Below are 57,671 nucleotides of genomic sequence, written 5' to 3'. Positions count from 1 at the left end.
GTAGCGGATCGTGTTGTACTCGCGAGAGCGGTCGCGGGGATGGCGCCACAGGCCCGAGGCCTGATGCGCGACACAGTTCATATCGAACGCGTTGAATCGGATCTGGCGAGGCATGCACCGAGGAAACCGCGCGTCCGGCGCGACCGCAACCGTTCGCGTCACACGCCGACGCGTGCCGTCACGCGGCGTCATGCACGCGCGAGTCCACAAGTCTCCGACGAGTCCGATGCGAATCGCGCCGGACTTGTCGGAGACTTGCGGACCTGGGGAGCGTGGCAGGATGTCTGCAGGGCGCGGCCCCGCGCGCGCCGGAGAGGGTGTTCCGGATGGCCGACGACGGGCAGAAAAAGACGAACGCGCTGGCGCGGTGGCTGTTTGGGCTCGGGATCCTCGTGGCGTTCGCCGTCGCGGGCGACGCCCTGCGCAGCGCGGTGGGTCTGCCGATCCCCGGTTCGACGGTGGGAATGATCCTGTTGCTCGTCGTGCTGCTCACGCCCGCCCGGCGGCTCGTCGCCCGCGTCGTCGCACCTGCCGCCGACTCGCTCGTCGCGGTCCTGCCTCTGCTGCTCGTGCCCCTCGCCGTCGGCATCATCGGCTCGTTCGGTCCGCTCGCCGAGCACGCGCTCGCCATCACGGCGGCGCTGATCATCGGCTGGCTCGTGACCTTCCTGACGGCGGCGTTCGTCGCCGAGCTGCTGATGCGACGGATGCGCCGGTCATGATCTGGCCCCTCGCACTCACGCTTCTGGTCTGGGCAGGCGCGGCATGGCTGTCCCGCTTCTCGGCCATGCTGAACCCCGTGATGACGAGCACGATCGTGCTCGCGGCGTTCCTCCTGCTCCTGCGGATCCCGCTGGTCGACTACCAACAGGGAACGGTTCCGCTGACCGCGCTGCTCGGCCCCGCCATCGTGGCGCTGGCGTTCCCCATCCAGCGGCACGCGCGTGAGCTGGGGCGCCTCCTCCCGGCGCTCATCATCGCCGCGGTCGTCGCGACGATCGTCGGCGTCGCGACGACGGTGTTTGTCGCCTGGTTGCTCGGGGTGCCGTACGAGATCCTGCTGACCTTGGCGCCGAAGCATGCGACGTCGGCGGTGTCCGCGGCGGTGTCGGGCGTCCTGGGCGCTCCCGCGTCGCTCGCGGCGGTCTTCTCGATCCTCACGGGGATCCTCGGCGCGGTCGCGGGGCCGCCGCTCCTGCGCCTCGTGCGCGTGACGGATCCGGTGTCGCAGGGGTTCTCGATCGGGCTATCGGCGCACGCGATCGGCACGGCGCGCGCGATGGAGCTGAGCCCCGCCACGGGCGCCTCGTCGGCGCTCGGACTTGCGCTCGCCGCACTGCTGGTGCCGGTGGTGATCCTCGCCGCGAGCCTCATCGGCTGGCTGTGAGGATCGACGCGCAAGCGGAGTGTGCCACGGCGGGCAGCCTGCTCAGACGAGCCCGAGGCGCTTCGCCGTCGCCACGGCGTCGGCCCACGACGAGACGCCGAGTTTGCGATAGATCGACCGCAGCTGGGTCTTGACCGTGTTGGGGGAGACGTGGAGCCGTGCCGCGAGGTCGCGCGTCGACTCGGCGGCGACGAGGTGCGCGACGACGACGCGCTCACGTTCACTGAGTGCGAGGGTCGTGCTGGTGGCGAGCTGCAGCTCATCACGCATCCGCTCGACGTCGGCGATGTATCGACGCCCGGCGGGGTCGAGGGCGAGCTGATCCGCCTGCGTGAGTGTGGTGCCCAGCGCGCTCATTCCCTGCGCGGCGAACGGCAGCAGGGGACGGGCGCGGGATCCGGCGACGAGCGCCGTTGAGAGGTGCTGATGCGCGACCTCGAGTGACGAGTCGGATCCGATCGCGTGGTACGCGAGGAACAGCAGCAGGTGCGACCATACGGCGAGGACTCCGGACCCGTACGCGTCCTGGGTGGAAGCGAGCGCCGCCAATGCGCGCTCGGGCTTCTTCGCGCGCAGCGCGGCGCGCGCGAGCAGGACGTCCACAGGGATGACCGCGCGGAGCCCGCGCGTCTCGGTCAGCAGTTCCACGGCACGGTCCGCCGCGCCGGCGTGCAGGAGCGCCTCCGTTCGCGCCCACACGAGCAGGGCGCGATGGTTCGCCGTCAGGTCGCGGCCATCGAGCTCGCGCTCGAACAGTTCGATCGCGCGCGCCGCGAGGCCCGAGGTGCCCAGCAGACCGTGTGCGAACGAACGCAGGGCGAGGTCGATGAAGCGCAGCATGAGCGGATCATCGACGGCCGGCGCCTCGTCGTCGAGCGCCTCCTGCAGCCCGCGCGGATCCACGATGTAGAGCGCGCTGCTGAGCTTGACCACGTTCGACATCGGCGGTGTGATCACGTGAGCGCCGACGAGGTTGTCCACACGCGCCTGGAAGGTGGACGGGAGGGGCGCGCGCCCGCTGTTTGTCGTGACAAGCAGCAGCATCTCGTGCGCGTAGCGGGCGAGGCGATCGTGCTTCGAGGAGTGCGCGAGAGCCGCAGCCGCGGCGAAACGGTCCGACGCGATGTCCGATCGAGACGCGTCGATGGCGCTGATCCCCGCGTGCAGGAGGAGGTTCGCCTGCGCGAGCGATGGAGCCCCGTCGTCGGCGTCGTCGTGGACCCGATCGACCGAGTCAGCGAGCCTCTCGTGGGTCTCGAGCGCTTCGCCGTGGTGGCCGTCGAGGCGGAGAAGCACGCCGCGCAGCGTGTCCGCGAGCAGCAGCGCTCCGACCGACATCTCGACCCCGTCGGTCTCGTCGAGGAGGTCGCGGGCGACGCGGCGGTCCGCCTGCGACACGTGGCCGGTGTGGTTCGCGCTGGTGACGTCGATCAGGCACCGGATGAGCGCGACGCGCAGTTCGGGGGACGCGCTGCGAGTGATGGCCTCCTCGAGCCACGGCCGGGCGTGCGCGACGTCGAACTCGCCGAGCAGCCACCAGTGCTCGACCAGCAGGCGGGTGCGTGCCGCGGGGAGATCGGCGACGATCGACCAGCCATCGTCGGTACGCCCCTCACTCAGGAAACGCGAGGCGAGCGCGGCGACGTCCGCGTCGACGGCATCCAGTCGTGCCTCGCGCTCGATCCGGTCGATGACGGCGGCCCGGATATCGGGCCGTAGCTGCATCATGTCGGAGTCGGGATCCTGTACGAAGAAGCCCGCCTGGAGCACATTGTCGAAGGCGGCGCGCACGACCTCGTCGCGCCCCCACACCTCGAGCAGCGTGCGACGGGGCATCGGTCCGATGCGCGCCGAGACGAGCACCGCTCGCCAGCCGTTCGGACGGAAGACGCCGGCGGCAGCGGCCCCCGCGAAGTGACTCACGAGCGCATCGCACCCCGTGCGCACCGCGGCCTCGTCGAGGGATCCGTGCGACGTGGCTGCGCGCAGGATCGCGTCCACCAGGCCAGCGTGTGTGCCCACGCGTTCGAGGAGGCCGCTGGCCTCATCCCAGGTGAGGGCGAGGCCGAGCTGCTCGGCCCTGTCGAGCGTCTCGTCCGTCGTGAAGCCGAACTGGGATCCGGGGAAGACGCGTTCGGGTCGCATGCCCGCATCGAGGAGGCCCGGCGGCCACTGTGTGCTGGAGACGGCGATGAGCGTCGCCGCGGGCCAGCGCTCGCGCACCGCGAGGGCTGCAGTGACGTGGGTGCCGAGCATGCCTTCGATCTCCAGCAGGACGACGTCGGCGTCGGGCGTCTCCGCGGGCACGTCGACACGATTCGACGACCACTCGATCAGACGATCGCCCGTCTCGGCGACCCATTCGCGCACACTGGAGGCGACGCCGCTGTCGTGCTGTGCGGTCACAAGCACCGTTGCGCCCGCCGTCACGCGTCGCCAGAGCGACACGAGGCGGGGCCGGCTCAGCCGGTCGCGATCAGTCCCCTGCACCCTCACCATGATGCCACGCGGGTGATGTCGTGTGATTCACGGGTGAGGTGAGGGTGATTTGGGTCACGCACGTATGGTTCCCGGGGCGAGCGAACCTAGGCTGAAGAATAGTCGGACGAGCGACATCGTCGCCCCGATCAATCGGGACCCGGGTAGCGGTCGGGGGAGCGCAGCCCGGGTTTTCCCGTGTCCGGGGCGCTCAGACCAACCCGTGCGTCGCGAAGGCGTTCCAGATGCCGTCGGCGTCGACGCCGCTCGTCACCTCGTCGGCTGCCGCGATCGCTTCTGGAGTTCCGTTCCCCATCGCGATCCCCACGCCGGCGGTGCGCAGCATCTCGAGATCGTTGTTGTTATCGCCGATCGCGATCGAGTGCGCGACGTCGATCCCGAGCGTCCGCACGGTCTCGACGAGCGCGGATCCCTTCGTCACCCCGCCGGCGGAGACCTCGCCACCGGCCGTGCCGAGCCCGGGCATCGTGCCGGTGATCACGCTGAAGCGATCGCCCAACAGTTCCTTGACGGCGGAGTAGGTGCGCTGATCGTCGCTCGAGAAGACGGCCTTCGCGACCGCGCCCTGCGGCGGATCCGCGGTGATCGTGACGTGCTCCAGCAGCGCCTCGCGCGTGGCATCCGAGAGGCGGCCCTCGGCATCGAGCCCCGCTGCCAGGCGGTTGTACCCCGACGGTGTCGCCCACACGTCGTCACGACCCTGCAGCACGTAGTCGGCGCCGACGGTCTCGAATGCCGCCACCATCTCTGCGACTCGGCGCGGATCCATGAGGTGTTCCGCGTGCCATCCGCCCTCGCTCCAGAGCGTGCCCAGCCAGATGTAGGCGCCAGCGCCGAGTACCGCGCCGTCAAATCCGATTTCGACGAGACGCTCTTCGACCTCGGTCGGGCCGCGCCCGGTTGCGAGGAACACGAGGTGGTCGTTCTCGCGGGCCGTGCGGATCGCGTTCACCGTTGAAGCGGGGATCTCCCCGTCGTGGTCGATGATCGTCCCGTCGACGTCAAGGAAGGCGATGCGGCGCGTCATGCCTCCAGTCTCGCAGGGGCGTCCTGCGTGCTCGCGGAGCGTCGGGCGGTCTATGGCGTCGCGCGCACCGGGAGAAGGAGGAGCAGGCCGAGCAGGAGCACCAGCACGATTCCGAGGACCCCGAACAGTGTCGCTCCGGTCGCGGTGATCAACAGTGTCCAGAGCGCGGACGACATCCAGCTCGCCGCGCGACCCGTCGTCGCGTAGAGGCCGAAGATCTCGCCCTCGCGTCCCGCGGGCGTGACGCGAGCGAGGAACGAGCGCCCGGCCGCCTGCGCGGGGCCGACGAACGCGCACAGGATGAGTCCGAAGACCCAGAAGATGATCTTGCCCACGCCAGCGAAGAAGAACACCGCCATCCCTGCCACCACCATGCCGCACAGCGCGAACACGATGATCGCCTTCGGGCCGAACCGGTCGTCCCATCGGCCGGCGATCATCGTCGAGACGCCCGCGATGAAGTTCGCCGCAATGCCGAACACGACGGTGTCGACGAATCCGAATCCGAACACCTGAGCCGCGATGATTGCCCCGAACGTGAACACGCCGCTCAGGCCGTCGCGGAACACGCTCGATGCCAGGAGGAACCAGAACGTGTTCCGCGTCGCGCGGTTGCGGTACAGGCTGATGATGTCGCGGACGAGGACGGCGTAGCTGCGCAGGAAGTTCACGCGGCGCTCGGGCTTGCCGAGCGGGGCCGGTTCGGGCACGGCGAGGAAGACGGGGATCGCGAACGCGGTCGACCAGATGGCGCACCCGACCGCGATGAGACGGAAGGGGAGCCCGTCATCAGCGGGAATGCGGAACCAGTCGCTCGCGTAGAAGACCACGACGAGGACGAGCGCGACGACGCCGCCCACGTATCCGAAGCCCCAGCCGAGGCCGGAGATGCGCCCGATGTTCTTCGGCGACGCAATGCTGACGAGCAGCGCGTTGTAGTTGACGGACGCGATCTCATTCAGCACCGTGCCGGCCGCGATCAGCGACACCGCCATCCAAAAGTAGGTCGGCGCGGGTTCGGCGAACCACAGCCCCAGCATGCAACCGATCGTGCCGACTGTGCCGATCCCCAGCCACAGCTTCTGCTTGCCCTGCGCGTCGGCCTGCTGGCCCAACACGGGGGCGAGGACGAGGATGAGCAGCCCGGCGACGGTCGTGCCGAGGCCGAGACCGCTCGCGAGATCGGCGAGCGCGTGTTGCTTCAACGGATCGTCGTCGCTCAGCGACTGCAACTCCGCGGGGAGGAACGCCTCCGTCGTGAGGTAGAGCGCCGTGAAGATGAACGTGAGGATGATGGTGTTGAACGGCTGGAGCCCCCAGTCCCACAGCGCCCACGAGAGGATCGTGCGTCGCTTGGTCGGCTTCGCGTCGAGCTTGTGCTGCAGACCGAAGACGGGGACGGCCTCGCTGTCGGCCGCGGCGGACGGGCGAGGGGGCTTCGCGCTCATGGGAGCACCGTACCGCGTCGGTGTGACTTCCCATGGCTGGTCGGGCATGATCGACGGGTGACGACCGCCTTGGACCGCCAGCTGCGACGCGGCCACATCGCCGCCGCGCTGTTCTTCTTCACGAACGGCGCGGTCTTCGCGAGCCTCATCCCGCGCTACCCGGAGCTGAAGGTCGCGCTCGATATGAGCGCGACGGTCTACGGCATCGTCCTTGCCATGAACCCCGTCGGTGCGATGGTCGCCGGAATGGCCGCGGCCGTGCTCATCCGTCGATTCGGGTCCGCCCGCGTCGCGGCGATCGCGACGAGCGGCCTCGCGATCGGCCTCGTGGCCGCGGCATGGTCGCCGAGCATCCTGCTGATGGCCACGTCTTTCTTCGCCGCGGGCATGATGGACGCGATCACCGACGTCGCGCAGAACGCGAATGCGCTCCGGGTCCAACAACGCCGCGGACGATCCATCATCAACTCGATGCACGCGCTCTGGTCGGCCGGCGCCGTCACGGGCGGCGCGATCGCCGCCGCGGCGATCGCGCTCGGGGTCCCCGTGCGATTCCACATCCTCGTCACGTCCGTAGTGTTCGCCGGCCTGGCGTTCTTCGCGCTGCGCTGGGCGCTGCCCGGGCCCGAGTCCGAGGCCGGTCCGACCGGCGAGATCCGGATCGCGAAGGCCGCCGGGGGCGTCACGACGAAGGTCGTGTTCCTCATCGCCGCGCTGCTGCTTGTCGCGATCGGCGGCGGCCTCGTCGAGGAGGTCGCATTCTCCTGGGCATCGCTCTACCTCAGTGACGAGGTCGGCGCACCCGCTGCGCTCGCCGCCGCCGGATTCATCGGTCTGGTCTCGGCGCAGTTCGTCGGGCGCATGGTGAGCGATCGGTTCGTCGACCGCTTCGGTGCACGCGCCGTGGTGATCGTGGCCGGCGTGCTGATCGCGAGCGGCATCGGCCTCGCGATCGCCGTCCCGACCGTGTGGGGCGTCTGCATCGGACTCGCGATGGCGGGCTTCGGCTGCGCGCCGACGATCCCGCTCGCCATGCAGGAGGCCGACCGCGTGCCCGGCCTGCGTGCGGGCGTCGGCCTCACGGTCGTCACGTGGCTCATGCGCCTCGCCTTTCTCGGCGGGCCACCGCTCGTCGGGGTGATCGCCGATGCGGCGTCGATCCGCGTCGGGCTGACCGTCTCGCTCACCGGCGGCCTCGTGGTGCTGGCGCTGTCGTTCGTCATGCCACGTCTGCGCCCGAGGCGCTGAGCGTGAGCCGAGCTGGGCACTGACCGGTCCGCTCGCGCGGAGATAAGCCGCAACAGCGGAGGATCCTGCCGATCGGATCCGCGGCTGCGGCTTATCTCCGCGGGTGGGGTGCCGCTCTAAAGTTGAGTCGGTCCGCATCAAGTTTCTTGACGGATCCGGATCCGCGATTTACACTTGAGTCATCGCGACTCAACTCTCGCGAATTCTTCTCGACGAAACGGAGCTACATATGTCACGTGCTGTGGGAATCGACCTCGGAACGACCAACTCGGTCGTGTCCGTCCTTGAGGGCGGCGAGCCGAAGGTCATCGCCAACGCCGAGGGAATGCGCACGACCCCGTCGGTCGTCGCGTTCACGAAGGACGGAGAGGTGCTCGTCGGCGAGACCGCGAAGCGTCAGGCCGTCACCAACGTCGACAACACGATCGCCTCGGTCAAGCGCCACATGGGCACTGACTGGAGCTTCGAGACCGGCGGCAAGAAGTACACGCCGCAGGAGATCTCGGCGCGCATCCTGCAGAAGCTGAAGCGCGACGCCGAGGAGTACCTGGGCGACACGGTCACTGACGCGGTTGTCACGGTCCCGGCCTACTTCAACGACGCCGAGCGTCAGGCCACGAAGGAGGCCGGCGAGATTGCGGGTCTGAACGTCCTTCGCATCGTCAACGAGCCCACCGCCGCGGCCCTCGCCTACGGTCTCGATCGCGGCCAGGAGGACGAGCTGATCCTCGTCTTCGACCTCGGTGGCGGCACGTTCGACGTCTCGCTGCTCGAAGTGGGCAAGGACGATGACTTCTCGACGATCCAGGTGCGGGCGACCGCCGGTGACAACCGCCTCGGCGGCGACGACTGGGACGACCGCGTCGTCGAGTACCTCATGAAGCAGTTCAAGGACACCACCGGCGTCGACGTCTCGGGCGACAAGATCGCGCTGCAGCGCCTCAAGGAGGCCGCGGAGCAGGCCAAGCGCGAGCTCTCGAGCTCGGCGACCACGACCGTGAGCCTGCCGTACCTCTCGCTCACCGCCGAGGGCCCGGCCTCGCTGCAGGAGCAGCTCTCGCGCGCGAAGTTCGAGGACCTGACCAAGGACCTCGTGGAGCGCACGAAGAAGCCGTTCGAGGACGTCATCCGCGAGGCGGGTGTGAAGCTCAGCGAGATCGCGCACGTCGTGCTCGTCGGTGGATCCACCCGGATGCCCGCGATCAGCGAGCTGGTCAAGCAGGAGACGGGCAAGGACGCCAACAAGGGCGTCAACCCGGATGAGGTCGTTGCCGTCGGCGCGGCACTCCAGGCCGGCGTGTTGAAGGGCGAGCGTAAGGACGTCCTCCTCATCGACGTCACCCCGCTGTCGCTCGGCATCGAGACGAAGGGCGGCGTCATGACGAAGCTCATCGAGCGCAACACGGCGATCCCGACCAAGCGCAGCGAGACGTTCACGACAGCCGAGGACAACCAACCCTCCGTCGCGATTCAGGTGTTCCAGGGTGAGCGCGAGTTTACGAGCGACAACAAGCCGCTCGGCACGTTCGAACTCACCGGCATCGCACCGGCGCCTCGCGGCATGCCTCAGGTCGAGGTCACGTTCGACATTGACGCCAACGGCATCGTGCACGTGTCCGCCAAGGACAAGGGCACGGGCAAGGAGCAGTCGATGACGATCACGGGCGGATCCTCGCTCGACAAGGACGACATCGACCGCATGGTGCGCGACGCCGAGGAGCACGCGGAAGAGGACAAGAAGCGCCGCGAGGCGGCCGACACGCGCAACCAGGCCGAGACGCTCGCGTACTCCGTCGAGAAGCTCCTCGAGGAGAACGACGAGAAGCTCCCGGTCGACGTTAAGGAGAGCGTGAAGGCCGACGTCGACGCGCTGAAGTCCGCGCTCGCGGGCGATGACGACGAGGCGATCAAGTCGGCCGTCGACAAGCTGAACGAGTCGCAGACCAAGCTGGGTGAGGCGATCTACGCGCAGGCGCAGCAGGAGGAGCCGCAGGATGGCTCCTCGGACGAGTCCACGTCGGATGACGAGGACGTCGTGGACGCGGAGGTCGTGGATGAAGACGACGAGGACGAGAAGAAGTAATGACGGACACGGACCCGATCGAGCCCGGTGAGGGCGAAGACCAGGTCCAGCGGGACGCCGAGGCGGGGGCAGAAGCTGCCCCCGCCGATGGCGCCTCCGCTGGAGAGGATGGCGACGAGCTGACGGTCGACGAGATCCTCGACGCCGAGCAGACCGATGACGCGGTCGAGCAGGAGAAGAGCGACTACGAGACGCAGCTGCTGCACGACCTCAAGCGCATCCAGGCCGAGTACGCGAACTACCGTCGGCGCACCGAGGATCAGCGTCAGCTCGAGGCCGACCGTGCCAGGGGCGAGGTGGCCAAGCGCATGCTCCCCGTACTCGACGACCTTGCGCGCGCCGAGCAGCACGGCGACCTCGAAGCCGGATCCGCCTTCGCGCTCGTCGCCGACAAGATGCGCGGCGTCGCCGTCGACTCGGGGCTCGTCGCATACGGCGAGGTCGGCGAGGAGTTCGACCCGCAGCAGCACGAGGCCGTCTTCCAGGCCCCGACGCCTGGGACCGAGAAGGCGACGATCCTCGAAGTCGTCGAGGTCGGTTACCGCCTCGGCGACGTCGAACTGCGCCCCGCCAAGGTGGTCGTCGCGGTTCCGGCCGACTGATGCAGAAGAGGGCGTGAGATGGCCAGTCAGGACTGGTTCGACAAGGATTTCTACAAGGTGCTCGGCGTCTCCAAGGACGCGGAAGACGCCGAGCTGAAGAAGGCCTATCGCAAACTCGCCCGCTCGTATCACCCGGACTCGAATCCGGGGGATACGGCAGCCGAGACGAAGTTCAAGGAGATCAGCGAGGCGTACTCGGTGCTGTCGGATCCCGAGCAGCGCAAGGAGTACGACGAGCTTCGCGCCATGGGATCCGGTGCGCGCTTCACCGCGGGCGGCGCTGGCGCTGGCGGTTTCGAGGACGTCTTCAGTCGCTTCTCGCGAGGCGGCGGCGGATCCCCGGACTTCGACGACATCTTCTCGATGTTCAGTCAGTCGACGGGCTCCCGTCGCGCTGGCTTCGGCGGCCCGCAGAAGGGGAGCGACGTGCGCGCGCGCACGACGATCGACTTCCTCACGGCGGCGAAGGGCGAGACGATCTCGCTGCGCGGCGAAGACGGCAAGCCGTTCAAGGTGAAGGTGCCGGCGGGCGTCGCGGACGGCCAGAAGATCCGGCTGCGCGGCCGCGGCCGCCCCTCTCCGAACGGCGGCAGCAACGGCGACATCGTCGTCGAGGTCACCGTGCGCCCGGATCGGGTCTTCTCGCGCGACGGCCGCAACCTGCGCCTGACGGTGCCGGTCACGTTCACGGAGGCGACGTTCGGCGCGACGATCGAGGTGCCGACGCTCGAGGGCACGCCGGTGAAGCTGCGCGTCGCGCCCGGCACACCGTCGGGCCGGATCCTGCGCGTGAAGGGTCGCGGCATCGCGACGTCCAAGGGCACCGGAGACCTCCTTGCGGAGGTGCAGGTGGCGGTGCCCGACAACCTCACCGACGCACAGCGTGAGGCGCTCGAGGCGTACCGTGCCGTCGAGCCTTCCGAGAATCCCCGCACGGAACTGTTCCGTGTTTGACTGAGTGGCGAGGAGGCGTGAGATGCAGCTGCCCGAGGGCGTGACGGAGACGGATCCGATCTTCCCCATCGCCGCGGCGAGCGAGCTCTCCGGCCTCCACCCGCAGACGCTTCGCCAGTACGATCGCACGGGGCTCGTCATCCCCGGCCGCACGCGCGGCGGGTCGCGACGATACTCCGCGCGCGACATCGCCCAGCTGCGCGAGGTTGCGGCCCTCTCCGCAGAGGGAGTGCCCCTCGCTGTCATTCAGCGCATGCTCGACCTCGAGAACGAGGTGCAGGAGCTGCGCCACGACATCCGCGCGCTCACCAACGAGCTGCGCGCGGAGCGCGAGACGCGTCCGGGAGCGCGTGTGTTCGCGACCAACGCCGCGGGCGGCGTCGTCACGCTGACCGGGACGACGCGCGTGCGACGTCAGACGGACATCGTCCTCTACAGCCCGCGGCGCTGACGAGCCGAAGCCTCCCCACCCCGCCGGCGCTCTGAAGTCCACAAGTCTCCGACGAGTCCGCAAGTCTCCGACAAGTCAGGCGAGAATCGCAACGGACTTGTCGGAGACTTGCGGAGTTAGGCGCGCCGCGGTGTGCGCCGGGGACCGGCCGCCGCCACCGTACCCCCGGGGACGAGTTCGCACGGCAGCAGGACCTGCGGAAGCGGCCCCTGCGTGTCCTCGAGCCGATCGACGAGCGCGTCGAGTCCGAGCTCGCCGAGCTCGGTGCCCGGGGTGCGCATGTACGTCAGCTGCGGCTCCGTCATCTCGGCCATGTACGCCGACGAACCCAGCGAGACGAGACTCACATCAGCCGGGACGTCGAGACCGGCGTGCGTCAGCCCCGCGACGAGGCCCGGCGCGGCGTGCTCGTTCAGGATGATGACGGCGGTCGTGTCTGGATAGTCGGCGGCGAAGCGCTCGCCGATTCGCCGCCCGTCGCCCGGCATCTCGTCGCACGCGATGAGCGTCGTCGGGTGCCCGTGGCGCTCGGTGACCTCTCGGTACGCGCGCATCGCGCGCCACACGAGGGCGTGGTCGTATGCGGGGCTCGCGCTGGCGAGGAACGCGATGTCCTCGTGGCCCTCGGCGATGAGCTGCGCGTACGCGGCCTCGACCGAGCTCGACATGTCGATGTCGACGTAGGGCAGCGCGGACGGATCCGCGGTGCGTCCGATCATCGCGAACTCGACCTTGTGCTCGACCAGCGCGGCGACGCGCGGATCCTCGAGCTGGACCTCCATGAGCAGCACGCCGTCCACGAGACCGCTGCGCGCGAGGACCGCGATCTGCTCGGCGTCGTTGCCGATCGGCCACATCACGAGGTCGTATCCGCGATGTCTCGCGCGCCGCGACGCGCTCGTGAAGAACGCGGATGCCGTGAGCGAGAGCGGTCGCTCCAGGGCGGGGAAGAGCATGGCGAGGATGCGCGTCCGACCGCGGGCGAGCGCGGCGCCGATCGGATTGCGCGCGAAGCCGAGCTCGCGCATCGCCGCCTCGACGCGCTCGCGGGTCGCTTCGGTGACGCGCTTGGTTCCGTTCACCACGAAAGACACGGTGGCGATCGAGACCTCCGCGCGGTCCGCGACGTCCTTCATCGTCACCATGCGTCAGGTTCCTCCATCTCCGCACATTCTGCCGGAGCCTGGTTGAGACCCCGAACGTGGCGTACCATCGGTGCGAGAAGTTTAAGCGCTTAACCATCTGTCGAGGGAGATCCATGTCATCCGCCATCGCATCGGGACAGCCCATGCGCGTCGTCGTCTGGGGCGAGAACGTGCACGAGCAGGAGCAGCAGGAGGTGCGCGACATCTACCCGCACGGAATGCACGGCGCCATCAAGGAGGGCATCGAAGAGAACCTCGGCCAGCGCGCCGTCGTGCGCACCGCCACGCTCCAGGATCCCGAGCACGGGCTCACTGAGGAGGTGCTGCGCGACACGGATGTCCTCGTCTGGTGGGGCCACGCCGCACACGACCAGGTCGCCGATGACGTGGTCGATCGGATCCAGCGCCACGTACTCGCGGGGATGGGCCTCCTCGTGCTCCACTCCGGGCACTGGTCGAAGATCTTCGGCCGGCTGATGGGCACGACCTGCACGCTGCGCTGGCGCTCGAAGGACGATCGCGAGATTGTCTGGACCGTGGATCCGACCCACCCGATCGCGCGCGGTATCCCGCACCCGTTCATCATCCCGGCGCAGGAGATGTACGGCGAGTTCTTCGACGTGCCCGCACCCGACGAGCTGGTCTTCCTGTCGACCTTCTCCGGCGGCGAGGTCTTCCGCAGCGGGATGACCTACCGGCGCGGGTACGGCCGGATCTTCTACTTCAGCCCCGGCGACCAGGACTACCCCGTGTACCACCAGCAGGAGGTGCGCCGCGTGATCGCGAACGCCGTGGAGTGGGCGCGCACCGACCGCCCCGAACGCACGTCGCCCGTGCTGCTGCGCTACGAGCGTGAGGACTTCTACAACGGCCACGGCTACACGGGGGCGATGGGCAATTGAGCGCCTTCCGCCGCGTGACAACCGACGGTCCGCTGCGTCTCGTCCAGGTGGGCGCCGGCGGCATGGGACGCGCGTGGTTGCGAACGATCGACGCGGATCCGGACGTCGAGCTTGTCGGGCTCGTCGACCTTGACCTCGACACCGCGCGCACGGCGCTCATCGAGGAGGGGATCGGCGGCGACGTCGTGACCGCTCGCACGATCAGCGAGGTCGCCGAGCGCACTCCGGTGGATGCGGCCGTCAACGTGACGGTCCCCGTCGCACACCTGCCCGTGAACGTCGAGGCGCTCGCCGCGGGAATCCCCGTGCTCTGCGAGAAGCCCGCGGCGCCGTCGTTGCGCGACGCGTATCGCCAGGCCGCCGTCGCCGCCGTGCACGGCGAGCTGCTGATGATCAGCCAATCACGCCGGTACTTCGCGGCGCTCGACGCGGCGCGCGAGCAGCTGGCGCGTATCGGATCCGTCTCGAATGCGTCGACTCGCTTCTTTCGGGAAGCTCATTTCTCGGGTTTCCGCGAGCAGATGGCGCATCCGCTCCTCATCGACATGGCGATCCACCAGTTCGACGTCGCGCGTGTGGTGATGGGTGCGGAGCCGGTGTCGGTCGTGTGCGACGAGCACAACCCGAGCTGGAGTTGGTTCGCGGGCGCAGCGGAGGCCCACGCGGTGTTCGAATTCGCCAGCGGCGGGCGGTACGTCTTCACCGGCAGCTGGGTCTCGGTCGGAGAGGAGACGAGCTGGAACGGCGAATGGTGGATCAACGGCGCCGGTGGCACGATCCGCTGGGACGGCGCGGACGACGTTCGCGTGATCCCCGCCGGTGCCCGTGCCCGACCTGAGCGGATCGCGGTGCCGTCCGGGGTGCCCGAGGAGATCGCCGGATCGCTGCGGGAGTTCGTCGGAGCAGTGCGCAGCGGCGAGACGCCGGAGAGCACGGCGGCGTCGAACGTGCACAGTCTCGCGATGGTCGAGTCGGCCGTGCAGGCGGCGGAGACGGGCGAGCGGGTCGACATCGATGCCGTCCGGCGCGCGGCCCTCGCCGCGGCGATCGAGTACGAACAGGATCCGGCGGTGCGCGCCGCGCTCGCGACGCTTTAGCGGGCGGCGGTGTCCGGCCGCGTCGTCGAGGACCGTACGACGAGTTCGAACGGGAGATCGGTATCTGTCGGCACGGCGCTGCCCTCGAGGTCGGCCAACACCAGGTCGACCGCGAGCGCGCCCTGGCTGCGGGGGAACTGCGCGATCGTCGTCAGCCCGTAAAAGTCCGACATGTCGTGGTCGTCGATGCCGGCGATCGACACGTCGCGGGGAACCTCGAGCCCGAGGTCTCGCGCCGCGAGCATCGCGCCGAACGCCATCTCGTCGCTGGCCGCGAAGATCGCGGTCGGGCGGTCAGGCGTGCCGAGAATCTGCTTCGCCGCCCGATAGCCGCCCGGTACGGTGAAGTCCGCGTCGACGACGAGCGGCGCGTGCACGCCGATCTCCTCGAGCGCATCCTCGAATCCCTGGCGGCGCTTCGTCGGAAGGTGGAAGTCGACGTCGCTCGCCTCGTCGCCGCCGATGTGGGCGATGCTCGTGTGGCCGAGGGCGATGAGGTGGCCCGTCACGAGCCGCGCCGCGCCGACGTCGTCGAGCGCCAGCGTGGGCGCCCCGACGATCGGCCCACCCACGCCCACGAGCGGCTTGTCGAGCGCCTTCAGCTGCTGCAGCTCGGTGTCGTCGAGCTCCAGGGAGACGGCGATGACGGCGTCCACGCGCTGCCGCGGGATGAACGTCTCGAACACCTCGCGCCGTTCGGATCCGTCGCCCTCGAGGTTGTAGAGCGTGACGTCGTACCCGGCGCGCATGAGGCTCTGCTGCGCTCCCGCGAGCACCTGGCTGAAGAACCATCGGTCGAGGAAGGGCAGCACGATCCCGACGTTGCGGTTGCGTCCGCTCGCGAGTGTCGAAGCGGCCTGCGAGACGACGTATCCGCGTTCGCGCGCAGCCGCGAGCACGCGTTCTCGCGTCTTCGGCGAGACGGATCCGCGACCTGACAGCGCCCGCGACACCGTCGCGCTCGACACGCCCACGGCATGGGCGATCTCGGCGATGTTCACGTCGTCATCCTCTCACCTCATCCGAGCGCGTCCCCGGCCCTGCCTCTCTGACCAGGGACGCGTCCGAATCACGCCTCGGTGCGGACCCAGGCCGCGGTGTCGGTCGGAAGCGTGCCGCCCTCCAGCGTCGCGGATGCGGCGAGCACCTCGCCGTTCGGGAGCTCCACGGCGCGATCGCCGAAGTTCACCACGACGATCACGTCGCCATTGCGGAACGAAAGGACGCTGGGATCCGTGTCGAGCCACTCGATTCCGCCCGCGCCGAGCGCGTGCTCACGCCGGAGGCGCAGCAGCGAGCGGTACAGCTCCAGCGTCGACCCCTCGACGCCCTCCTGTGCTTCGCGCGACAGCGCCGCCCAACCGTCAGGCTGCGGAAGCCACGATGCGCCCGACTCGCTGAATCCGTACGACTCACCGGAGCGCGTCCAGGGGATCGGCACGCGGCAGCCGTCGCGGCCGTAGCGCTCGCCGCCGGTGCGGAACCACGTCGGATCCTGTCGGGCCTCATCGGGGAGCTCGACCGCTTCGGGGAGCCCGAGCTCCTCGCCCTGGTAGACGTAGGCGGATCCGGGCAGCGCGAGCATGAGCGCGGTCGCGGCCCGGCCGCGCCGCAGACCGAACGTCTGCTCGGGGACGCCCTCGGAGCGCGGCCCGACGCCGTGACCCTGCGGAGCCGCGTCACCCAGCGCGAGGCGCGTGGCGTGCCGGACGACATCGTGGTTCGACAGCACCCACGTCGACGGCGCTCCCACGTCGCCGAACGCGGCGAGGGACTCGTCGATGATTCCACGCAGTTCGGCGGGGTCCCAGGCGGTCGAGAGGTAGCCGAAGTTGAAGGCCTGGTGCATCTCGTCCGGGCGCACCCAGTTCGCGATCTCCTGCACGGTCGGCATCCACGCCTCGGCGCAGAGGATCCGCTCGTCCTCGTACTCTTCGAGGACGGTGCGCCACTCGCGGTAGACGTCGTGCACGCCGTCCTGCCCCCAGTAGGGGACGGGCTCGGCGCCGCCCATCGACGCCGCGTCGGCGGGCGGGGTGTAGTTCGGCAGGCCGTCGGCCTTCACGAGGCCGTGCGCCACGTCGACGCGGAAGCCGTCGACGCCGCGGTCGAGCCAGAACCGCAGGATGTCGCGGAACTCGGCGCGCACCTCCTCGTTCGACCAGTCGAAGTCTGGCTGCGAGGAGTCGAACAGGTGCAGGTACCACTGCCCGTCCGGCACGCGCGTCCAGGCCGGTCCGCCGAACACCGATTGCCAGTTGTTCGGCGGGGTGTCGCCGTCGCCGTCGCGGAACATGTACCGCGCGCGCTCCGGGGATCCGGGGGCAGCGGCGAGTGCTTGCTGGAACCACACGTGCTGATCAGACGAGTGGTTCGGAACGAGGTCGATGATGACGCGGAGGCCGAGCTCGTGCGCGCGCGCCAGCATGCGGTCGAAGTCTTCGAGCGTGCCGAACAGCGGGTCGATATCGCGGTAGTCGGTGACGTCGTAGCCCGCGTCCTTCTGCGGGGACGTCATGAAGGGCGACAGCCACACGACGTCGACGCCGAGGTCGCGCACCGCATCGAGGCGGTTCGTGATGCCGGTGAGGTCGCCGACGCCATCGCCGGAGGCGTCGGCGAACGAGCGGGGGTAGATCTGATAGATCACGGCGGAGCGCCACCATTCGTGAGTCATGTCCGTCAGCGTAGGGCACACGCGCGAAGAATGGAAGCGCTTGCAATATGGTGCGTCGGCGTGCATTCTTGAGGGGGCCATCTGGTGAAGCTTCGTTGATTTACCAAGTGGCAACCCTCATCACGCACCATGCAATCGCTTACAGTCCGGCGGAGTTGCCGGCACGAACGAAAGGGAACACCGATGACGGTGAACAAGACGGGCCGGGCATTCGCGGCCATCGCGGTCGCGGGCACGCTCGGCCTGGCCGGTTGCGCCGGCGGAGCCGGCGACGCTCCCGCCGACGACACGGCTGACGAGAAGACCGAGGCCTCGACGACCCTCACGGTGTGGGTCGACGCCGAGCGCGTGGACGCCCTCCAGGGTGCCGCCGACGCGTACGAGGAGCAGGCCGGCGTGGCCGTCGAGCTCATCGGCAAGGACACGGCTGACATCAAGGATGACTTCATCCAGCAGGTCCCGACGGGCGAAGGCCCCGACATCGCCATGGGCGCCCACGATTGGCTCGGCGAGCTGTCCACGAACGGCGTCGTCGCACCACTCGAGCTCGGCGACTCCGCGTCCGGCTACCTCGACGTCGCCATCGAGGCCGCGACCTACGACGGAACCGTCTACATGCTGCCGTACGCCGTCGAGAACCTCGCCGTGCTGCGCAACACCGAGCTCGTCCCGGAGGCGGCCGCGAGCTTCGACGAGATGCTCCAGGCCGGCCAGGACGCCGGTCTCGACCAGCCGTTCGTCGTCGAGCAGGGCGCCGAGGGCAACCCCTACCACCTCTACCCGTTCCAGACGGCGTTCGGCGCCCCGGTGTTCGGCACAAACGATGCCGGATACGACGCGACTGATCTGCAGATCGGCGGCGAGAACGGCGAGGCCTTCGCCACGTGGCTCGGCGAGCAGGGCGCGGCCGGTGTGTTCAACACCGACATCGACGGCGACATCGCGAAGCAGGCCTTCCTCGACGGCGACGCCGCGTTCTGGCTCACCGGCCCGTGGAACGTCGGCGCCGCGCAGGACAGCGGCATCGACGTCGCGATCGACTCGGTTCCCAGCCCGACCGACCAGGTAGCCTCGCCCTTCGCAGGTGTGAAGGGCTTCTTCCTCTCGAGCGAGTCCGAGAACCAGGTCGCCGCGACCGACTTCCTCGTGAACTACCTCGGCACCGAAGAGGCGCAGCTGTCGCTCTTCGAGGCCGGCAACATCCTCCCGGCGCTGTCGGCCGCGGCCGACACGGCCTCGAGTGACCCGATCATCGCCGGCTTCGCCGAGGTGGGCACCGAGTCGGTGCCGATGCCCGCGATCCCAGAGATGGGATCCGTCTGGGAGTACTGGGGCATCGCGCAGGCCGAGGTCATCAATGGTGCCGACCCCGTCGAGCGGTGGCAGAAGCTCACCGCCGACGTCGAGTCCGCCATCGGCTGATCAACCACCTGAGGGTCGCCAGAGATTGCGCGTGCGAGACGCACGAGACCGCAATCTCTGGCGACCCATGGGAGGGGAAGGAACGAAGTGAGCACGGAAACGGAACGGGTCACGACGGATCCGCGTGACACGCGTCGGCGCCGGCGCGCGTACGGCATCGCCGATGAGGCGGCAGGGGGGATCCGTCCCCTGATCGTCAAGCTAATCCTCGTCGGCATCGTGGACGCGATCGCGGTCTACGCCATCTTCGTCCTCGTCGGCTTCGCCGAATGGGGTGTCGCGGCGATCGTCTTCGCGGTCGCGGCGCTGGTGAACTGGATTTACTTCTCGAAGCGCAAGCTGCCCGCGAAGTACCTCGCTCCCGGGGTGCTCTTCCTCGCCCTGTTCCAGGTCTTCGTCCTCCTGTACACCGGGTACGTCGGCTTCACGAACTACGGCACGGGTCACAACGGATCCAAGGACCAGGCCGTGAACGCGCTCATGGCCTCCGCTCTCGAGCGGGTTCCGGACTCACCCACCTACCCCGTGACCATCGTCGAATCGGGTGGCGAGCTCGGCCTGCTCGTGACCTCCCCGAACGGCAACGCCCTCCTCGGCACGTCGGAAGAGCCGCTCGCCGCCGTCCCCGACGCGACCTTCGACGGTGACACTGCCGTCACGGCGCCCGGATGGGAGACCCTGCAGTTCGCCGACGTGCTCGAGCGGCAGAACGAGGTGACCGAACTGTCGGTGCCGGTCTCCGAGGATCCGAACGAAGGCCGCATCAGCACCCCCGACGGATCCCGTGCCTACCAGTACGTCTCGTCGCTCGAATACGATGGCGACGCCGTCACCGACACGTCGACCGGCACCGTCTACCGCGACATCGGCACGGGCGCCTTCACCTCCGACAGCGGCGAAGAGCTCATGCCGGGCTGGAAGGTCGCGGTCGGCTTCGACAACTTCGCCAAGGCCGTCACGGATCAGCGCCTCGCCGGTCCACTCGTCTACGTCACGCTCTGGACGTTCGCCTTTGCGCTCATCACAGTCGGGGTCACCTTCGCGATCGGCCTGTTCCTCGCGATCACCTTCAACCACCCGCGCATGCGCGGCCGCCGCATCTACCGCGCGCTGCTGATCCTGCCCTACGCGATCCCCTCCTTCCTCTCCGCGCTGGTCTGGGCGGGCATGATGAACCAGAGCTTCGGGTTTCTCAATCAGGTGATCTTCGGCGGGGCCGAGATCCCCTGGCTGACGGATCCCTGGATGGCGAAGGTCAGCGTGCTGATCGTGAACATCTGGCTCGGCTTCCCCTACATGTTCCTCGTGTGCACGGGAGCGCTGCAGTCGATCCCGGACGAGCTTCAGGAAGCGGCGACCGTCGACGGCGCCGGTCCCTGGCAGGTGTTCCGCCGGATCAAGCTTCCGCTGCTGCTCGTGAGCATCGCCCCACTGCTCATCTCGTCGTTCGCGTTCAACTTCAACAACTTCAACGTCGTGTACATGTTGACCGACGGCGGACCGCGCGACTCCTCGGCGCCGATCCCCGTCGGGCACACCGACATCCTCATCTCGATGGTCTACAAGGTGGCGTTCACGGGGCAGACCCGCGACTACGGTCTCGCGAGCGCGTACACGATCATCATCTTCGCGATCGTCGCGGTGATCTCCATCGTCGCGTTCCGCCGTACGAAGTCGCTGGAGGAGCTGAACTGATGACTCTGCGCAAGTGGTTCCTCGACACGGGCTGGCGTCACATCGCCGGCGTCATCGTGCTCATCGTCGCGATGCTGCCGATCGTCTTCGTGATCTCCAGCTCTCTCAACCCCAGCGGCACGCTCACCGGATCCAACGCCCTGTTCTCCGCCATCGGCTTCGACAGCTACGCGCGGATCCTGTCCAACCCGCAGGCGCCGTTCCCGATGTGGTTCGCCAACACGCTGATCATCAGCGGTCTGACCGCGATCCTCACCGTGTTCCTCGGCGCGCTCGCCGCGTACGCGTTCTCGCGGATGCGCTTCGCGGGGCGCCGTGTCGGCCTGATCACGATCGTCGTCGTGCAGATGTTCCCGCAGCTCCTCGCCGTCGTCGCGATCTTCCTGCTGCTCAGCGCCCTCGGCGACTGGTTCCCCGCCATCGGCCTGAACACCCGCGTCGGCGTGATTCTCGTCTACCTCGGCGGCGCGCTCGGCGTGAACACGTATCTCATGTACGGGTTCTTCAACACGATTCCGCAGTCGATCGACGAGGCCGCCCGTATCGACGGCGCCGGCCACGCACGCGTGTTCTTCACCATCGTGCTGCCGCTCGTCACGCCGATCCTCGCGGTCGTCGCGCTGCTGAGCTTCATCGCGTCGGTGAACGAGTTCGTCGTGGCGTCGGTCGTGCTCATCGACTCCGACGTGCAGACGCTCGCCGTGGGCCTCACGAAGCTCGTGTCGAACCCGCGGTACGCCGACTGGAGTGCGTTCTCCGCCGGCGCCGTGATGGCCGCCCTGCCCGTCGTCGCGCTGTTCCTCTTCCTGCAGAAGTACATCGTCGGGGGGCTGACCGCTGGTGCGGTGAAGTAGGGGACTGCTCCGCCGCACGGGCATGCCATTGACGCCGCAGTCCCCCGGATCCGCGGGGCGGATCCTCCCCGCTGCGCGCCCCGGCCGCCGCTAGTGCGGCGGCCGGGGACCCCGAACGCGCGGCGTGGGCCCACCGCCAGTCCCGATGCCAGCGGCGTCGGCAGCACGCTCGCTTCGCTCCGTACGTATCGGGGACAGCGAGACCGCGGAATGCGAGGCGCGGCATGGACGTGCAGGAGACTTGCGGGCGCGCGCCGGGAGTTTTCAGGCAGGATAGGACCACGCCGTCGAAGGGGGAGTCACATGTTCGGTCGCCGCCGGTCCGCGCCCACCGTCCCTGCCGCGCTGGCACGCACGCCACAGGCGAAGGGTCCGTGGCGCGATGCGATGGGGTTGCTCGCGACGCGCTCGATCCAGATCATCGCCGTCGCGCTGCTGCTTGTGGCCATCGTCTTCGGACTGCGTCAGCTGACCGTCGTCGTGATCCCCGTGATCCTCGCGCTCGTGTTCGCCGCGGCGTTCGAGCCGCTGATGCGCTGGCTGCGCGCGCGGATGCCCTCGGTGCTCGCGACGATCATCGTCCTGCTCGGTATCGTCGTCGTGATCGGCGGCGTCGGGTGGGCGATCGTGCGCGCCGTGGTCGCACAGTGGCCCGACCTCTACCAGAGCGCCACCGACGGCGTGAATCAGATCGTCGCGTGGATCAACGAGCTTCCGCTCGCCCAGCAGTGGCTCGGCGATGACCCCGCAAGCGCCGCGTTCGAGGTGCCGCTCGACGACATCTGGGCGACGGTGCAGGGCTTCCTGTCGAGCTCGGGTGTCGGCGCGACCATCGGATCCGGCGCTGTCGCCGGCGTCGGCGCTGTCGCGAGCTTCCTCACGGGGCTCGTGCTGATGGTCGTCATCCTGTTCTTCTTCCTCAAGGACGGCCCGATCATCTGGAACTTCGTGCTGCGGCCCTTCCATGACGAGTGGGACGGACGGATGAAGCGGGTCGGAACGAAGACGGTCGACACCCTCGGCGCGTACGTGCGTGGCACGGCCGGCGTCGCCGCGGCCGACGCGATCGGCATCGGAATCGGCCTGTTCATCCTCGGGATCCCGCTTGCTCTGCCGCTGACGCTGCTCGTATTCATCCTCGCCTTCATCCCGATCGTCGGAGCGACGCTGGCGGGGATCCTCGCGGCGCTCGTCGCCCTCGTCGACGGCGGCTTCATGGACAACGGCCTCCTTGCGGCGGTCATCGTCGTCGGCATCGTGGTGCTCGTCAACCAACTCGAGGGCAACTTCCTCCAGCCCGTGCTGATGGGGCGGGCGCTGAAGCTCCACAGCCTCGTCATCTTGGTCGCACTGACCATCGGCACCGTGACGGCGGGGATCCTCGGCGCGATCCTCGCGGTGCCGCTCACCGCGGTCGCATGGGGCATCGTCCAGGTGTGGGAAGGCGACAGCCTCCCCGCGAAGTGGGCACGGAAGAAGGAAGCCCCCGCCGCCTAGGCAGGACAGCCGCCCAGCCGTTGGGTCGCCAGAGTTTGCACACCTCGGGCCCTCTACGCTGCAACCTCTGGCGACTCACGGGCCGGGGCTGACCCCCACCGATGTGGGTCGCCAAAGAATGCAGAGATGTGGCGCTCTCGCCTGCAATCTTTGGCGACCCACGTGTGGGGCTAGGCGCCGAGCACGCTCGCGATGATCGCGCGAGCCTCTTCCTGCACCTGCGCGAGGTGCTCCGGGCCGCGCAGGCTCTCGGCGTAGAGCTTGTAGACGTCCTCCGTGCCGCTCGGGCGCGCGGCGAACCACGCGCTCTCCGTCTGCACCTTGAGGCCGCCGATCGCGGCGCCGTTGCCGGGCGCCTCCGAGAGCTTCGCGGTGATCGGATCGCCGGCGAGTGTGTCGGCCGTGACGTTGCTCGGCGAGAGGGCCTTCAGCGCGGCTTTCTGATCGGGCGTCGCCGGGGCGTCCACGCGCTCGTACGCGCTCGCGCCGTACTCGGCCTCGAGCTCGGCGTAGCGCTGCGACGGCGTCTTCCCCGTGACAGCGATGATCTCGGCGGCGAGCAGGCAGAGGATGATGCCGTCTTTGTCGGTCGTCCACACGCCGCCGTCGCGACGCAGGAACGATGCGCCCGCGGACTCCTCGCCGCCGAAGGCGACGGATCCGTCGAGCAGGCCCGGCACGAACCACTTGAAGCCGACGGGAACCTCTACGAGCCGACGTCCGAGTGCCGAGACGACGCGGTCGATCATCATCGACGACACGAGCGTCTTGCCGACGGCCGCATCCGCACCCCAACCGGGTCGGTGCGAGTAGAGGTAGTCGATCGCGACCGCGAGGAAGTGATTCGGATTCATCAGTCCGCCGTCGGGGGTGACGATGCCATGACGGTCCGCGTCGGCGTCGTTACCCGTCAGTACGTCGAACTCGTCCCGGCGTGCGACGAGCGTCGCCATGGCCGACGGCGACGACGGATCCATGCGGATCTTCTCGTCCCAGTCGAGCGTCATGAACCGCCATGTCGGGTCGACGTCCGGGTTGACAACCGTGAGGTCGAGGCCGTACTGCTCGGCGATCAGCTGCCAGTACGCGACTGAGGCGCCGCCCAGAGGATCCGCGCCGATGCGCACGCCGGCGGTGCGGATCGCGTCCAGGTCGATGACGTTCACGAGGTCGGCGACGTACGCCGCGCGGAAGTCACGCGTCGCGACCGACTCGGCGTCGATGTCGGCGAAGCGCACCCGCTGCACACCGTCGAGTCCCGCCGCGATGAGCTCGTTCGCGCGTGCGGCGATCCAGCCCGTGGCGTCGGTGTCGGCCGGTCCGCCGTGTGGCGGGTTGTATTTGAAGCCGCCGTCAGAAGGCGGGTTGTGGCTCGGGGTGGCGACGATGCCGTCAGCGCGCGACGGCGAGTCGGCGTCCTTACCGGCGTTGTGCGTGAGGATCGCGTGGCTCAGCGCCGGGGTCGGTACCCACGCGTCGTGCGCATCGACGCGCACGTCGACGCCGTTCGCGACGAGCACCTCCACCGCCGTGCGCTCGGCGGGCAGCGACAGGGCGTGAGTGTCGCGCCCCAGATAGAGCGGACCCCGGATGTTCTGCTCGGCGCGGTACTCGACGATCGCCTGCGTCGTCGCGAGGATGTGCGCCTCGTTGAAGCTCGTGGTCAGAGACGAGCCCCGGTGACCGCTCGTGCCGAACGCCACCTGCTGCGCGGCGTTCGCGGGGTCGGGCTTGCGGTCGTAGTAGGCCGCGATCAGCGCGTCGACATCGACGAGATCGTCGGCTTCAGCGGGGGATCCTGCTCGACTGGTCATGGGGCAATTCTGCCAGGAGGTGGCCCGTCCAGGCACCGCGGCACGCATCCTCGTGCAGGAGACGCGTCACGAACGCCCCACCCGAGACGGCGTACGCTATGTGACATGCCCGACGCGCCTCTTGGAACACGCACCTATAGCTACCTGGGGCCCGCCGGAACATTTACGGAGGCGGCGCTCACGCAGGTGCCGGAAGCCGCGGGGCAGACGTGGAAGCCCGTCGCGAACGTCGCACAGGCACTCGCCGACGTGACGGACGGCTCCAGCCACGGTGCCATGATCGCGATCGAGAACACGGTCGAGGGGGGCGTCTCGAGCGCGCAGGATGCTCTGGCCAACACCCGCGGCTTGCGGATCGTCGGCGAGTATCTCGTGCCCGTGACGTTCCTGCTCGTCGCGCCGCGCGGATCCGCCCTCGCCGACGTCACCGACATCGCGGCGCACCCCGTCGCCTATGCGCAGTGTCTCCGGTGGCTGGGCCGCAACGTGCCCGGGCACTCGCAGGTCGTCGCCGCGAGCAACGTCGCCAGCGCGATCGGCCTGCTCGACGGAACACTGCCCGCGCAGGCGGCGATCGCGGCTCCCGGGGTGGTCGACCACTACGACCTCGACGTGCTCGCGGAGGGCATCGGCGATAACCCCGACGCCGTGACCCGCTTCGTGCTCGTCACGCGGACGGTCGTGCCGCCCGAACGGACGGGGGCCGACAAGACCTCTCTCGTCGTCGAACTGCCGAAGGAGGTCCCGGGCGCGCTCGTCGAGATGCTCGAGCAGTTCGCGACGCGCGGGATCAACCTCAGCCTGATCCAGTCGCGGCCGATCGGCGACCGACTCGGGCGGTACCGGTTCGTTATCGACGCCGACGGCCACATCGCCGACGAGCGGATGGCCGACGCGGTGATGGGCCTGAAGCGATTCAGCCCGAGCGTGACGTTCCTGGGGTCCTATCCGCGCGCCGATCATGAGGCGGTCGAGCACGAGCAGCGGTACAGCGACGCGTCGTTCGCCGACGCGCGTGACTGGCTCCGCGGGATCCTCTCCGGCGCCGACGACTGACCTGGCGCGCTACGCCGTGCGTGGGGGCGATGCCCGCCCGCTCTACCTTCCACGAATGCACCCAAAACCGCTGATTTGGGTGCATTCGTGGAAGGTAGAGCGCGTCAGGCGAGCGGCCAGGCCGCCAGAGCATCGGAGATGCGCCGGCGCGTGGCCACGGGGACCTTCTCGACGAACTCGAACGTCGGATCCGGGCGGCTCTTCGCGCGGCCGCGCCACGTCCCGACGGCGACACCGTCAACCACGACGGCGGGGCGGAAGACGCCGTTATTGCCGGGCACGAGCGCTTTTCGCATGACGTCACTCGCCGCGAGTGAGCGGTCGCCATACCCGAGGATCCACTCGTCGAAAGCGGGAACGAACGAGATGCCCGTGTCGCCCGGATCCGCCGCCGCCTCGCTCGCCAGCCACGCGGGTGTGCCGTCGACCGACACCTCGATGAGTCCATCGGTCGCGCGACGGATCTGCGTCTTCGGCAGCTTCAGCCACCAGACGAGGTCGTCTGTCGTCATCGGACCGCGCGCGGTGACGAGGCCGCGCACGATCTCGGGCAGGGGATCGTCGGTGATGGATCCCGCGGTCGGCGCGCTGGGGGTGGTCGTCGTCAGCAGCTGCTCGTCGTCACGGAACCCGCCCCAGTGCCAGATTCCCGCAACCGCGTGGTGGAAGATCAGGTGGTAGCCGCGGCCTTCGCGGGTGTCGATGCCTGCCTTCGCCCAGAGCTCGAGGGCCTCGGGCCGCGTGAGAGGCAGGTACGGCAGCACAGCGTCGCGGGCGCGACCGAGGACCGCGTCAGTCAGATGCAACTGCTCGCGACGCCGCAGGGTCGACCGGTGGATCCGATCCCCCGTGAGAGCGAGGAGGCTACGCAGGCGAGCGGGGGTCGTCGCGAACAGTGTGCCGCGAGCGGGCCAGCTCCGCACCAGCTCGCCCCGGTCGAATGCGGCCCGGACGTCATCGATCGTCGTTCCGGGCCGCGAGCGCATCGCGATCGCCCGCAGCACGCCTGGGAGATCCTGCCCCTGCAGGGCGACCGCACGGTCGACCACCTGCGTCGGTGAGAGATCGGATCCCCCGAGCAGATGGTTCGACCACCGGATCCGGCGTGCGTGCGTCGACGTCAGCGTCTGCATGGCGCGAGCCTAGCGCGCCACTGCACCTGCCCGACATGACACGAATGCACCCAAAACGGCGGGTTATCGGTGCATTTGTGGAAGGTGGGGCGAGGCGGAGGGAGCCACCGCGCTGCGCTCTCGGAGGAGGGGGAGCAGCGCGAGGCACGCGGCGATCGGTACGCTCAACGCCAGGTACATCGCGCCGTATCCGTCCGCCTGCCAGGGGACCAGCCCCGGAACGACGAGCGCGCCCGCGACGGCCGGCGCGACGGCCGGCGCGAGCGTGTTCGCGACGTTGAAGATGCCGAGACCGAGCGCGGAGCGCTCCGGCGGAAGAACCGCCTGTGCGATCGAGCGACTGGCCGTGAAGCCAGCGCCGATCGCGCAACCGGCCACGAGCGTGGCGAGAAGGAACACCAGCACGGTGGGAGCGAGAGCGCGCGCAATGGTCGCGATCGTCACACCCACAAGGGCGGATCCGAGCAGCACGCGCGCCGACGCGCGTCGTAACCGGCTCGCGGCGATGATCGCCGCAGTTCCGACGAGACCTGCCGCGCCCACGGCAGTCATGAGGGACACGAGACGGACGGAGTCCGCCTCAGCGACCTGCCAGCGGTCGGTGAACAGATACAGCGCGAAGACGAGCCCGGCGGCCAGCTCGAACGCGATCACGAAGCGGATCGTGAAAACGACGACGAATGCGCGTGACGCGACCGTCCGCACAGCATCCAACGGACGGTGGGGCGGCGCCGCGCTGTCGACGCGTGCGCTACGGGGGAGGCGCAGCGCGAGGATCGGGATCGCGACGGCGGCAAACGCCGGCACCACGAGCATCATCACCGCGACGTCGTGGGGGAGAAGCGCCGCGACCGCCAGCCCGGGGAGCGTTCCGAGGATGCTCACCGACGACAGGACGCCGGCGGCGCGCGTGCGGTCCGTGTCGGCGAGGCCGTGCGAGATGAGGCCGTTGATCGCCCCGAAGCACATGTTGTACGCCGCTTGTGCCGTGATCCATGCGGCGGTAAGGGCAACAGGCGACGGTGCCCACGCGACGCCGACGGTGGCAACGAGGCCCGCAACGGCGCCGAGGGTGAGCGCTCCGCGGCGACGTCCTGTGTGATCGGCGAGCCATCCGAACAGGGGGTTCGCGATCATCGCTGCGAGGGATCCGAGCGAGATGATCGCGCCGAGCAGACCGGCGGCCGCGTCAGGCTCGACGAACTCCCGCACGCGGACGGACAGACCGACGACGGCGGGCGCGGTGAGCGCGCCCATCGCCAAGCACTGCGCGAACGCGAGCAGGACGACGCGCTTCACGGCGCGTCGTCCCCGTCGCTGTCCCCGTCGCTGTCCCCGTCGCTGTCCCCGGCGATGCCGAGCGCGACAGCGCGGGCGAGCGCCTGCTCGCGCGTGCTGACGCCGAGCTTCGCGTACAACGAGCGAAGCTGGCTTTTGACCGTGTTGACGGAGACGAAGAGCGCGTCCGCGAGCTCGGTGCGGCTCTCGTGCGTGAAGAGCGCGCAGAGCACCGCACTCTCGCGCGGCGTGAGGGCGGGTCGCGCCAGCGATTGCCACGTGGCCTCCGTCGCGACCGGGCGGATCGCTTCGAAGAGCGTACGCATGGTCGTCGCCGGTTCGTCCGCCCCGAGCGCGTCGATCAGGCGCGTGCGATCGGCCTCGGGCAGGAGAATCACGGGCCAGCGGATGCCCGGATCGATGGCGAGATCCACGATGCGGCTCGCGAAGTGTCCCAGCTCGTCGTCCCAGGACAGGCGCGAGGCGCAGAGCGCACCCGCGACGACGGCGATCAGTTCCTGCTGTGGAGCGAGCGCAGCGGTTTCCGCCTTGCGAAGGAGCGTGGACGCGGTGGCGGAGTCATCGTTTGCGCCAGCGCTGATCGCCTGCATCGCGAGCACGATGCTGCGGTGAGTGCGTCCCGCGGTCTCCGATGCGGGCGACGGCTCTCGTCCGTTCAAGATCCGCAGCACGGCGTCGGCGCCGCTGACGCGATCGCGCACGATCGGCAGCGAGGTGCGTGTGAGCCGGGATCGCACGGTGCGGGTGAAGGTGTGGGCGGCGGAGCGCGCGTGTCCGAGACGACTCTCGGCGAGCGCGCGTGCAACCGCGATGAGGTCCCAGTGTTCGATCGTGTCGACGTGGGGATCGAGCACATCGAGCTCCGCGAGCACGCGCTCCGGAGAATCTGAGGACAGGGCGATCCACGCGCGTCCGAGCCGTCCTAGGGATCCGGCGTATCCCGCGAGCCACGGCTCTGGCCAGTCGTCCTCACGGATGCGGTCGAGCGTGCGTGCCGCGTTGGCGACATTTCCCGTGGCGGCGTCGACGAAGGCCATCCCGGCCAGTCCGAGATTGCGACGGTGCCGCATTGCGAGCCGGTCGGCGAGTGCGACGAGCGCGGCGAACGCTTCACGGGCCTCGCCGATGGCACCGGATGCGTACAGCGAGACGCACGCTTGATTGAAGACCGTCCCGACGATTTCCGCGAGCGATGTATCGAACTCCGGATCCGCGGTTGCGGATTCGATGAGGGCGATGCACTGTCGCGCGGCGTCAGCCATCCGCGTGGGCTGCCCGATGAGGCGCCACGTCAGGCTCTCGAACCCGCGGAGCACCGCACGTTCCGCGGGTGAGAGCGTTCGACCGCGGGCGCGGCCCATGGCTGCGGCAGAGACGAAGAAGGGGGCCGCGCGTGACTGTGTCGCCGGATCCTCGTTGAGCAGGAGCCCGTACCAGAGCGCGAGCAGCGGCCGACGGTGGATCTGCGCGACAGGGAGCGTCTTCACGAGCTGGCGGAGACGCGGTTTGTCCTCGTGGTTGAACGGCCACGCCCGCAGCATGAGTCGACTCGCATGGTCGTAATCGCGTCCTTCGAGCGCGAAGAGGAGCGCGGTTGAGTAGTCGCGGAGCCGCATTGCGATCCAGCGAGCGATCTTGCGTTTCGCAGCGAATACGAGCCGGGCGTGGCGCGCATGGAAGTCCGCAGAGGCCGCCTGTCTGACGCCGTCACGGTACCGGAACAGTGCCTGCCCGCTTTCGTGTGCGATCCAGCCTCCCGCCCCCTGGCGCGCGAGACGGTCGAGCACCTGTGCCGCATCGGCGCGACCGGTGAGGTCGCGCGCGAGGTCGGCATCGATCACGGGGGCGAGAGCGATGACGCCCGCGAATTCGCGGATCCCGCTGTCGGCGAAGCGCTCCATGATCGCGGGGTGCAATGCGAGCGAATCGGCAAGTACGGGGGCATCGTGATGCTCGATGGCGAAGCGCAGGCTGGCGACGCGCTGGGCGGCGTCGCTTGTCAGGATGGCCTCGCGACGGTTCGCGTCGATGCGCGATGCGTCGCGCTCCACAATCTCGCGCGCTTCGCGCGGCGATAGCGCGAGGTCGGTCGTGGTCAGTTCGACCCAGCTAATTGGCGGGGGGTCGGCGAGTAACGCGTCGCGAACGGCAACCGATGAGCAGGCCACAAGGCAGCGCATATCGGGGCGATGCTGCAACAGGGTGACGAGATCGTCAACCACGGGGCGCCACGTTGCAGCTTCGTCGGGGAGCCCGTCAATGACGAGCGTGCGAGGCGTGATGTTCTCGTGAACCAGCCGCCGAATCACGCTGTCAATTGATGCGGGCGATTCTGAGATCGCGATGACCTTACGGGCGAGCGTCGCGTCATCGAGCCAGCCGTCGGCATGCAGGCGGGTGAGAACGCGCAGCCAGAACCCGGCGCGGGACGAGAGGTGCGAACGCAGGTCAAGCCAGAGGACCGACTCACCGGCGTCAGAGGCCCACTGTGAGAGCAGGACGGTCTTGCCCGACCCGCCTTCGGCGTGCAAAACGCACAGTTGTTCTGATCCGGTGAGACGTTCGAGCAACCGTGCGCGAGGAACGGCTTCGGCGGTGTCGACGTGCCCGAACGTCGGCGCGCCAGTGCTCATGGATGTCTCCCTCGCTGTGACTCTCCGCGCCCTCGCGACCGCCGTGCAAGATGTGGAGCAGCTCGCCGCGTAAATGGCCCAGAGCGGCCAATTCTAATCACGGAGACGTCGGATGTCGCGCGGGGTGAAGCGCGGGGTGAAATTCCGGTCGACCGCTATGAGAGTCCCGGGCGCCGCGCTTCAATCGCGAGTGGATCCCGTCGGTCCCGTGCGTCATATCTCGCGCGACATACGTCGGGTGCACGCCGGTCGTTCGCGTCGTCGGCGTGCCCTGAACGAGAGGAGAGATTCTTGCTGTCAAGAACACAGCGTTCCCGCGGAGGGCGCGCGTGGTGGTCGTCTTCGCCGAGAAATGGCGAACCCTCGAGGGACGTGCGACGCTCCGCACGACGACACACGGCGTTCGCACTTGCGCTCGGTCTCGTGATCCCTCTTCTCGGAACAGCGGTCGCCACTCCCGCGGCCGCCGCGCCGGGCGATGCGTTCGACCCGGCCGATCCGACGATCTTCATCTCCCAGGGCAGCACGACTCAGCTCTATCGCTCACTCGCGAACCCCGACGGAACGTTCTCTTTCACACCAGAAGGCGACGTTCAGGACGTCACGTACAACGGGATCGGGTACGACGAGGCCAGCGGGTACATCTACGCGATCGTGTCGGGCGGGAACGCTGAGATTCCCAGCGGTTCACTTGTGCGCGTCGGTCAGGAAGGTGTGATCGAGCGCGTCGGCAGCGAAACGTTCGTTGGGCCGTCCGGGGGGTCGAACTTCCAGGCGGGTGCCGTCGGTGACGACGGCTATTACTACATCATTCAACAGAACTCCAACGTCGCCTATCGCATCGACCTCGCGACCGGCGAAGGCGCGGGCGAAGTAGCACTGGCGGCGAGCTTCGCGGCGCCCGACTTCACGTTCGCGGCGGGGTTCGCCTGGGCTCTGAACCTCCAGGGTCAGCTCATCCGCGTGAACATGGCCGACGGCGGCCTGACGGTTTTTCCCGGCTCGATCGCTGAGCCCTCGAGCATCGGCTTCGGCGCGGGGTGGACGTTCGGAAACGGCAACCTCGGGTTCTCGGACAACGCCACTGGCGCGGTCTACCAGTTCGCGATCAGCGATGTCGCGGCGGCTCAGCCGACCGTAGAGCTGATCTCGGTCTCGGAGGGGCCCGCATCGTCGATCAATGACGGCACGATGGTTCCCGGCCTTCCCGTCGATCTCGCCGTGGAGAAGACCTCCGCAGCGACGCACCTCGTCGATGACCAGGTGCAGTACTCGATCACGGTGCGCAACCTGAGCGACGCGGCCTCGAGCGGATGGTCGGTCACCGACGTGATCCCCGAGGGTCTCGGCGAACCCGCCGTCGTCGAGGAGGTCTCGAACGCATACGACGAGGAGACGCGTCAGCTCACGGTGACGGGCGGCCGACTTGAGGGCGGTGCCGAGTACACGTTCACGATCGTGGCCGAGTCGAACCTCGCCGCTGGCGAGTGCACCGAGAACACCGCGACCGTGATCGGTAACGAACGCGATGATGTCGTCGACAACGACAGCGACACCGCCGAGACGTGTGCCATCGAGCCTGCGATCGATTTCGGTGACGCGCCGGAGTCGTACGGCACGCTGCGCACCGACGACGGTGCACGCCACCTCATCCCCGACTACGACGAGGACGCCCTGACGGCTCCCGTCATGCTCGGTGAGTCGATCGATGCTGAGGAAGACGGACAGCCGAGCCCCAACGCGGACGGTGACGGCGCGGACGAGGACGGTGTCGTCTTCAACCCGCAGCTCGGGTACGGCAACGCGGTGATCCGCACCGGAACCGACCCGGTGTCGCTCGCTGGCATCACGAACACCCTCGAGGTCACCGCGACCGCGGACGGGTTCGTGTCGGTGTGGGTCGACTGGGATCTCGACGGTACGTTCGGCAACGACGAGCGCGTCGTGAGCTCGGAGCCAGTGGCTGCCGGAGCGAACGAGCTGACGTTCGAGATGCGCGACAACCCGGATGACATCTCATCGATGGTCCGCGTGCGCTACAGCACGGATGCCGACGCGGTCGCCGCTCCCACCGGGCCTGCGCCCGACGGCGAGGTGGAGGACTACCGCGTGCTCGTCGAGCGCGTGCTGACGCCGAACGGGTGCACGGCTTCGGATACGGAGCACTACGCCTTCACTTTCAGCGATCCTGTCGAGCGAAGCGGCGACGGCGGCGCCGGCACGACGGCACTGTTCGGTGACGTCAGCGTCGTGAACGGGCAGGCTGTCGACATGTTCGTCGAGGTGCTCGACGGATGGACGAACGCCATCCGTCGCGGCAGCGGAGGGATCTTCGGCGAGGACGACGCGAACTGGCAGATTGAGGGCAACGCCTCGCTGCGCTACAGCTTCTTCGTCGCGGGCACCGAAGAGCCGATCGGTGTCAACGCCGCCTACACGGTGAGCGACATGGACACGGGCGAGATCGGGACCTTCGCCGCCGCAGACCTGGCGAGCTATGCCGTCACGGAGGGCAGCGCCGTTCAGATCACGGAAGAAGCTGGCGAGGTCCGTTTCCGCGGATCCGGCCAGTGGAACGGCAACCCGGAGAGCCGCTTCCAGATCGTGCTGGAGGACATCGCCACGTTCGAATCCGACTGGCAGGGCGGATCCAATTCCGGTTTCGGGTTCGACGGCGACGGCGACCTCGCGATCGAGCCGTCGTGTTTCGACTTCGGTGACGCGCCGGCTTCCTACGGCACGATGCTGGAGGACGACGGCGCTCGCCACGTCCTGACGTCGGGCCTCACGCTCGGCGATCTCATCGACTTCGATCCCGACGGGCAGCCGTCGGCGGACGCGAGGGGCGACGATGACAACCGCGCTGCGGACGAGGACGGCGTGACCGCTCCGATCGCCGTGTCGACGACGGGCACCACCGACGTCGACGTGACGGCCGTCAACAACACCGACGACGCGGCCACGATCGCCGCCTGGGTGGACCTCGACGGCAGCGGCACGTTCGATGACGGCGAGCTCGTCACCGCGGATGTGCCCGCAAACAGTGGCTCCGGGTCGTACACGCTGACGTTCGGCGAAGCCACGACGACCGAGGACACGTACGCGCGATTCCGGCTCTTCCCGACCGGTGTCACCGAGTTCCTTCCGACGGGCGAGGCCTCGGCCGGTGAAGTCGAGGACTACACCGTCGAGGTGGTTGACCGCGACATCGAGCTGACCAAGGAGTCTGACTTCTCGGACGCCTCGCGTCCTGGCGACACGGTCACGTACACGGTGACCGCGACCAACCCCGGCACGGATCCGTACACGGATGACACCCCCGCGGTGATCCTGGACGACCTGTCCGGTGTGCTCGACGATGCGACATTCGTCGACGGATCCATCGTCACGTCCATCGCGGGTGAGCCGGCCGATGTCGAGGCGACCTTCGACAGCGACTTCGAACTGCTCAGCTGGGTCGGCCCGCTTGGCGCCGGCGAGACGGTGACGATCGAATACCAGGTCGTGCTCGGATCGGACGGCAACAACACCGTGCGCAACACGGTGTGGCACGCGGAGGAGCCTCCGGGCGACGACCCGCCGACCACTCCGGAGTGCGAGCCGGGTGACCCCGACTGCGTCACGATCACGAATCTCCTTCCGGAGCTCGAGGTCGAGAAGTCCGCTGACTTCACGGAGCTGCCTCGCGTGGGCGAGACGGTGACCTACGAGGTCACGGCGACGAACGTCGGCCCCGGCGTCTACACGGACGAGGCACCCGCCGTGGTTCTGGACGACATGACCGACGTGCTCGACGACGCCACCTTCGTGGACGGCTCGATCACCACCAGCACCGGTGCCGACGCCGCGCTCGAGGACGGCCGCCTCAGCTGGGCGGGCGCTCTGGGCGTCGACGAGACGGTGACGATCACCTACCAGGTGACCTACACGGCCGAGGGCGATGCCATGCTCTCGAACGTCGCGTGGCAGCCGTTCGACCCCGAGAACCCGGGCGAGAAGCCGGTCTGCGACCCGCGCGATGCCGATGGTCGCGACCCGGTGACGGGCGAGCCCTGTGGCCTCGTCAACATCCCCGGTGGTCAGTACACGGTGACGAAGGACGTCGACCCCGAGGACGGCAGCACTGTCGTCGCAGGTCAGGAGCTGACGTACAGCATCACGTTCGACAGCACCGGATCCGCTCCCGCGGACATCGTGTCCTGGACGGACGACCTCTCGGGCGTGCTCGACGACGCGGAGCTCATCGTTGCTCCCGTCTCTTCCGACCCCGGGATGCTCGAGGTGACGGAGGTCGAGGACGGCCAGTTCTCGGTCAGCGGACTGCTGCCGAACGGTGAGTCGGCCACGGTGTCGTACACCGTGCGCGTGCTGCCCGACGGTGAGCGTGGCGACCACACGCTCGGCAACGTCGTCTTCCCGACGAACACCCCGCCCGGTGACGGCGATGTGTGCGATGAGGACGACCCGCTGTGCACGGTGAACTACGTGCCGGAAATCGTCGACGCGAAGTCGGTGGACCCGGACTCCGGATCCACGGTCGTCTCGGGTGATGAGCTGCAGTACACGCTGACGTTCACGAACAACGGAGCCGCTGCGGGCGATGTGGACCGGGTCGATGACCTGACGCACCTGCTCGACGACGCCGACGTGACGGTGCAGCCGTCCGCCTCGGACGACGCACTGGCGGTCTCGGAGATCGAGGATGGACGGTTCTCGATCGTCGGCGAGCTCGAGGCCGGACAGACGGTCACGGTGACGTACTCCGCGACGGTCAAGCCGGTCGACGAGATGGGCGACGCCGTGCTGGCGAACTTCCTGATGGGGCCGGACGGCGACACGCCTGAAGACCCGACGGTGTGCGAGCCGGGCGACGAGGACTGCACGACGAACCTCGCGCCGAGGATCATCGACGCGAAGTCAGTGGATCCGGAGTCGGGCACTGTCGTGCAGCCTGGTCAGGAGCTGACCTACACGCTGACGTTCCAGAACATCGGCGCCGCACCGGGTGACGTGGACCGGGTCGACGACCTGACTCACGTGCTCGACGACGCTGACGTCACCACCGCACCGGTGTCGTCGGATGAGGCGCTGGCGGTCTCGGAGATCGAGGACGGTCGCTTCTCGATCGTCGGCGAGCTCGAGCCCGGGCAGATGGTCACGGTCACCTACACGGTGACGGTGAAGCCGGCCGATGCCATGGGCGACACCGTTCTCGGCAACGTCCTCCTCGACCCCGACGAGGACACTCCGGAGGATCCGAGCGTGTGCGAGCCCGGCGACGAGGACTGCACCACGAACACCGCGCCGCGGCTTGAGGACTCCAAGTCCGTGAACCCGGCGACGGGAACGGCCGTGCAGCCTGGCCAGGAGCTGACCTACACGCTGACGTTCGAGAGCACCGGCAGCGCGCCGGTGGACGTGAACCGGGTCGACGACCTGACGCACGTGCTCGACGACGCCGACGTGACCGTCCAGCCGTCGGCTTCTGACGACGCCCTGAGCGTGTCGGAGATCGAGAACAACCGGTTCGCGATCACCGGCGAGCTGCAGCCGGGTCAGACGGTCACGGTGACCTACACCGTCGCCGTGAAGGCCGCTGACCAGCTCGGCGACAGCCAGCTGGCGAACTTCCTCATGGATCCCGAAGAGGAGCCGCCTGCGGAGCCCGTGTGCTCTGACGGAGAGGACTGCACCTCGAACGCCGTCTCGAACGTCTCGGTCTCCAAGACCGCCGACCCGGAGAATGGCATCGCGGTGGAGGACGGCCAGATCGTCACCTACACGCTCACGTTCGAGAACGAGGGCGAGGGATCGGCAGACATCTCGTACACCGACCACATGGCGGGCGTGCTGGATGACGCGGATCTCGTGCAGGAGCCGCAGTCGTCTGATGAGGCGCTCACGGCCTCGGAGGTGCGCGACGAGCAGTTCACGGTTTCGGGTGAGCTGGCGGGCCAGCAGGTGGTGACGGTGACGTATGCCGTCGAGGTGCGCGATTACGCCGAACAGGGCGACCACGTCCTCGGCAACGTCGTGACGGTCACCGGCGAGGAGCCGTCTGCCGAGTGCGAGGTCGGAAGCGACCACTGCACTCAGCACCCGACGGAGGAGCCGCCGGCACCGGAGGAGACTCCGGAGCCCGAGGAGACCCCGGCGCCGGAAGACACTCCGGCACCGGAGGACACCCCGGCACCGGAGGAGACTCCGGCTCCGGAGGACCCTCTGAACCCGACGGGTGAGGAACTGGCGCTCGGCCTCGGCGCGATCGCCGCACTGCTCCTCGCCGCCGGACTCGGCGCGGTCTTCATCGCCCGTCGCCGGAAGGAGCAGGTGGACGCCTGAGGCTTCGCGCGGTCGTGTCCTCATCCCCCATGAGGGCACGACCGCGCGAGGAGCACCCGCTGAGCGGACACCCCAACCTTCCACGAATGCACCGAAAAGCGACGCTTTTCGGTGCATTCGTGGAAGGTGAAGCGCCTGTCAGGCTGGCGGGAGGCGCAGCACGTTCGACTCGCCCACTTCGACGTCTTCGATCCAGCGCAGCGACCGCGCGAGGTCGTCGAGGTGGGGGAGGAAGAGGAGGAACCGCTCCTTGTCGGGCGACACCGCGTGCAGCGTGACGAGGTGACCGCCCGTCTCCCACGTGTACGTCGCGAAGGGCGTCCGTCCCTGTTGCGGCTGATCCATGACCAGCTTCTCGCCGACACCGAGGTAGGGGTTCGAGAAGTTCTCGGTGTCGTCGAACTCCATCGGCATCGACGCACGCGCCGCGCGCACGTTCGGGGTGAGTTCCTGCGCCTGCGCGAGCGCGGCCAGTGCCGACGGATCTTCCTTCCACGACCAGGCGAGGAAGCGCCCGTTCGCGTGCCGCAGGCCCGCCTTGATCGCGCGGGTCGCGATGAAGTTGATCACGCCGGATCCGGGCTGCCCGGGCACGACACCGGCGGTCGACGTGAGCATCCGGATCGCCGCCTTGCGGTGTCGGCCACCGGCGAGGCCGCGCCCGCGGATGGGGACCCAGCGGTCGGGATCGGCGTCGGCCTGCAGATGCGCGCTCATGCCGTCAATTCTCTCGCATCCCGCGGCTGGCCGTCTCGCGATCCCGGGATCCGTCCACGTCGCTCCGCTACGCTCGTCGCGTGACGATCCCCGACCTCGCATACGCCGAATCGCTCATCGCGGAGACGCCCGATTATCCCGAGCCCGGCGTGCTGTTCCGAGACATCTCGCCGTTGCTCGCCGATCCGCGCGCGATGCGCGCAACGTTCGAGGCTCTCGTCGAGCCATTCCGCGGCGAGTTCGACGTGGTGGGCGGGATCGAGGCACGTGGCTTCCTCCTCGCGGGCTATGTCGCCGCGGTGGAGGGCGTGGGGATGCTGCCGATTCGCAAGGCCGGCAAGCTGCCCAGGCCGGCGGCCGCCGTCAGCTACGCGCTCGAGTACGGCACGGCCACGATCGAGGCGCCCGGTGTGCTCTGGCCGGGTGCGCGCGTGCTTCTGGTCGACGACGTGCTCGCGACGGGCGGCACAATCGCCGCCGCGCGCGAGATCATCACGCAGCTCGGTGCAACGGTCGCCGGCGCCGCCGTGATCCTCGAGCTCGACGGCCTCGGCGGACGCGCCGTCGCCGGAGACCTCCACACCGTTTTCACGGCATAGCGTCACGACGACAGAGCCCCTCAACGCGACGGCGCGTGGGCAACCGGATCCGCGAGCAACCGCGCGAACGCGAGTTCAGCGGGCGCGATCTGCATGAGGCGCGAGCGCATCCGCGCCCGCTCGAGTCGCACCTGGCGCCCCTCGGCGCCCACCGGTTCGACGCGGACCGCGTCCGACAGCGTCTCCCGGCTCGTCGCCAAGAGCACACCGAGGTAACCGGACAGCACGACGACTTCGGGGGCGAAGGCGTTGACGAAGTTCGTCAGCGCCGTCGAAAGGATGCCGACCTGGCGGGTGAGCTCCGCGGTCACCCTCGGATCCTTCGCGACGCCGAGCTCGATGTCGATGTCGTCTTCGTCGAGCTTGCGGCGACCGAGCAACTTCATGATCGGCCCGGGGGAGACCTCGGCACCGAGACAGCCGCGACGCCCGCACGCGCAGCGCGCCCCCATCGGGTCGACGACGGTGTGGCCGAGCTCTCCCGCGAACCCCGACGTGCCGCGCAGGAGAGTTCCGTCGAAGACGAGTCCGCCGCCGATGCCGTTGAGTGAGCCGCCGAGATAGAGCATGTTGTCGACGCCGCGGCCGATGCCGAAGCGCGCCTCCGCCATTGCGCCGATGCTGGCGTCGTTTCCGACGGTGACCGGCATCTTCAGTGCATCCTCAAGACGGGCGCGGATGTTCTCGCGCTTCCATCCGAGGGGCGGCGCGAGTAGAACGGCGCCGGACTGGTCGACGAGACCGGGCACCGCGACCCCGGCACCGATGAGGCGGTAATGACGGTCGATGTCGGCACGCATGCCGTCGACGAGCGACGCCGTGATCTGCGCGAAGCGACGCGGGCTCGGCGCGCTCGCGAGGTCGTGCCGCACGCGCGAGTGCACGGATCCGCCGAGGCCGACGAGCGCGACCGTGATCGCGTCGGGTTCTACGCGGATACTCAGCGCCACGACGTCGTCGTCGGCCGCGACCCCCAGGGACGGACGACCGACGCGGCCCGTCGGCGTCGTCGACGCCTCGCACGCGACGCCGATCTCGATGAGCTCGGTGACCAGCCCCGTCACCGTCGAGCGGTTCAGTCCGGTTTCGGATCCGATGTCCGAACGCGAGAGCGCACCGTCGGTGTGCACGAGCGTGAGCACAGCCGACAGGTTCTGCTGGCGGACCTCCTCGTTCGTCGTCCGCCCCGTCGCGGCAACGCTCTTCCGCGACGGTCGTTCCGCCTCATGCATCTCGGTCAGCGCTCCGCATTACGCCCCGGCCGTCATGAGATGCATCAGGAGCTCCTGGTCGGCGTCCTCGCGGGCGACTTCGCCGGTCACCCGACCCTCCGACATCGTGTAGATGCGGTCGGAGAGACCGAGGATCTCGGGAAGCTCCGAGGAAATGACGATGATCGCCTTGCCCTGCGCCGCGAGCTCGTTGATGATGCCGTAGATCTCGTACTTCGCACCGACGTCGATGCCGCGTGTGGGCTCGTCGAGGAACAGCACATCCGGGTTGGCGAAGAGCCACTTCGACAGCACCACCTTCTGCTGGTTGCCGCCAGACAGGTCGCCCGTGATGGTGCGAACGCTCGGCGCCTTGATGTTCATCTTGTAACGGAAGGCGTCGGCGATCTTCCGCTCGCGCACGCGATCCACGAGCCCGCCGTGCGAGAGCCGCGTCAACGCCGCCGTCGAGACGTTCTCCTGGATATCGGCGACGAGGTTCAGGCCGTGCTGCTTGCGGTCTTCCGTCGCGTACGCGATGCCGTGGCGGATCGCTTGGTCGACGGTTCGCACGTCGATGCGGGTGCCGTCCTTGAAGGCGCGACCCGTGACAGCGGATCCGTACGAGCCGCCGAAGATGCTCATTGCGAGCTCGGTGCGTCCCGCGCCCATGAGGCCCGCGAACCCGACGATCTCGCCGGCGCGCACGGTGAAGGCCGCGTCGTCGACGACGATCCGCTCGGGATCCGTCGGATGGTGCACCGTCCAGCCCTCCACGCGGAACAGCTCGTCACCGATATCGGGATCGCGCGGCGGGAAGAGACTGTCGAGGTCGCGACCGACCATCGCACGGATGATGCGCCCTTCGTTCGTTTCGGGGTCGTCGCGCCGCATGGTTTCGATCGTCGCTCCGTCGCGGATCACCGTGATCCGGTCGGCGACGGAGAGCACCTCGCGAAGGCGGTGCGAGATGACGATGCAGGTGATGCCCTGGTCACGGAAGCCGCGCACGAGGTCGAGCAGGCGTTCCGAGTCGGATTCGCCGAGTGCCGCCGTCGGCTCGTCGAGGATGAGCACCTTGACGTCCTTCGCGAGTGCTTTGGCGATCTCGATGAGCTGCTGCTGGCCGACGCCGAGGTCGGACACCCGCGTTGCGGGATTCTCCTTCAGCCCGACGCGCTCCATCAGCTCGGCGGCCCGCAGGTGCGTCTGCCTCCAGTCGATGAGCCCGCGGCGGGTGATCTCGCTGCCGAGGTGGATGTTCTCGGCGATCGAGAGATGGGGAACGAGGGCGAGCTCCTGGTGGATGATCGCGATTCCGCGGGCCTCGCTGTCGCTCACGGAGCGAAACGAGACCCTCTCGCCGTCCATCTCGATCGAGCCGTCGAACGTCCCGGCCGGGTGCACGCCGCTGAGAACTTTCATCAGCGTCGACTTGCCCGCACCGTTCTCGCCGCAGATGGCATGCACCTCGCCAGGGGCGATCTCGAGCGACACATCCGAGAGGGCGATGACGCCGTGGAATCGCTTCGTAATCCGCTCGGTGCGAAGGATGGGCGCGGGCATGTAGACCGTTCTGCGTGCAGGTTCTCCGACACCGTATGTTACGGGAAAGTAATTTGTCCATAGGCCCGTCAATATGTATGGTTTCGTGTTGCGGGTCGCCGAGGCTGGTGGCCGCGAGGAGAGACATTCCCGCGATACCGCGCGAATGCACCACTTTCGACGAGGAGAGACACAGCGATGAAGCGAACTGGATTGCGGATTCTCGGCGCCACGGGCGTTGTCGCGCTCGGGCTGAGCATGGCTGCCTGCGCGAACGACGGCGGATCCGGCGGCAACGAGGGCGGCGGCGACGGCGGAGAGGGCGCGGCACAGGACCTCACGGTCGGCGTCGCGATGCCGAACGAGACCTACGAGCGCTGGGTGCAGGACGGCAACGCCGTCAAGGACCAGCTCGAGGAGGCCGGTTACGAGGTCGACCTGCAGTACGCGGCGGATGACATTCCCACGCAGCAGGAGCAGATCGAGCAGATGATCACGAACGGCGCGGACATCCTCATCGTCGCGTCGATCGACGGCACCGCGCTCGCGAACCAGCTCCAGGGGGCGGCCGATGAGGGGATCCCGGTCATCGCATACGACCGCCTCATCAACGACACCGAGGCCGTCGACTTCTACGTGACCTTCGACAACTACACGGTCGGCGTGCAGCAGGCGACCTCGCTGCTGACCGGCCTCGGCTACCTCGACGAGGAGGGCAACGAGACCGACCTCGACGAGACGAAGTACATCGAGCTGTTCGGCGGCGCTCCCATCGACAACAACTCGATGTTCTTCTACAACGGCGCGATCGACACCCTGCAGCCGTACATCGACGAGGGCCTGCTCGAGGTCCGTTCGGGTCAGACCTCGTTCGACCAGGTCAAGACCGACGACTGGGAAGGCGCAAACGCGCAGCAGCGCATGGATGACATCCTGACGCAGCATTACGGTGGCGGCACTGAGCAGCTCGACGGCGTCCTGGCGCCCGCTGACCCGCTCTCGCGCGGCATCATCAACTCGCTCACGCAGAACGGGTACCCGGAGACGCTCGAGGAGGGCCTTCCGGTTGTCACCGGCCAGGATGCCGAGGCCGCGACCGCGAAGCTGATCTCCGACGGTGTGCAGTACTCGACCATCTTCAAGGACACCCGCAAGCTCGCTGAGCAGGCCGCCGTGGCCGCGGTCGCCTACGCCGAGGGCGAGGAGCCGGAGCCGAACGACACCGAGTCGTACGACAACGGCGTCAAGGTCGTGCCGTCCTTCCTGCTCGAGTCGGACATCATCGTCGCCGACAACGTGCAGGAGCTCCTCATCGACAGCGGATACCTGTCGGAGGACGACCTCAGCTAGTCCGGACGTTCGCACTACCTCTCCCGCCGGGCCGGACGCTTCCGCGTCGGACCCGGTGGGCAGGGGTGGGGCGGCGGCGAGCGACGACGGACGAAACAGGAGAGGCAGCAGCAATGGCCGACGCGATCCTCGAGATGCGCGAGATCACCAAGAACTTCCCCGGCGTGAAGGTCCTCAAGAAGGTGAGCCTCACGGTCGAGCGCGGCGAAATCCACGCGATCTGCGGCGAGAACGGGGCCGGGAAGTCGACGCTGATGAAGGTGCTGTCGGGGGTCTACCCGCACGGATCCTTCGGCGGCGACATCGTGTTCGAAGGCGTCCCGCAGACCTACAACTCGATCACCGACTCCGAGGACGCCGGGATCGTCATCATCCACCAGGAGCTCGCGCTCGTCCCCTACCTGTCGGTGGCTGAGAACATCTTCCTCGGCAACGAGCGCACGGACGGCGGCCTGGTCAACTGGCACCGCACCAACGCGGAAGCCGCAACGTACCTGAGCCGCGTCGGGCTCGATGAGAACCCGACCACGCCCGTCGGCCAGCTCGGTGTCGGCAAGCAGCAACTCATCGAGATCGCCAAGGCGCTCACGAAGGACGTGAAGCTCCTGATCCTCGACGAGCCGACGGCGGCGCTCAACGACAACGACTCGGAGCACCTGCTGAACCTGCTCCGTCAGCTGCGCGACGAGGGCATCACGTGCATCATCATCAGCCACAAGCTCGGTGAGATCGAGGCGGTCGCCGACAAGACGACGATCATTCGCGACGGTGAGTCGATCGAGACGATCGACATGACCGACGACGACGCGACGCAGGACCGGATCATCCGCGGGATGGTCGGCCGCTCGCTCGACAAGCGCTTCCCCGATCGCACTCCGCACATCGGCGAGGAGATCTTCCGGATCGACAACTGGTCGGTCACCCACCCGACGCAGCCTGACCGGACCGTTGTCGACGACGCCTCGATCTCGGTGCACGCCGGCGAGATCGTCGGCATCGCAGGCCTGATGGGTGCGGGACGCACGGAGTTCATGATGAGCGTGTTCGGCCGCAGCTACGGCCGCGACGCGAAGGGCACGGTCACTTTGCACGGCCGCGAGGTCGACACCCGCTCGGTGAACGCCGCCATCGAGGCCGGCATCGCGTATGTCTCGGAGGACCGCAAGCATTACGGCCTCAACCTCATCAGCGACATCCGCACGAACATCTCGTCCGCGGCGCTTGGAAAGCTCGCCAACTGGGCGTCCTTCGTCAATGACAACGAGGAGATCAAGATCTCCGAGGAATACCGGCGCCGGATGAACATCAAGACGCCGACCGTGATGCAGACCGTGGGGAACCTCTCGGGCGGCAATCAGCAGAAGGTCGTCCTGTCCAAGTGGCTGTACTCGGATCCGGACGTCCTGATCCTCGACGAGCCGACGCGGGGGATCGACGTCGGTGCCAAGTACGAGATCTACGAGATCATCGGCGCGCTCGCCGCCGAGGGCAAGGCGATCATCGTGATCTCGAGCGAGCTGCCCGAGCTGCTTGGAACGTGCGACCGAATCTATTCGCTCGCCTACGGCCGGATCACCGGCGAGATGCCGACCGAGGCAGCTGACCAGGAGAAGCTCATGAACCTCATGACCATCGAGAACACCGAGAAGGAGGCCGCGGCATGAGCGGCGTGCTCGAAGACGCGAAAGATCTCTTCACCCGAAACCTGCGCACGTCCGGCATCTACATCGCCCTCGTCGCCCTTGTCATCCTCTTCACCATCCTGACGAACGGCACGCTGCTCGCGCCGCGCAACATCACGAATCTCGTGCTGCAGAACGCGCACATCCTCATCATGGTGCTCGGCATGCTCATGGTGATCGTCGCCGGGCACATCGACCTGTCGGTCGGATCCGTGCTCGCGTTCGCCTCGGCGGTATCGGCGTTCCTCGTGATCAAACAGGGCATGCCCTGGTGGGTCGGCCTCATCGCCGCCGTCGTGATCGGACTGATCGTCGGCGCGTGGCACGGCTTCTGGGTGGCGGTGGTCGGCATACCGGCGTTCATTGTGACGCTTGCCGGAATGCTGCTGTTCCGAGGTCTTACGGCGGTCGTGCTCGGCAACACGTCGCTGTCGCCGTTCCCTGCCGAGTACAAGGTCATCGCAAACGACTACGCTCACGGCCTGTTCGGAACGATCACCGTCGGGCAGGGCGAGGGCCTCAAGGCCGTGCCCGAGACCATCGACATCTTCACGCTGCTGATCGGCGTGGTCGCCCTCGCCGGTTTCGTCGTCATGCAGGTGCGCAGCCGTCGCGCTCGCGTCAGTTACGACCAGCACGTCGAAGCGATGCCGCTGTTCATCGTGAAGCTCGTCGTGGTCGCGGCCGTGGTGCTCGCGTTCACCTACGCGCTGTCGTACGACCGCGGCTTCCCGCTCGTGCTGATCGTGCTCGGCGTGCTGATCCTCGCCTACCAGCTCATCACCAACCGCACGGTTTTCGGCCGCCGCGTGTACGCGGTCGGCGGCAACCTCGCGGCGGCGAAGCTGAGCGGTGTCAACGTCATGAAGACGAACTTCTGGCTCTTCGTGCACATGGGCCTGCTCACGGGCATTGCCGCCGCCGTGTTCTCGGCCCGCTCGAACAACTCCTCGCCCGGCATGGGCGAGATGTTCGAGCTCGACGTCATCGCGGCCTGCTTCATCGGTGGCGCGTCGACCACGGGCGGCATCGGACGTGTGACCGGCGCTATCGTCGGTGGTCTCGTGATGGCCGTCATGTCGAACGGCATGTCCCTGATGGGCGTCGGTCAGTCGTGGCAGAACATCATCAAGGGCTGCGTGCTGCTCGTTGCCGTCGCCTTCGACATCTACAACAAGCGTCGCGCGGGCGCCTCGCGCTGACCCGTCACGACGAACGCCGCCGCCCGCCATTGGGTGGCGGCGTTCGTCATACCGGGGCGGATCCGATGACGCGCGGCTGGCGCGCGAGTACGGTGGGGAGCGTCTGGCCCGAGAACGAGGAGGCAACCATGGCATTCCCAGGAACGATCACCGTCACGTCTCCGGACTTCGACGATCGCGCGCGTCTCGCCGATCGATTCACCGCCGAGCACGAGAACGTCGCGCCCATCATCGAGGTCTCCGGCGTTCCACACGACGCGGTCGAGCTCGCATTGATCTGTCACGATCCCGACGCGCCGCTGCCGTTCGGGTTCACGCACTGGACCGTTTTCGGAATCCCTTCGGACACGACAACGGTCACCGCCGATGTCGGGCGCGAGGGCATCACGAGCAAGAACGAAGCCGGCTACTCGGGTCCGCTGCCTCCTCCCGGACACGGGGAGCACTCCTACTACTTCTGGGTGTACGCGCTCAGCCGTCCCGTCGAGGGGGAGCCGACTCGCGAGGAGTTCCTGCGTGACTACGCGGACGCGGTGATCGAGCAGAACCGCGTCGTCGGCCAGTACTCCCGCTGACGACGGCGAAACGCGCACGCCCAGAAGGGCGTGCGCGTTTCTTGTCTTCGGGTGACGTCAGACGGTCGTGTAGCCGCCGTCGATGAGGTAGTACGCACCGGTGACGAACGACGCATCATCCGACAGCAGGAACCGTACGACCTTCGCGATCTCCTCCGGCTGGCCGAGGCGACCGAGCGGGTGCTTTCCGGCGAGGGCGTCGAACGCCTCTTCCGACAGCGAGCTCTTCACGAGAGGGGTCTCGATGTAGCCGGGGCCCACCGCGTTGATGCGCATGCCCTCGCTGCCGTACTCGGCGGCCGCGTTCTTCGTCAGGCCGACGACGCCGTGCTTCGCGGCCGTGTAGGCGGAGTTGCCGAGCGCTGCGACGGTGCCGTGGATCGAGGCCATGTTCACGATGGACGACTCTCCGCCGCCCGCCTTGAGCATCGCGGGGATCTGGTACCGCATGCCGTAGAGGACGCCATTGAGGTTGATGTCGATGACACGGTCCCAGTCTTCGGTGTCGATCTCGCCGGTCGGCGCCTGCGCGCCGCCGATGCCCGCGTTGTTCACCGCGTAGTTGAGTTTGCCGTAGGTCTCGACCGCGAACTCGACGGCTTTTCGGCTGTCTTCGACGACCGCGGTGTTGCCTGCGAAGGCGGCGGCATCTCCGCCGGCGCTCGTGATCTCGTCGACGACGCGCTGTGCGGTCTCGAGCTTGAGGTCGGTGACGACGACCTTCGCACCCTCGCGGGCGAGCTCCTTCGAGATGGCTTCGCCGATCCCCGATCCGCCACCAGTGACGAGAGCGACCTTGTCGTTGAATCCCATGATTCGCCTCCTGAAACTCTTCGTCAGATGCATTCGGATGAATGTACCTGTCCCTCTATACTACACATGTTGGCGACAGGAAGTGCCGCCTGCGCCCATTGTGCGGGTGCGGACCGCTCGCGCGCTATGGGAACATCGTTCCTATGACCTCGGTGAACGCATCCGCGACCCAGAAGCGCCCCGGCGCGATCGATCGATATTTCCAGATCTCCGAGCGCGGATCGACGATAGGCACCGAGATTCGCGGCGGCATCGTCACGTTCTTCGCGATGGCGTACATCGTCGTGCTCAACCCGCTGATCCTCGGCACGGTTGAGGACGGCACCGGTCAGGTGCTCGGAGGTGGGACCCTCGCAGACGGCGGGCCGAACCTCGCGATGATCGCGTCGGCGACGGCGCTCGTCGCTGGCGTCATGTCGATCCTCATGGGCGCGATCGCGAACTACCCGCTCGCGCTCGCCGCCGGTCTCGGGCTCAACGCGGTGGTCGCCTTCTCGATTGCCGGACTCCCGAACGTCACCTGGGCCGATGCGATGGGCGTCATCGTCCTCGAGGGCATCATCATCCTCATCCTCGTGTTGACAGGGTTCCGCGCGGCGGTGTTCCGTGCAGTCCCGACCGAGCTGAAGACCGCGATCGGTGTCGGCATCGGTCTGTTCATCACGCTCATCGGGCTCGGCAACGCGGGTGTCGTCAGCGGCGACGGCGCGACGATCCTGTCGCTCGGCAACCTCGGCACGCTCCCCGTGCTCGTGTTCGTCGTCGGTCTGGTTCTCACGATCGTGCTGCACGTGCGCAAGGTGCGCGGTGCGCTGCTCATCTCGATTCTCGTGGCGACCGCGCTCGCCGTGACCCTCGAGAACACGCTGCACATCGGGGGCCGCTCGGAAGACAACCCGGGCGGATTCAACAGCGCCCCGACGTTCGACGGCATCTTCTCGATGCCCGACTTCTCGCTGATCGGGCAGTTCAACCTGCTCGGTTCCTTCCAGAACATTGGCATCGTCGCGCTTGTGCTGCTCGTGTTCTCGGTCATGCTCGCCGACTTCTTCGACACGATGGGCACGATGGTCGCCGTCGGCGGCGAAGCGAAGCTGCTCGACGCGAACGGCAACCCGCCGCGCTCGACGCGCATCCTGCTCGTCGACTCGGTCGGCGCGATCGCCGGTGGCGTCGGATCCGTGTCGTCCAATACGGCGTTCGTCGAGTCGAGCGCCGGCGTCGGCGAAGGCGCGCGCACGGGGCTCGCATCCATCACGACCGGTGTGTGCTTCCTGCTCGCGACGCTGTTCTCGCCGCTGGTCGGGCTCGTGCCCTACGAGGCAGCCGCACCCGCGCTCGTGCTCGTCGGATACCTGATGATGACCCAGATCGCGGGCATCGACTGGAAGAACGCCGACATCGCGATCCCCGCGTTCCTCACGATCGCGGTGATGCCGTTCACCTACTCGATCGCGGACGGCATCGGCGCCGGGTTCATCGCCTTCGTGATCGTGAAGCTCGCGCGTGGGAAGATCCGCGAGATCCACCCGCTGATGTGGATCGTCTCGATCCTGTTCGTGGTCTACTTCCTCGTCGACCCGATCCGGGTCTGGCTCGGCGTGTAGCGGGGTGGGGCGCTCAGCCGCGGATGACGACGTTGATCGGATCCTCGCCACCCGCGATGCGCTCCGCCTGCGAGGCGACGAGCTTCGCGATGCGGGGGCGCATCGCGTCTGACATGCCGCCCACGTGGGGCGTGATGATGACGTCGTCGAGACTCCACAGCGGGTGATCGGCCGGCAACGGCTCCGGGTCGAACACGTCTGCCGCGAACCGGATCCGGCCACGCTGCACGTGGTCGACGACGGCATCGGTGTCGAACGTCGGGCCCCGCCCGACGTTGACGACGAGCGCGCCGTCCGGGAGCGCCGAGAGCGCGGCGTCGTCGATGAGGTGATGGGTGGTGTCACCGCCGGGAAGGACGTTGACGACGATGTCGGCGGTGGTGAGCAGCTCCGGCAGCTCGTCGATGCCGTGCACATGCACGCCGTCCTCGTCGCGGGCGCGGGAAGCGACGGGCACGACGTCGACTTCGAAGCCGACGAGGCGCTGGGCGATGGCCTTTGCGACGCCGCCGTACCCGAGCAGCAGTACGCGACGATCCGCCAGTCCCGGCGTCCAGTGCTTGGTCCACTCACCCGCGAACTGACGGCGCAGGAAGACGTGCATGTCTCGCTGTGCCGCGAGCATCAGCCCGAGGGTGAGCTCAGCCGTCGCCGTCTCATGCACGCTCGAGGCGTTCGCGTAGACGAGGCCCCCGGGCAGCACGTCGGCGACACCGTCGTAGCCGATCGACTGGGCCTGGACGAGTTGCGGTGAGACGCCGGCGACCGCGCGCAACATCGCGCCCTGCTTCATGTATGGCGGCACGACGACGTCGATGCGCTCGCGCGGCGGCTCGCCGTCGACCCAGAGAACCACCTCAACATCGAGGGCGGGATCCAGGTGGGCGCGCACGTCGTCGCGCAGCTGCTCGGTCGGGACGGAGACAATCAGCGAATCGGTCACCAGTCCACCGTAGCGGGGTGCCACGGTCAGGTGGGCGCCGGAACGTCGTGATCCGCGTCGCGTTCGCAGGGTCGGGCGCGGTGGTTGTGTCTGACCCGCCCGAGGAACGTGCTACGCGACGCGAGAAGCGAGCGCGTTCAGCGCGCTCTCGAAGATCCGCAGGCCGTCGACGCCCGAGCGCATCGCGGCGGGCGTGTTCGGGCCGAAGCCCGGCTCGACCGCGTGCTCGGGGTGGGGCATGAGTCCGACGACGTTGCCGCGCTCGTTCGTCAGCCCCGCGATGTCGCGCAGGGATCCGTTCGGGTTGACGCCCGCGTAGCGGAACGCGACCTGGCCCTCGCCCTCGATGCGCTTCAGCGTCTCCTCGTCAGCGGTGAATCCACCGTCGGCGTTCTTGAGCGGGATGATGATCTCGTCGCCCGCGTCGAAGGCGTTCGTCCACGCGGTGTCGGCGTTCTCGACGACGAGCTTCTGGTCGCGGCGGATGAACTGCTGGTGCGCGTTTCGGATGAGTCCGCCCGGCAGCAGGTGCGCCTCGACGAGCATCTGGAAGCCGTTGCAGATGCCGAGCACGGGCATGCCCTTTTCGGCGGCCTGCTTCACCTCGGTCATGATCGGCGCGAGCGCGGCGATCGCGCCGGCGCGCAGGTAGTCGCCGTACGAGAAGCCGCCCGGCAGGACGACGGCGTCGACGCCCTCGAGGTCGTGGGAGCCGTGCCAGAGTGCCACCGGCTCCGCGCCCGCCACCCGGATCGCTCGCTGCGCGTCGCGATCGTCCAGGGATCCGGGGAAGGTGACGACCCCGATCCGCGCGGTCACTCGACCACCTCGATGCTGACGACGTCCTCGATGACCGAGTTCGAGAGCACGTCGTTGGCGACCTTCTTCGCCTCGGCGAGCACCTCATCGGTGACCTCTCCGTCGACCGTCATCTCGATGCGCTTGCCGATGCGCACGTTCTCGAATCGGCCGTGGCCGAGGCGGTCGAGCGAACCCGTCACGGCCTTGCCCTGCGGATCGAGGAGTTCGGCCTTGGGCATGACGTCGACGACGATGGTGGGCATTGGCGGGCTCCGGGTCTCGCGAGGGCGGGGGATCACCACGATCCTACCGGCGGCGCGCGCGGGCCGCGTTCTATGATGCGACCATGCCCTTCCTGATCGGTCTGGTGAACCTCGCGTTCTTCGTCGTCTCCCTCGTCGACATCGTTCGGCTGGACGAGGCGCGCGTGCGGTACCTGCCGAAGCTCGCGTGGATCATCGTGGTGATCCTGCTGCCGTTCATCGGCAGCATCCTGTGGTGGACCCTTGGGCGCGAGTATGCGCCGCGGCCCGCGAGGTCAGCTCGCCGCACCCACCGCACGCCGGCGCCGCGGCCACCGGCCGACGTACGCACCACGGAGCAGCAGCTCGCCGACCTCGAGCGCGAAGAGTACGAAGCGAAGCTGCGCGAGGAGATCGCGCGACGTCGCCGCGAGCGCGACACCGACTGACTCGCTTCTCGCCCCGGATCCGCGCGGCGACGACCCGTTGGCGCAGGGATCCGTCCCACACACTTGACATCATGGGAGCGCTCTCATAGTGTGGTCGCCGTCATGGGAGCGCTCTCATGACGTTCCGACCACCACCACGAAGGAGTGGGAACTGTGAAATCACACATCCTGCGCAGAACATCCGTCGGCATCGCCGCGACCGCGGTCGGGGCGCTTGCGCTCGCTGGCTGCTCCAGCTCGGACGGGGGGTCCGACGCCTCGGCGGGATCGACCGACGAAGACATCACGCTGACGATCACGACGTTCGGCACCTTCGGCTATGAGGAGCTCTACGAGGAGTACATGGCCGAGCACGAGAACATCACGATCGAGGCCACGAACATCGACACGGGCGGCAACGCCCGCACCGACCTGTTCACCAAGCTCGCCGCCGGCAGCGGCGTCTCCGACATCGTCGCGATCGAAGAGGGCTGGGTCGGTGCCGTCATGGAGGTCTCCGACATGTTCGTCGACCTGAACGAACACGGCTTCTCCGACCGCGCGGACGACTGGGTCTCGTGGAAGAACGAGACGGTCACCGACCAGGACGGCCGCGTCATCGGATACGGCACCGACATCGGCCCGACCGGCCTGTGCTACAACAAGCCGGCGTTCGAATCGGCCGGCCTGCCCACCGACCGTGAGGACGTCGCCGAGCTGCTCGAGGGCGACTGGGCGCACTACTTCGAGGTCGGTCAGCAGTACGTCGACGAGACGGGCAACGCGTGGTTCGACCAGTCGGGCTTCGTCTGGAATTCGATCGTGAACCAGATGCCCGAGGGCTACTACACCTCTGACGGCGAGCTCAACGTCGAGGGCAACACCGAGATGCGCGAGAAGTTCGACCTCCTCGCCGACGCCGTTGCTGGCGGACAGTCGGCTGCGGAGTCCGAGTGGGACTGGAACGGCGGCAAGTCGTTCGTCGACGGCACCTTCGCGACCTACGTCTGCCCGGGGTGGATGCTCGGCGTCGTGCAGGGTCAGATCGAGGCCGGCGGCGGCGATGCCGACACCGGCTGGGACTTCGCCAACGTCTTCCCCGGCGGCGCCGGCAACTGGGGCGGCGCATGGTTGTCGATCCCCGAGAGCAGCGCACACGTCGACGCGGCGGCCGAGCTCGCGAACTGGCTCACGCAGCCGGAGCAGCAGGTCAAGCAGGCTGAGGCGGCGGGCAACTTCCCGTCCACGATCGAGGCGCAGGAGACCCTCGCGGCTGACGCGACCCCGAACGAGATGTTCGGCGGAGCTCCGACCGGCGCGATCCTCGCGGACCGTGCACAGGGCGTCGTCGCCCAGTTCAAGGGTCCGGACGACTCGCTGATCCAGGAGAACGTGTTCGGCCCGGCACTCGACGGCCTGGACCGCGGTGAGAGCGACGCCGACGCCGCCTGGGACGAGGCGGTCAGCCTGCTCGGAGAGCTCGTCGAGTAGCACGTCTCCGCGGTGGCTCGGTGCGCGCCGGAATCCTTCCCGGCGCGCACCGGCGCCTCTCCGCATGACGAGCATCGCTTCGACCCGAGGATCCCCGTATGAGCACGACCAGAACCCCAGCGCCACCCGCCGCCGGCCGGCCGCGCACCGCCGCACCGCCCCCACGCAAGCCGGCACCGACATTCCGCCTGCGACTGTCGCGGTTCGACGTCAAGGCGTCGCCGTACTTCTACATCTCGCCCTTCTTCATCCTGTTCGCGCTGGTGGGAATGTTCCCGCTGATGTACACGATGTGGGTCTCGCTGCACGAATGGGATCTGCTGAAGGGACAGGGCGAGTTCGTGGGCCTCGGCAACTTCGTCGAGATCCTCGGCGACCGGATGTTCTGGAACTCTCTCGGCAACACGGTCAGCATCTTCCTGCTGTCGACCATCCCGCAGATCATCGTCGCCCTCGGCGTCGCCTACCTGCTCGACCAGGGGCTGCGCGCCCCGACCTTCTGGCGGATGGGCGTGCTCGTCCCGTTCGTCGTCACTCCGGTCGCCGTCGCGCTGATCTTCTCGAGCGTGTTCAACGAGGCCGACGGTCTCGCCAACAATCTCCTCAATCTCATCGGCGTCGCCGACCTCGAATGGAAGCACGACAAGTTCCTCAGCCATCTCGCGATCGCGACGATGGTGAACTTCCGCTGGACCGGCTACAACGCCCTGATCCTCCTCGCCGCGATGCAGGCGGTCCCCCGTGAGCTCTACGAGTCCGCGGCGATCGACGGCGCGAACAGCCTGCGACGGTTCCTCTCGATCACCATCCCGACGATCCGCCCGACGTTCGTGTTCGTCATCATCACCTCGACGATCGGCGGCCTGCAGATTTTCTCGGAGCCCAAGCTGTTCGACGCGTCGAACGCCGGCGGCATCGGCGGATCCGACAGGCAGTTCCAGACCACGGTGCTGTTCCTCTGGGAGATGGCCTTCTTCCGGCGCAACTTCGGAGAGGCTGCCGCCGTCGCATGGCTCCTCTTCCTCATCATCATCGCCTTCGGCATCTTCAACTTCCTGCTGTCGAGGCGGATCGCGACAGGCGACGCACCCAAGGCCTCGAGACGAGAACGGCGCCTCGCCAGGAAGGGATCCGGATCATGAGCATGATCACGCCAGGGGCGACGAGAGAGATCACCACAGAAGGCGCATCGCCTGCGGCGCGGCGCTCGTCGCGTCGCACGCAGATGGGAACGGCCGGTATCGGCAGTCGCCCCGGCTTCCTCACCTACGGGCTGCTGGCGGCGTTCCTCATCGGAAGCATGTACCCGATCTGGTGGTCGTTCGTCGTCGCGAGCGGCTCGAACGCCACGCGCGGTGAGACCCTTCCGCTCATCCCTGGCGGCAACTTCTTCCGGAACGCGCTGCTGGTGCTCGACGCCATCCCCTTCTGGAAGGCGCTCGGCAACTCCATCGTCATCTCCTCGATCATCACCGTGTCGGTCGTGGCCTTCTCGACGCTCGCAGGCTACGCGTTCGCGAAGCTGCGCTTCCGCGGCCGCGACGGCCTCATGGTGTTCGTGATCGCCACGCTCGCGATCCCGACGCAGCTCGGCATCATCCCACTGTTCATGGTCATGCAGGAGTTCGGTTGGACCGGTACGATCGGCGCGGTCGTCGTGCCGACGCTCGTCACGGCGTTCGGTGTGTTCTTCATGCGGCAGTACCTCGTCGACGTCATCCCCGACGAGCTCATCGAGGCGGCGCGCGTGGACGGCGCGAACCAGATCCGCACGTTCATGACCGTCGGGCTGCCGGCCGCGCGGCCGGCGATGGCGATCCTCGGCCTGTTCACGTTCATGACGGCCTGGACCGACTTCCTCTGGCCGATGATCGTCCTGCCGCCGCAGAACCCCACCCTGCAGACGGCGCTGGCCGACCTGCAGTCCGGGCACTACATCGACTACTCGATGGTGCTCGCGGGTGCCGTGATGGCGACGATCCCGCTCCTCATCCTGTTCGTCGTCGCCGGCCGCCAGCTCATCAGCGGCATCATGGCCGGCGCCGTCAAGGGCTGATCCCCGTACCGTCTCGAAAGGCATCCATGACTCGTTCGATCCCCGCCGACTTCCTCTTCGGTGTCGCGACAGCCGCCTTCCAGATCGAGGGCGCCGCGTTCGAGGAGGGGCGTACCGCCAGCATCTGGGATGCGTTCGCGCGCGTGCCGGGCGCCGTCGCGAACGCGGACAACGGTGATGTCGCGTGCGACCACTATCACCGGTACGCCGAAGACGTCGCCTTGATGAAAGAGCTGGGGATCCAGACCTATCGGTTCTCGACGTCCTGGTCGCGGGTGCGGCCAGACGGCGGAGCGGTGAACGCGAAGGGCGTCGACTTCTATTCGCGGCTCGTGGACGAGCTGCTCGAAGCCGACATCCTGCCGTGGCTCACGCTCTACCACTGGGACATGCCGCAGGCGCTCGAGGAGGGCGGCGGCTGGACGTCGCGCGAGACGGTCGACCGCTTCGTCGAATACGCGATGACGATGCACGATGCGCTCGGCGACCGCGTCTCGCGCTGGACGACGCTCAACGAACCGTGGTGCTCGTCGTTCCTGTCGTACACCGGCGGCGAGCACGCGCCCGGCCGGCACAGCGTCGAGGACGGACTCCTCGCATCGCACCACCTGCTGCTCGCACACGGTCGCACCGTCGAGCAGCTGCGGGAGCGCGACGCCGAGCTCGACATCGGCATCACCCTCAACCTCACGGTCGCCGAGCCGGCGGATCCGGACGACGCCGCGGATCGCGATGCCGCGCGCCGGATCGATGGTCAGTTCAACAGGTGGTTCCTCGATCCGCTCTTTCGCGGATCCTTCCCCGCCGACATCGTCGAGGACGTGCGCCGCGTCGACGCGGACGCCGTCGCCTCGTTCACCGATGCCGTGCACGAGGGCGACCTGGAGACGATCGCGCGGCCGCTCGACTTCCTCGGCGTGAACTACTATCACGGCGAGTTCGTCTCGGGAACCGTGCCCGCCGACCCGCCGCCCTCGGTCCCGTCGGGCGCGACGTATCCGACGGGCTCGCCCTACCCCTCGCACGAGGGCATCCACTGGCACGACCGCGGCCTCGACCGCACGAGCATGGCGTGGGAAGTGCAGCCCGAGGGGCTCACACGCCTCCTCCAGCGCGTCGCGGCCGACTACGACGTACCGGCCCTGTACGTCACGGAGAACGGCGCCGCCTTCGACGACGAACCGATCGATGGATCCGTCGACGACGCCGAGCGCACGGACTTCGTTCGCGATCACGTCGCGGCGACGCTCGACGCGCGCGAACGGGGCGTCGACGTGCGCGGGTACTTCTACTGGTCACTCCTCGACAACTTCGAGTGGGCGTGGGGATACGGCAAGCGCTTCGGGCTCGTGCGGGTCGACTACGACACTCAGGTGCGCACCCCGAAGCGGAGCGCGCGGGAGTATGCGCGCATGATCACGGAGCGTACGATCTGACGGATCCGTCCGGCCTGCGCGTGTCGCCGGCCGGGCGCACGCCGAACCGGCCAACCGGCGGGACAATGGCGTATGGGAAGTGAGGTGGGCAACGTGCCGAGGCTGAAGGAAGGACCGTCGACGACGCTCGAGGAGGTCGCTCGCCACGCAGGCGTCTCCCGTTCGACGGTGTCGCGGGTGATCAACGGCGGCTCCCGCGTCAGCCCCGACGCGCTCGAGGCGGTCAACAGGGCGATCGGCGAGTTGCGTTACGTTCCCAACCGGGCCGCGCGCTCGCTCGCTTCGCGGCAGTCTCACGCGATCGCGCTCATCGTTCCCGAGGATACGACGCGCTTCTTCGGGGATCCGTACTTCTCGGCGATCGTCGCGGGGATCAACGATCGCGTGTCGGCGTCGCCGTACATGCTCGGGCTGTTCATCGCGTCGGATGACCCGGCGGACAAGGCGGCGAGCTTCATCGCGTCAGGCAGCGTGGACGGCGCGCTCGTCGTGTCGCACCACACCAGCGACGAATACCTCGGTCGGATCGCTCGGTCGACGACGGTCGTTTACGGCGGTCGCCCGATGGATTCACGCGACGACGACTACTGGGTCGATGTCGACAACGTCGAGGGCGGGCGCATCGCCACGCGCCACCTCGTCGAACGCGGCTGCCGTCGCATCGCCATGATCACCGGTCCGCCCGATATGCGCGCCGGTGTCGAGCGTCTCGCCGGATTCCGCGAGGTGCTGGCTGACGAGGGTCTCGAGCCGGTCGGCGTCGAGGACGGCGAGTTCTCGGCGGTCGGCGCCGTCGCCGCCATGACGCGGATCCTCGACAGCGGCGTGACGCCCGACGCCGTCTTCGTCGCGAGCGACCTCATGGCCCGCGGCGCTCTCGGGGTGCTCGAGGGGCGGGGACTGCGTGTGCCGGACGATGTCGCGATCGTCGGATTCGACGACTCGCCCGTGGCTGCGCGCGTTACGCCGCCGCTCACGACGGTGCGGCAGCCGTCCCGCGAGCAGGGGGCCGTGATGGCCGACGTGCTGATCCGCCTTCTGTCCGGCGAGGATCCGCCGACGGAGTCGATGCTTCCGCTCGAGCTGGTCGTCCGCGCCAGCGCGTAGCCGCGTTCGTGTGACGCAACCGGCCCTTCTGTTCGCGCGCGAAGGGTCGTTTGCGTCACACGAAGCGGGTCAGTCGCGCGGGTCGCCGCCCAGCGGTCCCACGGCGGGGATCGGGCCGGCGTCGTCGGCTCCCGTGCGCCGGGCGCGGGCGATGACGTTGCCCAGGTGGTAGATCACGAGCGCGGCGACGGTGCCGAGCACGATGCCGCCGAACTCGAACCCTTCGATCTGCATCGTGAAGCCCGCGATGCCGATCACGAGCGACACCGCGGCGGTGTACTGGTTGACGGGACGAGAGAAGTCGACGCGGTTGTCGACCCAGATCTTGATGCCGATGATGCCGATCAGGCCGTACAGCGCGGTCGTGACACCGCCGAGCACGCCGGGCGGGATCGAGTTGAACACGGCGCCGACCTTCGGTGAGAAGGCCAGCAGAATCGCGACGAAGCCCGCGACCCAGTAGACGGCGGTCGAGTACACGCGCGTGGCTGCCATGACGCCGATGTTCTCGCCGTACGTCGTGGTGCCGGATCCGCCGCCCGCGCCCGCGAGCGTCGTGGCGACGCCGTCGGCGATGAGGGCGCGCCCCGTGCGCTCGTTG

46 protein-coding genes (2 of these 46 cut by a window edge) are annotated in these 57,671 nt (G+C 68.2%); 27 read left to right on the top strand and 19 right to left on the bottom strand.

Annotated features, from left to right (window positions below; all coding sequences use genetic code 11):
- Positions 1 to 114 carry the start of an LLM class flavin-dependent oxidoreductase gene (locus IEW87_RS00760; protein ID WP_188710420.1) on the bottom strand. Its footprint begins 1,269 nt before the window's first position, so 114 of the gene's 1,383 nt are visible here — the first part of the coding sequence; the start codon lies at positions 112 to 114; its stop codon lies beyond the left edge, outside the window.
- A 212-nt stretch (positions 115 to 326) separates the two neighbouring features.
- On the opposite strand from IEW87_RS00760, the gene IEW87_RS00755 reads away from it, so the two are divergent.
- Both IEW87_RS00755 and IEW87_RS00750 read left to right on the top strand, forming a co-directional pair.
- Positions 327 to 722: a CidA/LrgA family protein gene (locus tag IEW87_RS00755; protein WP_188710419.1), complete on the top strand. Its 396-nt coding sequence runs from the start codon at positions 327 to 329 to the stop codon at positions 720 to 722.
- On the top strand, positions 719 to 1,387 hold the full coding sequence (locus IEW87_RS00750) for an LrgB family protein (RefSeq protein WP_188710418.1): 669 nt from the start codon (positions 719 to 721) through the stop codon (positions 1,385 to 1,387). Before IEW87_RS00755 ends, IEW87_RS00750 begins: the two co-directional genes overlap by 4 nt.
- 42 nt (positions 1,388 to 1,429) lie before the next feature.
- Here the strand turns inward: IEW87_RS00750 and IEW87_RS00745 are convergent, their stop codons facing one another.
- From IEW87_RS00745 to IEW87_RS00735, 3 genes are all read right to left on the bottom strand, one after another.
- Positions 1,430 to 3,877 (bottom strand): helix-turn-helix transcriptional regulator, encoded by a 2,448-nt coding sequence (locus IEW87_RS00745; RefSeq protein ID WP_188710417.1) that lies wholly within the window; start codon positions 3,875 to 3,877, stop codon positions 1,430 to 1,432.
- A 199-nt stretch (positions 3,878 to 4,076) separates the two neighbouring features.
- Positions 4,077 to 4,913: an HAD family hydrolase gene (locus IEW87_RS00740; RefSeq protein WP_188710416.1), complete on the bottom strand. Its 837-nt coding sequence runs from the start codon at positions 4,911 to 4,913 to the stop codon at positions 4,077 to 4,079.
- A 50-nt stretch (positions 4,914 to 4,963) separates the two neighbouring features.
- Positions 4,964 to 6,361: an MFS transporter gene (locus IEW87_RS00735; protein ID WP_188710415.1), complete on the bottom strand. Its 1,398-nt coding sequence runs from the start codon at positions 6,359 to 6,361 to the stop codon at positions 4,964 to 4,966.
- A 57-nt stretch (positions 6,362 to 6,418) separates the two neighbouring features.
- Between IEW87_RS00735 and IEW87_RS00730 the strand changes: the two genes are divergently transcribed.
- From IEW87_RS00730 to IEW87_RS00710, 5 genes are all read left to right on the top strand, one after another.
- Positions 6,419 to 7,609 carry an MFS transporter gene (locus tag IEW87_RS00730; RefSeq protein WP_188710414.1) on the top strand — a complete coding sequence of 397 codons (1,191 nt, stop codon included), beginning with the start codon at positions 6,419 to 6,421 and terminating at the stop codon, positions 7,607 to 7,609.
- Positions 7,610 to 7,838: 229 nt separating this feature from the next.
- Positions 7,839 to 9,692 (top strand): molecular chaperone DnaK, encoded by a 1,854-nt coding sequence (gene dnaK, locus IEW87_RS00725; protein WP_188710413.1) that lies wholly within the window; start codon positions 7,839 to 7,841, stop codon positions 9,690 to 9,692.
- Positions 9,692 to 10,294 (top strand): nucleotide exchange factor GrpE, encoded by a 603-nt coding sequence (locus IEW87_RS00720; RefSeq protein ID WP_188710412.1) that lies wholly within the window; start codon positions 9,692 to 9,694, stop codon positions 10,292 to 10,294. Before dnaK ends, IEW87_RS00720 begins: the two co-directional genes overlap by 1 nt.
- 18 nt (positions 10,295 to 10,312) lie before the next feature.
- Entirely contained in the window at positions 10,313 to 11,248 is a 936-nt protein-coding gene (locus IEW87_RS00715; RefSeq protein WP_188710411.1) for a DnaJ C-terminal domain-containing protein, read from the top strand.
- Between the two features lie 22 nt (positions 11,249 to 11,270).
- Positions 11,271 to 11,699 carry a heat shock protein transcriptional repressor HspR gene (locus tag IEW87_RS00710; RefSeq protein WP_188710410.1) on the top strand — a complete coding sequence of 143 codons (429 nt, stop codon included), beginning with the start codon at positions 11,271 to 11,273 and terminating at the stop codon, positions 11,697 to 11,699.
- A gap of 116 nt (positions 11,700 to 11,815) precedes the next feature.
- Here IEW87_RS00710 and IEW87_RS00705 read toward each other — a convergent pair whose 3' ends face one another.
- Positions 11,816 to 12,844, bottom strand: a complete 1,029-nt coding sequence (locus IEW87_RS00705; RefSeq protein ID WP_188710409.1) for a LacI family DNA-binding transcriptional regulator — start codon at positions 12,842 to 12,844, stop codon at positions 11,816 to 11,818.
- A 113-nt stretch (positions 12,845 to 12,957) separates the two neighbouring features.
- Between IEW87_RS00705 and IEW87_RS00700 the strand changes: the two genes are divergently transcribed.
- Both IEW87_RS00700 and IEW87_RS00695 read left to right on the top strand, forming a co-directional pair.
- On the top strand, positions 12,958 to 13,746 hold the full coding sequence (locus IEW87_RS00700) for a ThuA domain-containing protein (protein ID WP_188710408.1): 789 nt from the start codon (positions 12,958 to 12,960) through the stop codon (positions 13,744 to 13,746).
- Positions 13,743 to 14,843 carry a Gfo/Idh/MocA family protein gene (locus IEW87_RS00695; RefSeq protein WP_229730802.1) on the top strand — a complete coding sequence of 367 codons (1,101 nt, stop codon included), beginning with the start codon at positions 13,743 to 13,745 and terminating at the stop codon, positions 14,841 to 14,843. The genes IEW87_RS00700 and IEW87_RS00695 overlap by 4 nt, the downstream gene beginning before the upstream one ends.
- On the opposite strand, the gene IEW87_RS00690 is transcribed toward IEW87_RS00695, so the two are convergent.
- Positions 14,840 to 15,844 (bottom strand): LacI family DNA-binding transcriptional regulator, encoded by a 1,005-nt coding sequence (locus IEW87_RS00690; protein WP_188710407.1) that lies wholly within the window; start codon positions 15,842 to 15,844, stop codon positions 14,840 to 14,842. The genes IEW87_RS00695 and IEW87_RS00690 overlap by 4 nt on opposite strands.
- Positions 15,845 to 15,912: 68 nt before the next feature.
- Entirely contained in the window at positions 15,913 to 17,520 is a 1,608-nt protein-coding gene (locus IEW87_RS00685; protein WP_188710406.1) for a glycoside hydrolase family 13 protein, read from the bottom strand.
- Between the two features lie 183 nt (positions 17,521 to 17,703).
- Here IEW87_RS00685 and IEW87_RS00680 point away from each other — a divergent pair, with 183 nt between their 5' ends.
- From IEW87_RS00680 to IEW87_RS00665, 4 genes are all read left to right on the top strand, one after another.
- Positions 17,704 to 18,942 (top strand): sugar ABC transporter substrate-binding protein, encoded by a 1,239-nt coding sequence (locus tag IEW87_RS00680; protein ID WP_188710405.1) that lies wholly within the window; start codon positions 17,704 to 17,706, stop codon positions 18,940 to 18,942.
- Between the two features lie 87 nt (positions 18,943 to 19,029).
- The gene (locus IEW87_RS00675; RefSeq protein ID WP_188710404.1) at positions 19,030 to 20,637 is read left to right on the top strand and encodes an ABC transporter permease subunit; all 1,608 of its coding nucleotides are present in this window, start codon (positions 19,030 to 19,032) and stop codon (positions 20,635 to 20,637) included.
- On the top strand, positions 20,637 to 21,491 hold the full coding sequence (locus IEW87_RS00670; RefSeq protein WP_188710403.1) for a sugar ABC transporter permease: 855 nt from the start codon (positions 20,637 to 20,639) through the stop codon (positions 21,489 to 21,491). The genes IEW87_RS00675 and IEW87_RS00670 overlap by 1 nt, the downstream gene beginning before the upstream one ends.
- Before the next feature lie 303 nt (positions 21,492 to 21,794).
- Positions 21,795 to 22,988, top strand: coding sequence for an AI-2E family transporter (locus tag IEW87_RS00665; protein ID WP_188710402.1), 1,194 nt, complete (start codon positions 21,795 to 21,797; stop codon positions 22,986 to 22,988).
- A 170-nt stretch (positions 22,989 to 23,158) separates the two neighbouring features.
- Here the strand turns inward: IEW87_RS00665 and pgm are convergent, their stop codons facing one another.
- Positions 23,159 to 24,802 (bottom strand): phosphoglucomutase (alpha-D-glucose-1,6-bisphosphate-dependent), encoded by a 1,644-nt coding sequence (gene pgm, locus IEW87_RS00660; RefSeq protein WP_188710401.1) that lies wholly within the window; start codon positions 24,800 to 24,802, stop codon positions 23,159 to 23,161.
- 105 nt (positions 24,803 to 24,907) lie between these two features.
- On the opposite strand from pgm, the gene pheA reads away from it, so the two are divergent.
- A complete protein-coding gene (gene pheA, locus IEW87_RS00655; protein WP_188710400.1) occupies positions 24,908 to 25,858 on the top strand; it encodes a prephenate dehydratase in 951 nt (316 codons plus the stop codon).
- Positions 25,859 to 25,962: 104 nt separating this feature from the next.
- Here the strand turns inward: pheA and IEW87_RS00650 are convergent, their stop codons facing one another.
- From IEW87_RS00650 to IEW87_RS00640, 3 genes are all read right to left on the bottom strand, one after another.
- On the bottom strand, positions 25,963 to 26,991 hold the full coding sequence (locus IEW87_RS00650) for a DNA glycosylase AlkZ-like family protein (protein WP_188710399.1): 1,029 nt from the start codon (positions 26,989 to 26,991) through the stop codon (positions 25,963 to 25,965).
- A 63-nt stretch (positions 26,992 to 27,054) separates the two neighbouring features.
- Entirely contained in the window at positions 27,055 to 28,290 is a 1,236-nt protein-coding gene (locus IEW87_RS00645; protein ID WP_188710398.1) for an MFS transporter, read from the bottom strand.
- The gene (locus tag IEW87_RS00640; RefSeq protein ID WP_188710397.1) at positions 28,287 to 30,923 is read right to left on the bottom strand and encodes a LuxR C-terminal-related transcriptional regulator; all 2,637 of its coding nucleotides are present in this window, start codon (positions 30,921 to 30,923) and stop codon (positions 28,287 to 28,289) included. Before IEW87_RS00640 ends, IEW87_RS00645 begins: the two co-directional genes overlap by 4 nt.
- 372 nt (positions 30,924 to 31,295) lie before the next feature.
- On the opposite strand from IEW87_RS00640, the gene IEW87_RS00635 reads away from it, so the two are divergent.
- Positions 31,296 to 37,265: a DUF7927 domain-containing protein gene (locus tag IEW87_RS00635; protein ID WP_188710396.1), complete on the top strand. Its 5,970-nt coding sequence runs from the start codon at positions 31,296 to 31,298 to the stop codon at positions 37,263 to 37,265.
- Between the two features lie 138 nt (positions 37,266 to 37,403).
- Here IEW87_RS00635 and IEW87_RS00630 read toward each other — a convergent pair whose 3' ends face one another.
- Positions 37,404 to 37,982, bottom strand: a complete 579-nt coding sequence (locus tag IEW87_RS00630; RefSeq protein WP_188710395.1) for a hypothetical protein — start codon at positions 37,980 to 37,982, stop codon at positions 37,404 to 37,406.
- An 80-nt stretch (positions 37,983 to 38,062) separates the two neighbouring features.
- Here IEW87_RS00630 and IEW87_RS00625 point away from each other — a divergent pair, with 80 nt between their 5' ends.
- Positions 38,063 to 38,581, top strand: coding sequence for an adenine phosphoribosyltransferase (locus IEW87_RS00625; protein ID WP_188710394.1), 519 nt, complete (start codon positions 38,063 to 38,065; stop codon positions 38,579 to 38,581).
- A gap of 20 nt (positions 38,582 to 38,601) precedes the next feature.
- Here the strand turns inward: IEW87_RS00625 and IEW87_RS00620 are convergent, their stop codons facing one another.
- Positions 38,602 to 39,813 carry an ROK family protein gene (locus IEW87_RS00620; protein WP_188710393.1) on the bottom strand — a complete coding sequence of 404 codons (1,212 nt, stop codon included), beginning with the start codon at positions 39,811 to 39,813 and terminating at the stop codon, positions 38,602 to 38,604.
- 18 nt (positions 39,814 to 39,831) lie between these two features.
- A complete protein-coding gene (gene mmsA, locus IEW87_RS00615; protein WP_188710392.1) occupies positions 39,832 to 41,358 on the bottom strand; it encodes a multiple monosaccharide ABC transporter ATP-binding protein in 1,527 nt (508 codons plus the stop codon).
- 177 nt (positions 41,359 to 41,535) lie between these two features.
- On the opposite strand from mmsA (IEW87_RS00615), the gene chvE reads away from it, so the two are divergent.
- The 4 genes from chvE (at position 41,536) to IEW87_RS00595 (ending at position 46,146) form a co-directional block, all read left to right on the top strand.
- Positions 41,536 to 42,687: a multiple monosaccharide ABC transporter substrate-binding protein gene (chvE, locus tag IEW87_RS00610; protein ID WP_188710391.1), complete on the top strand. Its 1,152-nt coding sequence runs from the start codon at positions 41,536 to 41,538 to the stop codon at positions 42,685 to 42,687.
- 113 nt (positions 42,688 to 42,800) lie between these two features.
- Positions 42,801 to 44,351: a multiple monosaccharide ABC transporter ATP-binding protein gene (mmsA, locus tag IEW87_RS00605; RefSeq protein WP_188710390.1), complete on the top strand. Its 1,551-nt coding sequence runs from the start codon at positions 42,801 to 42,803 to the stop codon at positions 44,349 to 44,351.
- A complete protein-coding gene (gene mmsB / locus IEW87_RS00600) occupies positions 44,348 to 45,571 on the top strand; it encodes a multiple monosaccharide ABC transporter permease (RefSeq protein WP_188710389.1) in 1,224 nt (407 codons plus the stop codon). The genes mmsA (IEW87_RS00605) and mmsB overlap by 4 nt, the downstream gene beginning before the upstream one ends.
- Before the next feature lie 128 nt (positions 45,572 to 45,699).
- Entirely contained in the window at positions 45,700 to 46,146 is a 447-nt protein-coding gene (locus tag IEW87_RS00595) for a YbhB/YbcL family Raf kinase inhibitor-like protein (RefSeq protein WP_188710388.1), read from the top strand.
- Between the two features lie 57 nt (positions 46,147 to 46,203).
- Here IEW87_RS00595 and IEW87_RS00590 read toward each other — a convergent pair whose 3' ends face one another.
- Positions 46,204 to 46,959, bottom strand: a complete 756-nt coding sequence (locus IEW87_RS00590) for an SDR family NAD(P)-dependent oxidoreductase (RefSeq protein WP_188710387.1) — start codon at positions 46,957 to 46,959, stop codon at positions 46,204 to 46,206.
- Positions 46,960 to 47,102: 143 nt separating this feature from the next.
- Between IEW87_RS00590 and IEW87_RS00585 the strand changes: the two genes are divergently transcribed.
- Complete coding sequence (locus tag IEW87_RS00585) at positions 47,103 to 48,566, top strand: NCS2 family permease (RefSeq protein WP_188710386.1); 1,464 nt, start codon at positions 47,103 to 47,105, stop codon at positions 48,564 to 48,566.
- 13 nt (positions 48,567 to 48,579) lie between these two features.
- Here IEW87_RS00585 and IEW87_RS00580 read toward each other — a convergent pair whose 3' ends face one another.
- The 3 genes from IEW87_RS00580 to purS all read right to left on the bottom strand — a co-directional run bounded on the left by IEW87_RS00580 (position 48,580) and on the right by purS (position 50,573).
- Positions 48,580 to 49,509: a 2-hydroxyacid dehydrogenase gene (locus tag IEW87_RS00580; protein ID WP_188710385.1), complete on the bottom strand. Its 930-nt coding sequence runs from the start codon at positions 49,507 to 49,509 to the stop codon at positions 48,580 to 48,582.
- Between the two features lie 111 nt (positions 49,510 to 49,620).
- A complete protein-coding gene (gene purQ, locus IEW87_RS00575; RefSeq protein ID WP_188710384.1) occupies positions 49,621 to 50,328 on the bottom strand; it encodes a phosphoribosylformylglycinamidine synthase subunit PurQ in 708 nt (235 codons plus the stop codon).
- The gene (gene purS / locus IEW87_RS00570) at positions 50,325 to 50,573 is read right to left on the bottom strand and encodes a phosphoribosylformylglycinamidine synthase subunit PurS (RefSeq protein WP_188710383.1); all 249 of its coding nucleotides are present in this window, start codon (positions 50,571 to 50,573) and stop codon (positions 50,325 to 50,327) included. The genes purQ and purS overlap by 4 nt, the downstream gene beginning before the upstream one ends.
- Before the next feature lie 83 nt (positions 50,574 to 50,656).
- Between purS and IEW87_RS00565 the strand changes: the two genes are divergently transcribed.
- From IEW87_RS00565 to IEW87_RS00540, 6 genes are all read left to right on the top strand, one after another.
- Positions 50,657 to 51,001, top strand: coding sequence for a PLD nuclease N-terminal domain-containing protein (locus IEW87_RS00565; protein WP_188710382.1), 345 nt, complete (start codon positions 50,657 to 50,659; stop codon positions 50,999 to 51,001).
- Between the two features lie 153 nt (positions 51,002 to 51,154).
- Positions 51,155 to 52,471: an ABC transporter substrate-binding protein gene (locus IEW87_RS00560; protein ID WP_188710381.1), complete on the top strand. Its 1,317-nt coding sequence runs from the start codon at positions 51,155 to 51,157 to the stop codon at positions 52,469 to 52,471.
- Positions 52,472 to 52,569: 98 nt separating this feature from the next.
- Entirely contained in the window at positions 52,570 to 53,613 is a 1,044-nt protein-coding gene (locus IEW87_RS00555; protein WP_188710380.1) for a carbohydrate ABC transporter permease, read from the top strand.
- Positions 53,614 to 53,696: 83 nt separating this feature from the next.
- Complete coding sequence (locus IEW87_RS00550; protein ID WP_229731158.1) at positions 53,697 to 54,527, top strand: carbohydrate ABC transporter permease; 831 nt, start codon at positions 53,697 to 53,699, stop codon at positions 54,525 to 54,527.
- Positions 54,528 to 54,553: 26 nt separating this feature from the next.
- A complete protein-coding gene (locus IEW87_RS00545) occupies positions 54,554 to 55,963 on the top strand; it encodes a glycoside hydrolase family 1 protein (RefSeq protein WP_188710378.1) in 1,410 nt (469 codons plus the stop codon).
- Positions 55,964 to 56,035: 72 nt separating this feature from the next.
- On the top strand, positions 56,036 to 57,070 hold the full coding sequence (locus tag IEW87_RS00540; protein ID WP_188710377.1) for a LacI family DNA-binding transcriptional regulator: 1,035 nt from the start codon (positions 56,036 to 56,038) through the stop codon (positions 57,068 to 57,070).
- A 69-nt stretch (positions 57,071 to 57,139) separates the two neighbouring features.
- Here IEW87_RS00540 and IEW87_RS00535 read toward each other — a convergent pair whose 3' ends face one another.
- Positions 57,140 to 57,671: the final stretch of a uracil-xanthine permease family protein gene (locus IEW87_RS00535; RefSeq protein ID WP_188710376.1), read on the bottom strand. 824 nt of this gene lie beyond the right edge of the window; the window shows 532 of its 1,356 coding nt (coding positions 825-1,356); its start codon lies beyond the right edge, outside the window; its stop codon occupies positions 57,140 to 57,142.

This window comes from Microbacterium faecale (assembly GCF_014640975.1).
Classification (GTDB): domain Bacteria; phylum Actinomycetota; class Actinomycetes; order Actinomycetales; family Microbacteriaceae; genus Microbacterium; species Microbacterium faecale.
The sequence above is the reverse complement of the archived record's forward strand: the minus strand, read 5'-3'. Positions and strand labels throughout refer to the sequence as shown.

Coding starts and splice junctions, on each gene's coding strand:
- IEW87_RS00755 (WP_188710419.1), top strand. CDS start 327: ATGGCCGACGACGGGCAGAAAAAGACGAACGCGCTGGCGCGGTGGCTG.
- IEW87_RS00750 (WP_188710418.1), top strand. CDS start 719: ATGATCTGGCCCCTCGCACTCACGCTTCTGGTCTGGGCAGGCGCGGCA.
- IEW87_RS00740 (WP_188710416.1), bottom strand. CDS start 4,913: ATGACGCGCCGCATCGCCTTCCTTGACGTCGACGGGACGATCATCGAC.
- IEW87_RS00735 (WP_188710415.1), bottom strand. CDS start 6,361: ATGAGCGCGAAGCCCCCTCGCCCGTCCGCCGCGGCCGACAGCGAGGCC.
- dnaK (WP_188710413.1), top strand. CDS start 7,839: ATGTCACGTGCTGTGGGAATCGACCTCGGAACGACCAACTCGGTCGTG.
- IEW87_RS00720 (WP_188710412.1), top strand. CDS start 9,692: ATGACGGACACGGACCCGATCGAGCCCGGTGAGGGCGAAGACCAGGTC.
- IEW87_RS00715 (WP_188710411.1), top strand. CDS start 10,313: ATGGCCAGTCAGGACTGGTTCGACAAGGATTTCTACAAGGTGCTCGGC.
- IEW87_RS00710 (WP_188710410.1), top strand. CDS start 11,271: ATGCAGCTGCCCGAGGGCGTGACGGAGACGGATCCGATCTTCCCCATC.
- IEW87_RS00705 (WP_188710409.1), bottom strand. CDS start 12,844: ATGGTGACGATGAAGGACGTCGCGGACCGCGCGGAGGTCTCGATCGCC.
- IEW87_RS00700 (WP_188710408.1), top strand. CDS start 12,958: ATGTCATCCGCCATCGCATCGGGACAGCCCATGCGCGTCGTCGTCTGG.
- IEW87_RS00685 (WP_188710406.1), bottom strand. CDS start 17,520: ATGACTCACGAATGGTGGCGCTCCGCCGTGATCTATCAGATCTACCCC.
- IEW87_RS00680 (WP_188710405.1), top strand. CDS start 17,704: ATGACGGTGAACAAGACGGGCCGGGCATTCGCGGCCATCGCGGTCGCG.
- IEW87_RS00670 (WP_188710403.1), top strand. CDS start 20,637: ATGACTCTGCGCAAGTGGTTCCTCGACACGGGCTGGCGTCACATCGCC.
- IEW87_RS00665 (WP_188710402.1), top strand. CDS start 21,795: ATGTTCGGTCGCCGCCGGTCCGCGCCCACCGTCCCTGCCGCGCTGGCA.
- pgm (WP_188710401.1), bottom strand. CDS start 24,802: ATGACCAGTCGAGCAGGATCCCCCGCTGAAGCCGACGATCTCGTCGAT.
- pheA (WP_188710400.1), top strand. CDS start 24,908: ATGCCCGACGCGCCTCTTGGAACACGCACCTATAGCTACCTGGGGCCC.
- IEW87_RS00650 (WP_188710399.1), bottom strand. CDS start 26,991: ATGCAGACGCTGACGTCGACGCACGCACGCCGGATCCGGTGGTCGAAC.
- IEW87_RS00640 (WP_188710397.1), bottom strand. CDS start 30,923: ATGAGCACTGGCGCGCCGACGTTCGGGCACGTCGACACCGCCGAAGCC.
- IEW87_RS00630 (WP_188710395.1), bottom strand. CDS start 37,982: ATGAGCGCGCATCTGCAGGCCGACGCCGATCCCGACCGCTGGGTCCCC.
- IEW87_RS00620 (WP_188710393.1), bottom strand. CDS start 39,813: ATGCATGAGGCGGAACGACCGTCGCGGAAGAGCGTTGCCGCGACGGGG.
- mmsA (WP_188710392.1), bottom strand. CDS start 41,358: ATGCCCGCGCCCATCCTTCGCACCGAGCGGATTACGAAGCGATTCCAC.
- chvE (WP_188710391.1), top strand. CDS start 41,536: ATGAAGCGAACTGGATTGCGGATTCTCGGCGCCACGGGCGTTGTCGCG.
- mmsA (WP_188710390.1), top strand. CDS start 42,801: ATGGCCGACGCGATCCTCGAGATGCGCGAGATCACCAAGAACTTCCCC.
- mmsB (WP_188710389.1), top strand. CDS start 44,348: ATGAGCGGCGTGCTCGAAGACGCGAAAGATCTCTTCACCCGAAACCTG.
- IEW87_RS00595 (WP_188710388.1), top strand. CDS start 45,700: ATGGCATTCCCAGGAACGATCACCGTCACGTCTCCGGACTTCGACGAT.
- IEW87_RS00590 (WP_188710387.1), bottom strand. CDS start 46,959: ATGGGATTCAACGACAAGGTCGCTCTCGTCACTGGTGGCGGATCGGGG.
- IEW87_RS00585 (WP_188710386.1), top strand. CDS start 47,103: ATGACCTCGGTGAACGCATCCGCGACCCAGAAGCGCCCCGGCGCGATC.
- purS (WP_188710383.1), bottom strand. CDS start 50,573: ATGCCCACCATCGTCGTCGACGTCATGCCCAAGGCCGAACTCCTCGAT.
- IEW87_RS00565 (WP_188710382.1), top strand. CDS start 50,657: ATGCCCTTCCTGATCGGTCTGGTGAACCTCGCGTTCTTCGTCGTCTCC.
- IEW87_RS00555 (WP_188710380.1), top strand. CDS start 52,570: ATGAGCACGACCAGAACCCCAGCGCCACCCGCCGCCGGCCGGCCGCGC.
- IEW87_RS00550 (WP_229731158.1), top strand. CDS start 53,697: ATGGGAACGGCCGGTATCGGCAGTCGCCCCGGCTTCCTCACCTACGGG.
- IEW87_RS00545 (WP_188710378.1), top strand. CDS start 54,554: ATGACTCGTTCGATCCCCGCCGACTTCCTCTTCGGTGTCGCGACAGCC.
- IEW87_RS00540 (WP_188710377.1), top strand. CDS start 56,036: ATGGGAAGTGAGGTGGGCAACGTGCCGAGGCTGAAGGAAGGACCGTCG.